The following is a 57671-nucleotide window of genomic DNA, read 5'->3' on the forward strand; positions in this document are numbered from 1 at the left end:
TTCAACATCCTCAACACCTGACATCCTGCAAAGGTTGTCAACTGGGTCGCCAGGGCGTACACAGGCCGAAATGGTATAATATTCATCATCTTCCATTGGTTCGCCGTTTACGGTTATACTATTGATTCTTTGACCCTTTTCATCTTGACTGTTGAAGTTGACCTTCATTCCTGAAAATCGTACCAGCCAACCACCGAATCGTTCGGTCGGGTCTTGCGCAAATGCGTTGTGCATTTCTTTTTCCAGCCAGTCCTTTATCTGTCTTCCCGTAGCTCTTCCTGTTTTCACCTTTTCATTCACGGGCAGTAAATTCCACAGATTTGCGCGCGTAATGGGTGCAGGGTTACCGTTTTTGGGAACTATTGGGTTACCGAACCTAAATCCGTTTGAAATAGATATGTCTGCACCCGTCTTCCAGCGAGCCGCATCTGTAATCATATTGTCCATAGGGTTCTCTACGGTAAGATATCGATAGAGAGGTTTTGTAGTATATCCTATCACTGTTTCCAGATGGTCTTTGTAAGGTGCTTTGGCCTTGTTCACCAAAGATTGAATTTCTTCATCTGCAGGAAAGACCTCTGGGTCAACGTCAATAAGTTCATATTCGTCACCCACTAATTTGCCGTCAATAAAATGAAGTGTCAGTTTACCAACGAAAGAACCGAATGCACCAGGTTCGGTGACTTTAGCGTACTTACCTTGAATGGGTTCTCGCACACGCTCGTGGGTATCATTTCCCAATATATAGTCCACATTTTCTGAAATAGGGTTATTAGCAAGTTCCACCTGTTTGAAAATACCGATATGCGTTACCAAAAAGAGTGCGTCAAGGTTTTCATTAACCTTAAAAGTGTCCACTTGCTTTCTCAAATCTTCAGTCAAACCACTGAATCCTATACCTTTACTGAAAATTGGGTTTTGACGCACGGGTACGTCCGGGTCATTAATACCCATAAACCCTATGCGTACGCCTTCTATTTCTTTGACGGAATAAGCTGGGAACAAAAGTTCGTCACTTTCTTCGTGGTACATATTTTGGGCTATGACATCTGTTTCATAACCGTTCATTGCATCCATCATTACATCTTTACCGTACACCACTTCCCAGTTGCCAGGAATGATAACGTCATAGCCCATATTTTTTATAAGTTCCGGCATAACCTTCCCTTCTGACAGCGCTGTGTAACCACTGCCCTGAATCAAATCGCCACCATCAATGATAATGGTGCGGTCTGGATTTTTCTGGCGTTCCTGTTCAAAAAGAGTTTTGATATTGGCAAGTCCTCCACGGTCTTTAAACACGATCTCTTCGTTTTCCCAGAACAGTTCAGGATGTGTGTCGAGTTGCCCGTGGATATCGGCTGTTTGAAGTACGGTAATACTCAAAGTATCCTTCGCTGTGCCGGTCCTGTCCATTTTATTTGATTTTTCTGTTTTGCAAGCAACCGGTGCCATCAATATTATCATCAGCAAAACTCTATTAAAAATTTTCATAGTTGTAAATTTTGCTTTTTAGATTCTTATAGGCTAATGCTTTTATATCCCTTTTTTTGAAGTTGAAAATTGTAAAGAATTCCGTTATCGACAACCTCAATTTTTTTAGGGACTTTTGTTTTATCGACTTTAAACTTTTTCAGTGAGAAACCGCAAGCTATAATGTGTACCCCTGCTTTTTCGGCTTTTTCAATAAAATTGCCCATTTTTTCAACGTTCGTGATATCGCCTATTTCCTTTCCGCATATGATGACTTGAAAATCGCCAAAGGCATCGCCTTCTTCCGCTTTAAGGGCTTCGGCGGTTAGAATTATGGGTTGTAATTGAGGCACTTTTTTGGTCAGTACCACATAATTGTTTGTGTCGTTGTCCATTTGCTGTGCCTGTGTTTTGTTTATGCTGAACAGGGTTAGCACCAAAAGAATTGAACTTAATAAATACGTTTTCATTTTTTTATTTTAGAAGATTACTGGTGTCGTTCAATACAAAAAAAAGAAGTCCATCGAAGATTGCTATATTTTTAAATAAAGGTCCAAGCGTTGTTATTTGACCCACTTGAATAGTTAATGTGATGGGGATTAAGACCGCCATCAATACAATAGCCGCCCATTTTGTCCTGTATCCGATTAGAAACAGGAAGCCTGCTACAAGCATTACGATACCGGATAGGATTACAAGCCATTGAGGTTCGCCAAAAAAAAAGCGCGATACCTTTAAAGCTTGCTTGTTCTATACGCTGGGCAGTTTTTTCTACATTCACAAGGTGGTTAAACCTGCTACGAGAAAAATGCCACTTACCATTATGCGCAATAGCTGAATGGAACGACGACTGATTAAAATTTTTGTCGCCATTGTAAATGATATTTAAAATGTTTTGATTTGTGCGGTGACTGTCCGTAATAGTTCATCCTGTCATATTTTTATGGATACAGAGAACCATTACGGAAGCACCGACTTTAAATTTTGAAAATGGGAGTTGGACTAAGCCAAACGAGGTGGTGGTGAATCGTTATCTAAATAGTGATAACTTAGGTTGGAAGGGAAATGCTCGCTGATAGTTGCGATGTTTTCTGAAAAACTTGTTTCCCAAGAGAACAGTTCAAATTGAAACTGCGGGTTACAAAGACTGCTAAGAATTAAAACTTGCGAATTGGATACGTCCTTTTGAGAAATTGAAAAATCCTCTGCATTGTTAATTTTCTTAGGGGAATTTTTCTTTTTGCAAAATGGCTTGACAACTGTCATACCACTATCAAAAATAAAGCCCATAGCATTTGCATCCACGGCAATAAGTTTAGCCATAAAAATGAATGTAAGTAAAATTGGTATGTAAGTTTTAGCTTTCACAATTATGACAAAAATAAAGAAAAGTGTAAAGCCGATATGTAACCTTTGTTACCTAAGTAAGAAAAATCTTATGCTTTTATTAAAAAGATTCCACTTCTAATCCTAAAACACCAAAATAATTAAAATAGAAAGCCCACACTTATAACGGCCGATGCCTAATGCCCATAAAAAATATTCCTATATACATTAATTATATAAAGTAATATTGAAATTAAGTTTTTTAGTCGTATTATCTCTATTACTTTATAAGTTAGCTGAAATTAATCATCACTTCTGTAACTATTGTTACAGAATCACTTTCGTAAAAATATCATATTTGCTTCAAATTAATTAAAATGAATTGGATATATGAGCCTTGGCCGTGGTATGTAGCGGGACCTCTTATTGCTTTTGTGATGTTAGTTTTATTGCTCGTAGGAAAGCAATTTGGGATGTCATCAAACCTACGCACGGCCTGTGCAGCCCTTGGAGCAGGAAAAGCAGCAGATTTCTTTAAATTCGATTGGAAAGCAGAGCGATGGAACCTGATGGTCGTATTGGGTGCAATTATTGGTGGTTTTTTAGCCTCAAACTATATGAGCGACAATACGGTAGAAATCAATCCTGAAATCGCACAGCAACTCTCAGATGATTATCAAATAAATAGTGCAGGCGAAAGTTATCTGCCGCCAGAAATTTTTGCGACAGATGCATTGAGTGACCCATTTATCATCGTGGTATTGTTAATAGGTGGCCTATTGGTTGGTTTTGGGGCAAGATACGCAGGAGGTTGTACATCGGGACACGCAATTTCCGGATTGAGCAATCTGCAATTGCCCTCACTTATAGCTGTCATAGGTTTCTTCATCGGTGGGTTGGTAATGATACATTTAATTTATCCTTTAATCTTTTAAAAATGAGATACATCACATATTTGGCCATTGGTATTTTCTTTGGAATCATAATGTTCAAATCCGAAGCAGCTTCGTGGTTCCGTATTTATGAAATGTTCCAGTTTGGCAGCTTCCATATGTATGGTATAATAGGTTCAGCTTTGGTTATCGGAATTCTTGGCGTTCAAGTCATAAAACGTAAGAATATCAAAACCTTGAATGGTAGCGAAATGAGTCTCAAACCTAAGAATAAAAGCGTTGCTCGATATTTAATAGGTGGGATTATCTTTGGTCTGGGATGGGCGCTTGCAGGTGCTTGCCCAGGACCTATGTATGTACTGATAGGTGCAGGATACGTTTCTATTTTGATTGTGATTGTTGGAGCAGTCGTAGGGACTTTTTTATATGGCTTGGTTAAGGATATGTTGCCGCATTAAATCGCTTAAAATTTATTATTTAATCAACAAGAGTTTACCTATGTTCTACTATTCTACGGTTTCCTTCAATTTAATTAATGCCAATGACCACTTGCTGTCAAAAGTCTTTTTAAATTAATGAGTTGATCTTCATCTTTAAAATATTTATGGCTTAACATTTTTTTGAGTTGACTGATTGCTTCTTTAGAAGTAAACCCTTTTTTTCTGCAAAGCAAATCGAACTTTTGCATCTGTTCTAATTTGAATTTTGCTTTCGCAACAAATTCTTCTGCATTTTCAGCGTCTTCATAACTTGATTGAATTTTGAAATGAGTTTCTATTGTTCCTGGCTTTCCAATTATCAACTTCTCGGCATTACTCTGAACTATTGCATTTGTAGTAAAAACGTAATCCCTATCGTGAACCATTCTATGAATTCTGGTTTGACCGTCAGCGATATTGTTAGGGAAAATTTCCAAATAATATTGAGTATCTAAAGGCAAAGTTATTACAGAGTCAGGATTGAAAAGACCTTCGAATCGAGTTGATTTGATACCGCGGATAGAAACTGGATTATCACAGGTAATCAATGGTGCATTTTTGTCATTGATTCGGTGTACATTTATCGTACAATCATATTTGAAGTCCACAAACTCTTTCCATTTTTCTAAATGTTGCACCAAGAATTTAATTCTGTTTCGCTCTTTAAATTCGTGTCTAACTTTATCAATATCCTTCATATTGAACTCGTGCCTTTCTTCTTCGAACGTAAATTTCACATCGCCTTTTTCATCGGCGTGTAATGTCATTCTATCTAAAATTTGGTCTGTAAAGGCATTTTGATGATTAAGAAATCTTGGTGTTCTAAAGTAAAGGGATAGACACACGTATAATACCTGTCTCTTTTGCTCAGGGGTCAATACTTTCACATTTTCATCAACGAGCAATTTATATATTTTGGGAAATTCTGAATCTACGTGTTCAGCATAGTGATGTTCTAAATCGTATTTTCTATCTACTTCAGCATTCGGAATTGTGTAAAGATTTTTTTTGAAGCAAATACTTTTTGTACTGATTTGTTTCAACAGAAATTCATCTTCTAACTTGTAGGCATCAACAAAATAGTTGCCGTTTTTTCCTTCAACGCCAAAATTTTTCAGGTATGAGCGAGGAATGTAATGCTGTTTTATTGGTTCGTTTTTGGCCATATCTTTAAAACTTAATTGTACAAGCCAGGAATATAGGTTTTTGGTGTAAGAAACGGTATGCTCAACCTGCCTTGAACAGTTTGGTTGAACTTATAATTTTTGAAATCTGTAATCTCAAAAAAATCATCGCGCGTTGGCTCAGAGTCTAAAGAATAGACCAACCCGAAAGGCGGATAGGTTATTTCACCAAGATAATGATACCCTTTGCTGGTTCTTGCCATTCCCCAACCATTCCTAACTTGTTTTGTGGATGTATGATAAATAAAAACTCTTAGATTTTTAGGAAATGTTTGTGAATCTTTATTCAATAGAAAGCTTGAAAGCCCTTCTAAATGTAGCAGTTGGTCACTGGTGTCAATTGCCATAAACATAGACAATATTTGCTTCAAGACGTTAAGAGGTTGTATGGCGTATTCAAAAGTGATGACCCTTGATGCCCAAACTCGATTGGTCAACGCCATCATTCCCTTATAGGCGAATTTCTTGTAGCTGTCCCCATAGTAACTACCTGTAAGGTTGTTGCAAGATTTGCATAAGTAATAGCCACCTGCACCTTGATTACTTCGAATTTTCTTACCGTATAAATAACTGTTTTTGTCGTGTATATGAACAGATTTTTGAAATAATACAGGTTTAGAATTGAAGGCGCTTTGAGGTGGAACGTGCTCAAACGTAAGTTTTCCGTAATTACCGCAAATTCTGCAAATTCCTTCTTTCTTCAACTAATACTTAGTAATTAAGGTTTTTAATTTTTTTAGTTAATCTTTTATCTTGAATTCTTTCTTTAGCTTCTCGTTCAATCCTTATACCCAGACCTTTCGTCTGATTAATATGGTTTGATGTAAGTTGATTGACATAGGCATAGATTATTCCAACTTCCTTATTCATTTTTGTGTTCCAGTCGAAGTCATAGAGTTCTTTCAATTTATCAGTCGGTGTTGTTCTGAATACGAAATTTTGGTTTCTATAGTGCCTGCCATCGTCCAGCAATATGACCATTAAAAAGACCTTACTAAAACCTATCTTTATGTATCCATCTGCTTGCTTTGTTCCTTTTTTCTGAACGCTTGTAATCTTGTTGATTTTCGGCGATTGATTTTCTAAGGATTCTGATTTTACTATTTTACATTCTATCCCAATTGCATTACTTTCATCGCCTGCATTGTAAATAAGAATATCAATATCGCCAGGTTTCTTTTTAGGTTCAGTAATTGGTTCTTTTACGCCACAATGATGGATGACAGAGGATGATGAAAATAGCTTTCTGTATAACATTTGTTTAAAATTATCATTGCTCATTAACCAATTAATAACATCGTCTTCATTTTCAAAGGTTCTGGTCACACTTACATCAGACTCAGTATTATTTACAAAAAATGAAATTTTTGATGAACCGTCTATTTGCCGAATATCTGAAATCACGAATTCTGTGACTTCATATTCAGGCTGTGGTTTTTTGCGAAAAAAAGCCTTGATACTATTTCTTATTGATGCGAATAGCTTCATTTGCTAAAATGGCAATATTTGGTCAGTAAATTGCTTGAATATTTCGCTGGCAATAGCTTTATCAAAAGCTTCTTGAGTTACCAAATCATATAATTTAGCTTTGAGAAGTTGACCAAATGATTTTTTGTCAAGGTTCGGAATATCTTCACGTAGCTCATCAAATTCATCGAAAATAATCTGTTGACCATAACCTAATTTTTCAATTTCTGAGAGTACTTGTTTTATCAGTTCCTTTAGTTCTTCATCAGAACTGCTAATTTTTGAGTAGTCTGTAACTTGCCTTTTTCTCGCCTGTTCTATGGCATATTTACCTTCTAATTTTAGTTTGGCATTTACGTTTCTGCCGTTCATACATTCAATGAATCCCCGATTTTCGAGCATCCTTCCATAATCCCAATCTTCGCTACGACCATTTAGTTTTACACCGTTACCTTCAAGAATCAAATTTAAAGAATGGTATTTTCCATCTTTGTAAAGGTCGTATAGTTTTGAAAGAATAAGGTCGAGTATGCCGTCGGTGTCCAGATTTTGACGTTCGTTCAAATCAATTTCATCAGGTCGCACAATGGCATCTGAAATAAAAAGAATTTTCAGGTAGTAGTTAAGCCCGTTTATTTCATCCTTTAGGGCCTGAATAGTGTTTTTTATCTTTTGGTCAACCCCTAATTTCATTCCCAGATTATAGCCTTTCTGAGCTCTGAACTCATAAGCGAAATTAATATGTTCCGGCTCAAAAGATTTTTTAACGAAGCTTATCACAGTATTTTCCCAAGACTGCTTTGCATCTTTTAATTCGGTAAATTCTTCTTCGCTTCTTGAAGACTTATATTTTTCAAGAAGGACTTCGCCCTCAATTATGTATTTATCGATTTGACTTTTGAAATCTATCCATTTGACCTTTAAAACCATATGCAAATTATATGGTGGTAAAGGTAGCGGAATGAAAATCAGAAATGTTAAAATTTCAGTCGAAGATGTTCACAGTTGGTAAACAATTACATACAAAAGAATATAGAAGCTACAGATGGGATTATTGATTTTATCTTTTTTTCAAGATGTAACTTAACGCTTCATTTTGAATCTCAGACTTAGATTTTCGATTGTTCTGAAGCAACCATTCATTGAGGCGATTGATATCAAAAAAAATGAGTTTGCCATTTGGCTTGCTGTGGGGAACAATTCCGGCAGAAGTTAATTTGTATAGATAGCTGCGTGAAATTCCGGTGTACTCGCAAGCCTCGTCCAGAGTAAGCACCTGTTTAGAGCCTAACAACAAACGCTCAATTCTATCGAGTTTTTCTTGAATTTCAATAATATCCATAACAATTAGTTCAATATGTTGAACTCTATAAAGCGCGTAGTTTCTTATAGTAGAATTCAGAAACTAAAGGTATAAATATGCTAAATAGAAAGTGCTGGACAACTACATTACTTATTCACAAATATCATTGAATAAGACGATTTGGACTTGCAACAAAAAACTGGACTTTAAGTTGAGTGACTATGCTGCTAGTTTTTGATTATACATATCTATTTCAAATTCTTTAATAGTTCTGTTTCCTAAGTAGGAATGTCTTCTTCTGGTATTGTACCAGGTTTCTATCCACTGAAAGATAGATAACTCTGCCTGTGATTTAAGCTTGTATTTATGCCAATATACCCATTCTACTTTCAGAGATTTAAAAAAGGATTCAGCTACGGCATTGTCCCAGCAATTACCTTTTCTACTCATCGATTGTTTTACCAGGTCATTATAGCTTTTAAGTAGATTAGTAAATCTTTGGCTGGCATATTGGATACCTTGGTCTGAATGGAATATCAAAGGTTGTGTTAGTGTGGTATTTTTAATAGCCATCTGCCAAGCTTTTATAACAGTATCCTCAGTATTTAGGGTATCACTTAAAGCCCATCCTATAACTTTTCTATTGAATAGATCAATGATCACTGTTAGGTAACTCCAACCCTGATTGGTCTGAACATAGGTAATATCGCTTACCCATACTTGATTAGCCCTGGCTACATTAAAGCATTGGTTCAACAAGTTTGGTGCTATGGGATATTTATGGTTACTATCGGTGGTGGCTTTAAACTTACGCTTCCTCTTAGCGTATAAATAGTTTGCCTTCATTATACGGGCTACCCGAGGCTTTGATACCTTAAAGCCCAAAGCTTTCAATTCAGCCTTTATTCTAGGAGCTCCATAGCTTTGGTGACTATCTTCAAATATATCTTTGATTAATGAAGAGAGCTTCTGATTTTCTTTCCAAAGGGTGCTAGGACCAGATTTCAACCAGTGGTAATAACCGCTTTTACTCACGGCTAACATAGTGCACATCTTCTCAACAGGAAATTTCATACGATGCTGTTTTATGAACCTGTATTTTTCTTGTCGCTCGCGGAGAAGATGCCAATCGCCTTTTTTAAGATATCACGTTCTAATTCGGCTTCTTTGAGCTGTTTCTTTAAACGGGCTATCTCTTTTTGTTGATCGGTCATTTTAGGGTTACCACGGCCGGGAAAACTATTTTTACCATAATTCTTTTGCTCTTTACGCCACCGGTAAAGAACAGCAGGTAAGATATCCAGGTCCTCACAAACCTGTGCTACACTGCCTTTGGCGTAACTTAATTCTACTGCTTTTTGCTTAAACTCTAAAGTGTAATGTTTGGCTTTACGTCTCATGATTGCTAAGTTAACAACTTGCAATAATATTCATTCAACTCTATGTCCAGTCTAATGTAGTAATTCCAATTAGACTTGTTTGACTATAAATGAGTTCAAATTTAATTAGCCTCATTTAATTGATAATCTAATGATGGATTTTACCGTCCCAAATCATTGGGGAAAACACCTATGACTGACAGTTATTAACAATTAGACCACCGAAACAGTACTAAAGCGCCCTTATCTCAAAGTAAAGGAGGTTTTGGCTTTAAATTTAAACAGCAGTTTCTAAAATATCCAGGTCCAGTTTGGGGACTAAGTTTGCTGCCTCTTTCATTTTCTTGTCAATAATCTTGGCATAAATTTCAGTAGTTCTTATTTCCTTATGCCCCAAACGTTTTGAAACCGTATAGATGTCTGCCCCATTTTCGAGTAGTAAGACTGCATTGGTGTGGCGTGCAGAGTGAAACGTGATATGTTTCGAAATACCGGCAGCCATACACCAACGAAGCAATTGAAGATTCATATAGGCACTATAACGCAAGTTGGTAAAAACCCTATCTTTTGGTTCGGAACGTTTCCCCAATAATCTTCTCGCTTGTTTTGATATGTATAGATATTCCATTCCTTCAGTTTTCTTTTGCTTAAAAACTATTCGGAAAATTTCGTTATCTGACTTATCAATTCCCTCGTCCCGTACTTCGGACCAGGTTAGTTTGTGAATATCCGACCATCTTATCCCTGTCAAGGCAGAAAATAGGAAAGCATCTTTGAAAACCTGAATGTTGCAAGGGGTTTTTGCAAGCCTTTTTAATTCATCAGAGGTCAAATATTCTCTTTTGGATTCACCCATCGCAAACCCCTTCACTTTTGCGATTAAGTTTTCTTTCAAATACCCTTCTTCAAACGCAGCTCGCATAGCCGCTTTGAACTTATTGAAATAGGTATGCTTCGTGTTCTGGGATAAGTTCTTATTACTTTTTGTAACAGCAACGGTATCAAGATACTTTTTGAACCCTTTGATAAAGTCAATATCAACTTCGTTGAATGAAATATGGTTTGGGCAGTAGTTTTCTAAATGTTTTTGAGCAGCATCCCAGTTGTCATAATTGCCCTTTGTCTGATAGCGTTCCTCTTTCTTTTCCTCATAAAAATCGAGAAAACTTGTCCTTCCTTTGGAATTATTTTGGATTTTATATTTCCCTTGATAGATTGAAGCCTTCCTTATGGCCAAGATTTGTTCGGCCAGTTCAAGCTGTTCTTTGTTTTTCTTCTTTTCAGAAACCTTTGTCGGATTAGTAGTTAGATAAAGCTCTAAGTACTCAAATTCTCGAAGATGCTTAATCTTACCTTCAGCGGTGGTCTTATGACCTTTGTAGTATTCAATATAAAGACTTGTTTTTCCACTTTTCAATTTCTTCTTTCTTAGATGGACTTTCATAACAGGTGTAAATTTTTACACCTCGGGTGTAAAAAATAATTTTGAGGTGTAAATTAGGTGTAATAAAAGTATGAAAATCGGATAACCAAGAGAAAGTAAAAACTCAAGAGTTATTAACAGTAATTTGATTTACAGTCAATTACAGGCAAATAAAATCAAATAAAATGTCTAACTATTTCCCTCATAAACAATTTCTTTATATCGGTTGATGGAAAGATCCCAATCATTTTCTTTAATTTCTTCAATGGGTACTAAAAAAGATTGTGAGGTACGGTCTGCATAATTGTGCGTGCAAGTACTTTCCATAAAATGATCAAACCCTAGGTTTTTCGGGATATCGTTCACGTGTAAGAGTTCACCTTCTTGGGTATGCATTTTACCCCAATAGTCACTTTTTAAATAGTGGTATTGATCTAAAATTTGGGGTAAGTTAAATTTGTCGTGGTCTTTCGCTAAGGCGTCAAGCTCTTCTTGGGTTAAGGCTTTCGAGAACGCAAAATTATTAAAGGCTTCTTCATCTACCAGTAAGTTACGTTTGTCATCCAAGCTTTTACCATCGGCTTTCATATCGTAAAACCATACGTGATCTGTACCACCATTATCGGTTTTGGTAAAAATGAGAATGGCTGTGCTCACCCCGGAATAGGGTTTAAAAACCCCACTCGGTAAAGAGATCACCGCTTCAAGCTTATGATTATTTACAATCTCGCTACGTATACTTTTAAAGGCTTTTCCGCTGCCAAAAAGAACTCCGTCGGGTACAATCGCTGCCGCACGACCTCCTTTTTTAAGTTGGCGTAGCATAAGCGCTAGAAAGAGTAATTCGGTTTTAGTAGTTTTAGTAACGTTACTCAAACCAGGAGCAATGCTTTCTTTATCTATTGTTCCCTTAAAAGGAGGGTTTGCTAATACTAAAGTATATGCATCACTCACCTCATTATCTTTACTTACCGCATCTACATCTACAATATTAGGTTCTTCTACTCCGTGTAGAAACAGGTTCATCGAGGCAATACGTAGCATTGTGGCGTCAAACTCGGTACCGTTAAACATATGCTTATTGATATGTTCTTTATTTCTGTCTAGCTCTGTAATGTCATAATGCTTATCAATATACTCTTTGGCAGCCACTAAGAAACCGGCAGTACCCGCAGAAGGGTCACAAATAGTATCTTCAAGTTTAGGCTGCATCATTTCAACCATAAGCTTAATAATATGGCGGGGTGTTCTAAATTGGCCGGCTGTACCACCACCTTCTAGTTTAGAAAGGAGGTACTCATAAATATCTCCCTTAATATCTTGATTAGACATATCTAAACGCTCTAGCTTTTCCATCACCTGATCTAGCGTCGCAGCTTTGTTGATACCAAAAGAGGCATCTTTCATATAGGTGCTAAACAAGCTTTTTTCGCTACCCAGACTTCGAATAAAAGGAAAAATACCATCCACAGAATTAGTGAATATACTGTGTCGCGCTTGTACATCTATCTCTTTCAGATTCTTCCACCTAAAGTCTTGTTGATCTGGTCCAAAAATTGGGGTGAATTCTTTATCAAGACGCTTCGCCATTCGCTCATTACGCGTTTCGGTCTCATCTAAATCTTTGATAAAAATGAGATAGGTAAGTTGCTCGACAATGGTAATTGTATTAGATATTCCACCGGTCCAGAATGTATTCCAGATGGCATCTATTTGTGATTTTATTTCTCCTGTAATCATATTGAGCTAATATATTTATGTTTTTTAAGCGTTCGTACCGCATTAAATAAGACATAAACTTCTTTTAATTTCGTTTTTCGTGAAAGCGAGATCAAAAAAACCTGCTTATTTTATATATAGTTGTTGTAATGAGTTTGTGCAAATTCTGGTAACCACTCCAGAATCTCCATAAATAAAAAGGTATTAGCTAAAAAAGGAATTTTTACAATCGTCTCGTCAGAGAGGTGCGAATATTCGTTTGTAGATTCTTTAAGTTTTCTAAATGCAGATTTAATAACCTGTGGAACTTCTTTATTCAATTTATGGCCATCGATATTTCTATCCTCCATATATTTAGTGCAATGTTCTTGAATAGGTAGACCTTTATCATTAAACAAGGCATCGGGAATACAGGGTATTTCTTTATTAAGTGATACATAAATACCTTCAAGTAGATCTCTTTGCACATTAATATTTACTTTTCTAAAATCGTTATTGACATATGCTTGAGTAATATCAATAAGGAGAGATTCATATTTACTTGAAACTATACCTAAGTTAAATGATTCAAAAGCTTCAAAGTAACTGTGCTTTAATTGCGTTATCTCTCTGTTTTCACAAGCTTCAACTAGTAGATTAAATAAATTATCCTCATCTTCTTCAACGCCCTTATTAAAAACATAAGGAAAAGCATTTTTAAACTCTCTTGAATTATATGTTTCAGCCTGCCCTGTTAGAACAATGAAAGCTATTGACCTGTCTTGGTCCCTAATCCTATCTTTAGCCTGATGAACCCATTTGGTATCTTCAGAGCCGGGCTGATCTGTTTCATTTTCAAAAAACTTTGCATCAAAAAGGACAGCATCATATTTTGATGTGTTATTCTCAAACTCAGAACATCCGCCATTCATAGATTTATATGGAAAAAGCTTTATATCAAAATCAACTGCGGTTTTGTGTAAAGCCTTCATAGACTCATGCTCATCATCGATCCACAGGACATTATATTTCTTACTCATTTATCATTGGTATTATTGGGAAACTAAATTTGAATATAACTGGAAATACTTCCTCACTATTAAGAATAAGTTCCCATTCTTCGTTATCAAAATAAGATGCTATTCTATTAATATCGTAACCTCCCAAACCAGTTCCTTTACTGGGATTTGCAGTTGTGTATTTAGCACTAAATTTTCCTTTATCATAGTTTCGAGGAAAGGGCTTTCCATTGTTACGTATTTCCAATATCATTAAATCTTCTGTAACCTTAAGTTCAATTACTAATAAATTCATCACATTTCCATCTTCAAAAGCGTACTTACTCGCATTTGTTAATATGTTATTTAACAGTATTTCAAAAAGTGTAAGGTTAGCCTTTATAGCTTTCCCTTTTGTTTCTTCAGGAGATGCTTTGTCATAATGAAGGGTGAAATTTTGTGATGACTTGTTTAAGTTCATCAAAAGGCTATTTATTTCTTTAAGAGAAATTACATTTAATTCAAAATTACTTAACACTAGACCTTGCTCTCCTTTTTCTAAAATTGAACTAATATGGTTTATATCATTTTTAATTTGACCTATATCTTCGGTTAGATTATTCCCGTACATACTCCTATAATTTTTTTTAACTTCTAAAAAAGCTTCAGAATTATTGTTTTCAAAAAATCGTATTAGACTTTTTGTATTTGATAAAATATTCTGTCTAGGAGCTCCGAGTGAATGTTTGAGAGACGCAAACTCATCAAAACTTTTTACTTGTTTTCCGTGTGCTAACGCATTGCGTTCTTGCTGAAGTATTTTGAACTTTTCAGATAGCTCTAGAATTCCCTGAACCTTAGCTTTTTGTTCTTCAATGGATGGCAAAGCTATCTTTATTGCGAAAAAGTCAGCTCTATTTAATGAGGTTATAGCTCCGGGGTTTTGAAACGCTGAGACTTGTTTGAGAACGTTTGGTGATCTTAGTTCGCTGATTAAATAGTGTGGATTGACTTCAAAGTTCTCAGAATACACTCTTATAGCTAGGAGATCTATTCCTATATAAATCGGCTCTCCTTTGTACTCAAATAAAGTAGGCTTAAGCGACTTCCATCTCGTAGAAATAAGGATGCAGTCATTTTCTATCTTGATAGAATGAGATGGAAGTTCTCTTTCTTTAATCTCATTTAAATCTAATTGATAAGAGACATCATTGTCTTTGAGATTACTTGTACGAATAAATTTGCCTATTAGTGTTTTTTCTTTACCTACGCGTTTTCCACTGATTCTTTTTACAACTTTGATAAGTGGAACACCTCTAAAATCTTCAACGAAATATCTTTGAACATTTAGATTATAATTGTTTTTCCTAATTTGTTCAATTGGTACTTCAACTACTGCTTTAGATCGACTGAATTTATATAAATGTTCTAACAATCTATTTGTTTCAAGTCTTTTCTCACGTTTACCTTTACTTTCAACGAAAGAAGAGGCATCTATCATTTTAATAGTTCTATTTATATTTTTCTTTCTTGTTAGAATCATTATACAAATAGGAATTCCAGTGTGTTTTAGCATACCACTAGGCAAAGAAACAATTGTTTCTATTAATCCTTGTTCTACTAAAGACTCTCGAAGTCTTTGATCATCACTACCTCTAAAAAGCATTCCTTGTGAAACAATACAAGCAACTTTTCCATCAAAATTTATAGATTCTAAACCTTTGCATATAACATAGGTTTCAGCGGTCATTTTCTTTCTACCAAAATAATGAGCTATATATGGGTCAATTTTGTAATTGAAAGGAGGATTAGATATTATTAAATCAAAATTATTTGTTCCTGGCCAATTGTGTATAGAGTCTTCAACTCGATAATTAATTTGAGTATGCTTATGTAGCCTCATTAAGCGTAACATTCCTAAAGCCCAAGTAGAACTAACGATCTCTTGACCATAATAATTTTGATTCTTGTTCAAATGTGTTGCAAATGAAGCTAAACCAGCAAATGGATTAAAAACTGATGCCCAATTAGGCATATCTGCTATTTCCACTACAAACTTGCTTATTTCATTTGGAAGTAAAAATTCTCCTGAATATTTACCTTGATTATCTGCGAGTCTAAAAAGTAGATCATCAAAAATTTCATCAAAATATCGATCTAGGATTTCATTATTAAACATCGTTAATTGATGTAGTACCTCATTGAGTCTTTCTTCTGGGATACTCTTAAGGATAGGTATATAGACATTTAAAATTTCAGAATATTTTTGTTCACTTTCTAAGGAAGAAAAAATATAATTACATAGACTGTTGGAAAAATCAATATGAACGTTTTTAATTATTCCATCGTAATAAGCAGACAATAAAAAAAGATATACGTGATGATGTTCTACAGGCAATATACCTCGTAGTAAACTCATTGATTTCCAAACTTGATTAGTAATCATTTTTACTTCAGCACTATCTCTATAATTATCTTCTTTCATGTACTCTTCGAAATTCAACACTGCAAATAAACTTTTAAACTATGCATAATATTTGCATAGTTATTCAAAATATAACACTTTCATTTGACTAGATTGTTCTTTTAGAAGAACTCTCAATTCCTTTGGTTCTAAAACTTCTACATCTTTACCATATGACATTATCTGCTGAATTAACTCCAAATTTATTATGCTATCGAACCATACCTGATCTTTTTTATCTCCTTCAAAAAATTCGTCGAAGTCAGCTATAAAAGGTTTTGTTTTAAAATAATTTTCTCGGCCGTTGAAGAAACGTAAGACAACTCTTTGAACATTAGCTTCCTGAGGTCTTCTAATACCAACCATTGTCCTAAAGAAGGTTTTCCAATCTGTTTTAGACTCTTCATAGATTAGTTCTTCTAGTGGTTCAAAATCCAAAAGTCTTTCATCTAAGGGGATACTCCATTGTTCAATCCCTTTAGTCTTATTCAGACCATAAGCAAACCATCTCCGGTTATATTGCTTTAATATGTGAGGATGAAATTCGAACACTGAAGAAGACTCATCCTTAAATCCTCTAAAACTAATTTGTAGCACCTGTTTTTTTTTAATAGCTAGATACAAGGGTTTAAGTAACCTTATTCCTTTGTATTCCTCATTATGGTCATAGAATAAGATTTGGGATAGGCCACTATCTTGTTCTTCTTCATCTTGAAATTTTATTAATGCCTCTGCAAGCTTGTTGTATCTAGGATGGTTTTCGAATCTTTCTAATAATTTAAGCGTTGCATCAACCAAATACTGCTCGTATTCAAGTAAAGGTTTTTTAGCTATAGAGAATTCAGGATCGGAATATTTATACGTCCGAATATTAGGAGGTAGAGGAGCATTAAAGCCTTCTGCTTCACGGCGGAAAACATCAAGGTCAGAGTCCAGTTGACGTAATTTTATTTGCTCTCCATCATAATTCTCATCAAGTCTATCATTGAGATAGGAAAGAAGTTCAGCTTTAGAAAGTTGTAAGTTTTGAAAGCAATAATCTAAAACGTTGTACCTAAAGTGAGCGTGTTTACTGTTTGCCATTAATCAATTAACTTAAATCTTCTCAAATCCCTACTTCCGTGTAATACTCTTACAATTCTTAAATGGTTTTCAAGTATTCGATAAAAGATGATATGAGAAGCAAAGGGTAAACTGTAGAGTCCAGGCTTAATTTCATTACGTTGTTTTCCGATCTCAGGATTAGTGGCGAGAAGCTCAAAATGATTGCGCAACTCAACTAAGTACTGCAATCCCTGAGAGACACCAAACTTATGCAGCCCAAACTCATAAATAGCTTCAATATCCTCTTGAGATTTTTGAGAAAGGATGTAGCGCATTAAGGATTTTTCTTTGCTTCGATGAGTTGATCCATGGTCATCGTGCTGTCCGGACCGTCCCATCCCAATTCAATTTCTTTTCGTAAATCTTGTATGACTTTTTCTCGATAAATACCGTGAAGCCGTAAAGCATCTCGAATAACCTCACTGTTATTTTGATATTCCCCTGAAGCCACTTGTTCAGAGATATATTCTTCCTGTTTTTTAGTGAAACTAATATTCATAGTCTTATGTCTTTATTTGATAAATATAGACATTTTATAAAGAATGTTTATTGTTTTGAGAGTACTAGGTTTATTTTAGTCTAAGGAGTTAGGTATAATAGGGTTCTTTATTAGGGAGAGTGTTTATTCTGTTTATAATTCCAACCGGTTTTAAACCCAACAAAGGAAGCGAATAGCACCAGCAAGGCGTTTATCAGGATCAAGGCATTTCCTATAGTACTTCGCAGGGAATGAGTTTGAACATTGAGTGTACTGGCATCAAATACGTTCGACATAGATTGAATCAAAGAAATGCTACTTGTCAGTATCAAAACAATTAAGGCACACGCAATTATAAAAACAAAATTGGCATATAAATTTTTAAAATTGCTACAAAGCATTCGAAGGAGATAAACAAAAAAGAAGAGTAGCGCACTCAATACCGTGAAAAAAATGATATCAGAAATTACAAAATACGTATCGTGTATATTGATATCCAAAGTAGAATCGGCGGTAAAGCTGTCAAACCCATCAAGGAAGAGGTGAAACAATAAACTTAAACTAAGGGTTCCAAAAAACCAAAGAAGTTCTTTTCGTATCATGCATTCCAAGTTAAAATAGAGTCTGTACCTCGAGAAATTTACTGATTATATTTTATAGCTTTTGGATAAAAACCAACTTTAAAGAACTGGACTAAGGCTTTTCCTAAGATATGGTGTTGAGTGATGTTTTTATTTATTTTTTAGCTGTTCAACATATCTCTTGTGGTTATTAAAACCGTTCTTAGTGGAGTTTTCCAAATCGACCATTGCATCGGTTCCAGTATCATAAATCTGCCAATGATACTTTTTCGATACTTCAATCAAGGCATAAATTGCGTTTTCTCCGTACAACGAAAGCATTAAGTTGCTTGAATACTCATTATAGCAAAAGAATTCAATCGTAAAATCAGGACCAATTAGTTCTCTGTGATTATTGTCTTTTTTTATTCGGTCAAATGAGCTTTCCAAAATTCCGCTAAAATCAGTTGGCTCGAGTTGGTTTTCGTCAAGTTCCGCAACGGATACAATTTTCTGTTTTGAATTAAAAAGTACAATGTCCCAACTCATTTGAAATAATATTATGAATTCAATTTACAGTTTAACTGTTTAATTCTGTTTGATTGTTCAGTGGTTAAATTAGTTTCTGTTTCAGATATCACGTAAGTTAAATGTTCAAATGCACAACCAAATTCGTCCTGTTTTAAAAACCCTGAAATAATTTCTCCACAGTCCAGAATTCCTGAACTTTTTGGTTCTGTAGATTGGATTTGACTTTTCCATTGGTCATTCAAAATGTTTTCAGATAAATCTCCAATCTCATTTTTTAAAGTTTTCCCGAAACTTGATTTGAAATTCATAGTGTCTGTTAAATGGTGTACAATAGATTTACAACAGTCACTTTATCGCGAGTTGGTGAAGTAGGGGACGTGGAGTTGTCGGTTTTACTTTTTATAGTCACTCTTTCTTATTTGATAGATCGCTATTTGTGATGAATTGGTGTGGTTTGCCGTTTTTTATATTCCATTGCTACTTTTCCAATTGCTCATTGTTGTTGGATGTTCATGGTCCATTGGATAATTCCGGTTTACAAAGTCCAACTGTTTTGGTGTTAATAGAACAAACATTCCATCATTTCCACAATGTATTGGATAAAACTGCTCTTCTGAATTTTGTCTTCTCAATTCAGCGTTCAACATTTCTATAAAATTCACGTAAGCGATACCCCAATCCAAGTCGGAAAATTGCCCATCAAATGCTGTATATTCAATCCCGTTGAGTTCAATGCTGTGTTTCCAACTATTTTGGTCTTGTTCGTTTTGTTCATTCTCGAATTTTAATTCAAGTCCAAGTTTTTCAAAAGTTGGTTTTACCTGTATTAAATATTCAGTTAATCCGCCAATCTCGAATAGTTCCTCACAATCTACCCATTGATAGCGATTGTCCATAAAATGCAGGGTTTCTCCACGCATGGGTCCTTGAAAGAAGTTTAAGTCCGTGTACGCTTTTTGAAAGACGGCTTTAACCGTATCCAATTCAGATGTGTTGGTCAGATTGAAATAACCCAAATTTTCTAATTCTGCCACGATTTCTTTTCCGCTTAATTTTTCTTGAATTACGTGCTCTGGATTTGGGTTTTTGATTTTAGAAGCAGCACGATCCTTTTTGGAATTGCAAGCCAAAAAAGGGAGAAGAAATAGGATTAGAAAAAGCTGTTTCATTGGTTTTGTCAAATTGCATACTACTTAGTATAACAACAAAATTGTGTTGTTTCTATAAAAATAGACATTTAAGTAACAAGTACTTTACGCAATTCTATAATCTAATAAAATGTATAGCTATTTCAGGATTAACACCTAAAAGTGTATAGCCCCATCAGTGCTAAACGACGCTCAGATAGAGATATCCTGCAACTTCCAGGTTCACCCGAGGATACTGCATAGATAAAGCATAGATAGAGTATGGATAGAGTATGAAGAGCTTATGAAAGGACTATAAAATTAATTACCTGTTTCCTCCAGTGGAAAATCAAAATTAAAAAGATCTTTAGGATGTATTTCCAAACCTTTAGCTAATTCAAAAACAGTTGGTAATTGAATTTTTATTTCACCCTTTTCAATTTTACCAATTGCGCTATGTTCTACATCACATTTCTTAGCAAGGTCTCTTAGACTGATTTTCAGCTTTTCGGTTCGGTGGAATTTGACAATCCTTCCAAACTCTAAGAGAAGGCGTTTTTTCTGATCTTCATTCATATCAAACTGGTAATTAGCTATGAAAGTGAAGAATCTTAATATAAAAACTGTAGTCTTATGAGACTACATTCAAATATTTGTTTATATTTACCTCATAATTATATATTTGCGAAACTTCTTTAAGTAACATATTAGAAGCATTCGCTTTGAATCTCGAATCGAAAACTGGTAATTTTTAGTACACGAGAGGATAAGCAGGGATGCTCACGACCCGGGCGTGGGCTCTCACTTATTGTGTACAGGTATACCAGTGCCACGATTCGATAAGTTGAGACCTGCGCCTTTTCTTTTTCTCAGCACTTCTCAACATTCAAGCCGTGTTTCTTCCTTAATGAAGGTTAGCTGCCACACCCCAATTTTAACATTGGCAAATTGCCGGGTACCCCTATGCCTACAAGCAAGCCAAGAATCCCCTAAACTAATGCTTATGTAAGAACTAAAACGGGTTAAGAATGAAACGATTTTCAGCAGACAAACACTATACAGGGTTCAAACACGGCTGCCCTAGGGCCTTCAAAGCCATTTATACCCAATACCATCGGCAGATCTATTGGATGGGGCGGAGTTTGATCAAAGATGTCTTTGTGGTAGAAAGCTTGGTACAGGACACTTTTCTCACGCTATGGGAAAAACGCGAAAGCATCGAGTCTCCACAACATCTGGTCAATTTTCTCTATACCGTCATTTCCAACGAGTGCAAATGGTATTATGCGCGGCCCAAAAATCAGTTTAACCGGGAGTGTTATGCTTTAGAAAAGATAGACAACTACCAAACCTTTATGCTAGGCTATGACCCCACAGCGGTAGACGTACATCTAGAAGACCAACAACAGCAGCAAAAGGAGTATGAGCAGGTGATTAAGGTGTTACCCCTCTTGGGTGCCCAACGCCAACGCCTTATCGAACTTTGCTTGCAACACGGTTTTAAATATAAAACCATTTCCGAGCAGTTGGGCATCAGCATCAAAGAAACCAGTAATACACTCCAGCACACCATCGAAGAGATCAAAAACATCCTGCACCAAGGCTATGTACTCCAACCTCAGGAAGCTAGACAAAAAGAAGATGAAGTAGGGCAGATGACCGCTCAGGAAGCTCGGGTACTTGCTCTTCGTTGTGAGCAGCACTTCTCGTTTGCCCAGATCGCTAACGAACTCCAACTTTCTCAAAAGGAAGTACACCGCGCCTTTACCAAGGCCTATAAGCTCTTACAGCAGCACGAACACTTACAATCTGCTTGATGATGAACAACAAGACCTTAAGCCTTACCCGTAAGATCCAACTCAAGGTAGATCTGCCTACCTATGAAGAGCGTAAAGAAGCGATTGGTAAACTCTACCAATGGCAAAACCGCTGCTTTAAAGCGGCCAACATTATCGTGACCCATTTATACTGCCAGGAAATGATCAAGGAGTTCTTTTACCTGACCGAGGACATCCAATACAAACTAGCCGATCAAAAAAAAGAGGAAGACGGTATTTTAAACCGCTCGCGCATCAACACGACCTACCGGGTGATCGCAGACCGTTTTAAGGGAGAGATCCCGATGGAGATCTTATCCAACCTCAATCGCAACCTCGAAAGCAGCTTCAATAAAAACAAACCCAAATATTGGAAAGGCGAGCGCTCCCTTAAAAACTTTAGGCGGGATATTGGTTTTCCGTTTCCTGCGCGCTGTATGTGGGGCTTCAAGCACGATCCCGAGCGTAATGCCTTTTGCTTTCGCTTATTTCAGATTCCCTTTTGCACCTATCTGGGCAGGGACTTTTCCGATAAGCGGGACCTTTTGCATCGGGCGGTAAAAGGGGAGGTGCGCCTACGCACCTCAGAGATCAAACTGACAGATACAAAGATCTTTTGGTTGGCCGTGTTTGATATCGAGCAAGAGCAGCACGCCTTAAAACCGGAGGTCATTGCAGAAGCTTCCTTATCGCTGGAGCACCCCATCAGCGTCAAGGTAGGCAGCAAAAGGTTAAACATCGGGACCAAAGAAGAATTTTTGTATCGTCGCCTAGCCATCCAAGCCGCGCGGAAGCGTGCCCTGGCGGGAACCGTCAATTCTCGCGGTGGTCACGGCCGCACCCGCAAGCTTAAAGCGGTGGAAAAATATAAGAACAAAGAAACCAAGTATGTCAATCAGCGCTTACACGTCTACAGCAGAAGACTCATAGACTTTTGTGTCAAACATCAAGCCGGCACCTTGATCTTAATAAATCAGGAAGCCAAGATCGAAGCCGCCAAAGAAAACCAATTCGTCCTTAGAAACTGGAACTATTACGAACTCATTAAAAAAATAGAATACAAAGCCAAAAAAGCAGGAATTGAATTGGTCATAGATTAAAATACGTGTTCATAATTCTTATTCAAAAAGCGGCCTATTTTTTAGATCTGTAGTAAAACAAGTAAATACCGCAGCGGTTTGCTATCCGCAGGCAAAGGGATTTGCGTAGTTTTCAAGGATGTAAAAATAAGCCTTGTCCCGAAGCTTCGGGATTGTTTCTTTTGCATCAAGGCAAAAGAAAAGGAACACAAATGCTATTCTATAAAGTTTATAGAGTGTTCCAAATACGGCTGTAGTTAACAACAATGCGTATTAATAGTAAATACAAAAGGAGAGCTAGGATAAGCTCATTAAAATAGAGTTTTATGTTTATGCAAGCATAGGAATAAGTTAGATTAGGTTAATTAATAGTTTACATCAAGCACCTTTCTCTGGCGGGAGAAGGGCGGGGGGATGAGGCGAGAAATGCGCAATTGCATAAAAAATATTGAATTCAAAACCTTGAATTTTGAACAATAATAGCGGGTACTTGTATACCCATAACGTGAGGTTCAAAGACACTCACGAAATGCCGCGGGGGCATATACAACGCGTGGGCTTACTTTTAAAATGAGAAAGCATAAACCAAACAATCTTGAATTTATACAATCTTAAATATTGAATAGAATCGGAGGGTGCTTGTCCACCCGTAAGGTGAGGTCACTGGCACTCACTAAATGCAAAAGCATATACAACGGCGTGTTCATCTACACTTAGAAAACAAGAGTTTTTTAGTTAGTCACATAAAAGAAACAATATTGAATCTTCAATCTTGAATTTGGATTAGAATATGAGGGTACTTGTATACTCGTAAGGTGAGGCTTGGGCACTCACTAAATAGTATACAGCTATATACAATGGCGTGAGTTTTTTTAATTGAAAGAGAGTTTATATGCTTTTGAATAAAAAGACAGTGATAAGCCAAAAATTACATTTATTTAGCTTTTTGCTAAAAGCTACTGTCATTCTAAATCAATACTCCCCATTCACAAATCTTCATTATGGCGTCGGTAAACCACCTCATTACGAATGCTTGCTGATATGTTCATACCTCTTTTGAAAAGCTAATGGACTCAACCCTGTATTTGATTTAAAATATCTAGAGAAATAAGCATAGTCAGAAAATCCAAGACATTCTGCAATTTCTGAAAGTGAACGTTCAGAATGTACAATGAGTCTCCGGGCTTCCAGTATAACTCGATCTGCAATCAATTGAGTAGTGGTTTTATCAAGAGTTTCGTGGACTACACGATTTAGGTGTCTGGGTGTAATGTGTAATAAATCTGCATAAAACCGAGGTAATTTCTCCTTTTCAAAATAGGTGTTAATTGCCTGTTCAAGCTGCTCCAGAATTTTAAAATAACCCGATTTGGAATACTTTGTTAAATCAATAGTTGATGTAAACATTCGGGTGAGCTGTATGTAAATAGCGTTGATCCCGTTTAGAAGTTTTAATTCTCTTAAAATCCGAGTATTTACATATTCATCCAAAACATTTTCAAAGAGTGCTTGCACTTCGTTTTTGAAGTCGATATGTATTTGAGACACATTATGGTATGGATAGTAAAACGGAAAAATCTCAAGTTGATGTACTAAAGAATACATCTCATAAAAGGCTTTACTGTGAAAAAATATATAACCCTGAGGTTTTTCATCAAACTTCCAGAAATGAGTTTGGCCAGGTTTTATAAAAAAGACACTTCCCGGGTTTATGTCATATGTGTTAAAATCAATTTCATGAATACCATTACCTCTGGTAAAAAAAACACATAAGTAGAAGTCATGACTGTGAGGCTTGCTAATCAAGTTTTTGTTTTTCAGCAAATGATCGGAAAACCGATTTACATAAACTTCATCTGCAAGTTCTGCAGGCTTAAACTGGTCTATATTGAGAACAGGGGTTTTCATAGAAATGTCTTAAAAGTACAAAAATGTACGTAAATGGTTAATGTGGGTATTAAACAAGCTGCCCTAATTTTGCTAAGTAAATCTCAGTTACCATGAACACTATTATAAATATTCTTAAAGGAACCTGTCCCAATTGTGAAGAAGGCTCTATTTTTAAAACAAAGGGTAATATTTTTTTATTACGTATGCCTAAAATGAATGAGCGTTGCAAAACCTGTAATCATAAATTTGAAAAGGAAACCGGCTTCTTCTTTGGCGCCATGTTTGTTAGCTATGCTATTGCCGTTGCCGAAATGATAGCCAGCCTCGTACTTTTTTGGATGGTTATGGATCTTTCGCCTCTACTGGTTTTTCTTATCATTGCTGCGATAGCCTTTGTGACCAGTACGTTTAATTTCAGGCTCTCTAGGACCATTTGGATTTACTTGTTTAATTAGTACTTAATACCTAAAAGTATGACCACTAAACTGTAAGAGTGTTTTCCACTTAGATTTTCTAATGTATGATCAAAGTGCCAGATAATTGGACGCTCACTTCCGTGAAGTCTACTCTGATGGATTCTCATAACTAGTTCAGGGTTAATACCAAGAATCATAATTCCTCAACTCAAGACTTTGAACAAAATAAGAGGTGCTTGTGCACCCGTAAGGTGAGGTCACGGGCACTCACCAAATGCAACAAGCATATACAACGGCGTGTTCATCTACACTTAAAGGAAAAGAGCGTTTTAGCGAAGCACATAAAAGAAACAATATTGAATCTTCAATGTTGAATTTTAAATATAAAGGAGGGTACTTGTATACCCATAGGGTGAGGCTTTGGTACTCACTAAATAGCATACTGCTATATACAACGGCGTGAGTTAGTTATTTTAAAATACATTTATTTCAGGTTACCATTGAAAATTGGCAAATACCGGTAAATGATCTGACGCATAGTGTTCATCAATGACGCGATGATTGTTCAGTCTGAAAAAAGACTTTGGTTTAAATGCTATAAAATCAATAGCCTTTGACGGATTTTCTACGGGGATTGTGGGTGGACAAGAGGAGCAGGTTCTTGTAAATACGCTGTCTAGTGAGGCAATTACTGGGCTGTTTGCTACAGCATTAAAATCTCCAGCCACCAGCACAGGTTGGTTTAAATTGGTAGTGATATTCAATAGTTCTGCTATTTGTAAGATCCGGTTGGTATCTTCTTTTTGAGAGTCTAAATGGGTACTTGCAAACCAAATGGTTTGCGCATCCGGTAACTGGATCAATGACAGCGCCAAAACTCGAGGTTCTCCTTGAGTTTCAGGTTTTGAAGGAAGTTTATAGACCTTAGATGCTATAATAGGGAATCGAGAAAGAATAGCAACACCGTAGGCTCCGTTTTGAAAATCTATTGACTTACCAAAGAATACCTGCATTCCCAGGGCATCTCCAATCTTTTGGGCTTGGTTTCCTGAGCCCGAGCGCTGCGTATCGGAATCGATTTCTTGTAAAGCAACGAGATCTGCATCACTATCTTTGATGACTTGAATGATGGCTGAGAGATCTATACTGTCCTTATGCATCGGCGGATTCGCGTGATGAATGTTATAGCTTAAGACCTTCAATTGATTGGAGGAGTTTTCAAAAGTAGCCGTGGAGCCCTCTTGAGAAAGCATTGGATAAGAGGATAAAAAAAGGGTTATCTTGAAGATAATCCCTTTAGTCATTTTTGTATGCATAGTGTTGTACGGGTTCATTAGGTAAAGCTACTAGTTCTCTAAAAGTTCAACTTTAGCAATCACAGGAAAGTGATCAGAGATATAGCGCTCTCCGCGTTGTCCATCTAAAATTTGTAAAGTTAAGGGTTGCACCCCTCCCGAGTAGAATATGTAATCTATTCTACTATCTGAGGTTCTTCCTGTCGCATCCCATCCATTAGCACTGTATTCGGGACCATAGATCTGATCTGCATCTAGATTAAGATACGGATCTTTCAATCCGGAGCTTAAAAGGGTAGCGATAGCCTCAGTTTTAGGCGAACTATTAAAATCACCTGTAAGTAACACTGGGGAGGTTCCGGTAATTTCCTTAATTTTTTGAGTAAGTAAAGCTGCACTTGCTATTCGAGCTTGTTTTCCTCGGTGATCAAAATGCGTATTGAAGTGAAAGAAGCTTACTCCAGAGTGTTTATCTTTAAATAAAGCCCAAGTTACAATACGGGGTAAAGCCGCGTCCCAACCCTTGGAAGCAACAACATCTGGTGTTTCTGAAAGCCAAAAGGTATTGCTATCTAAAACTTCAAAGCGCTCTTTTTTATAGAAAATCGCAGAGTACTCTCCTTGAGTTGCACCTTCGCGACCTATACCTACGTGCGCGTAATTAGGTAGGAGTACTTCCATATCCAAAAGTTGGGTATGGGTGACTTCTTGGGTACCAATAAGGTCTGCTTGATGAAACCGAATACTGTGGGTAAGCCAGTCTTTTCGCTGCTCCCAAATATTGATTCCATCGTCAGGACTATTATAGCGTATATTGAACGAACTTATTACAAGTTCCCTCTTGCTTTTCTGAGCATTTGCACTGCTGAATAGGAGCAGTGCAAATGCAATAGATACTAGTGTTCTCATTAGTTCCAACCAGGATTTTGTTCCAGATTAGGATTGAGTTGTAATTCTATACGTGGTATAGGGTACAGGTAATCCTTATTTTCATCAAAACTTCTGTTGTTAAAATCCGGATGAGGATCAATCAATCCATTCATATCCAAGGTGAAATCTGAATCTAAGCGATAATATTGAATTCCGCTTATTGGATTCGCTGGTCGTTCTCCTTCATAAAGCACGACATTAATAGCACCATCTCCGGTAAGGTCATATTCACCGGGTCCGGGGAAGTATAAACCTCGAATAGGTTGGGTAAGGGTTTGGCCGGCTTTCCAGCGCACCACATCATCCCATCTGAAGTTTTCCATATACAATTCAATGCGTCGCTCTCGTCTTATTTCTAAAATAACACCAGTATTTGCTCCGGTTACACCGGGATACTGAGCTGCCATAAACGAATCTGGTGCTGCATTTGCTGTATCCAGATTCAAATCAGGCATACCAACGCGTTGTCTTAGTAAATTGATGGAGTTATTGAGATCTTCTTGAGATAGCGTTCCTAATTCAGCTTTAGCTTCTCCATAATTCAAGAGCACTTCTCCAAAACGATAGATCGGAAGATCAGTAATAGACTGCCCATTGGTATCATAAACCGGCTCGGTCACATACTTTATGATTTGATAACCGGTAACTGTAGCTCCAAGATTAGGAGCCAACTCGATACTTTGTCCTTTTCGGGTATATCCCGGGGTGCGTATCGTCTGTGCTAAACGAGGATCTCGATTTTGAACTTCTTCAGTAAAGGACAGTTGATTATAGCCTGCTCTATCTGTAAAACGCGTTCCATCAGCATTCAGATAGCTATTTACAAGATCTTTCGGCATACCTGGACGACCATACGAACTTGTCGTGGTGTAGTAATTTACATTATGACCAATATTGAGATCTTCCGAATACGCACGTGCTAAGATCACCTCAGTTTCATTGGCATCTTGTGAATTAAAAAGCTCTAGATAATCTTGTTCCGGATTTCCTGTGCTGTAAATCTGATAAGGAGAATCTTCAATCAATGCAGTTGATGCAGCTACAGAGGCTTCTAGGTATTTTTCATAACCGTCAATCCCTCTGTATTTCTCGTAAGTTCCTTCATAAAGTCCGATCCTTGATTTTAAGGCCAAAGCCGTGTACTTACTCACTTCAAATGTATTTTGCTCTTCATTAAGGTTTTCAATGGCCCAGTCTAGATCTTCAAGCATTTTATCAACAACATACTGTCTTGAATCTCTAGGTTTGGTAAGAGCTTCAGTATCGTCTGGAGCTATGGGAGCGTTATACCATGGTAAAGCGCCAAAGCGTTGAAACTTATCAAAGTAAAACCGTGCTCTAAAAAAGCGAGCTACCCCTCCGTAATGGGCTTTAGCTGCTTCATCATCAGATTTTTCGTATTCCTGAAGAAAGAAATTGATGTCACGCAAATATTCCCAATTCCAACCGCCTCCGGTTGTAGGTACTAGCCGTGCGCCACGCATTTCTTCACTCAATTCGGTTTGTATAATATTGTCTGTACTCGCTTCTCCGTTGTAGATGGAAGTACTTGGCCACATCCGGTAAAACCCGTTGGTGTACAATTGAAGGTCACTAGCGGTATTGAAAAAGGTTTCAGCAGTAATTTCAGATAGCGGTTGCTTGTCTAAAAAATCATCACTGCACGAACTGATGCTGGTTGCAACAAGCAAACCGGCGAGTATATGTTTAACTTTCATAAGGATGTTTTTTAAAATTTAAGAGATAAGCCTAAAGAATAGGTTTCTGAAAATGGATTGGTTTGAGCTGTTCCTCGATTTGCAGAGGTAGAGGGACTGTTTAAATTCACAGAAGCACTTGCGGCTTCCGGATCGATATAATCGGTCAGTTTAGAAAAGGTCAGAAGGTTTTCGCCACTAAAGTAGATACGCAGTTTCGTCGCAGCGGTTTTTGATATCAGTCCGTCAGGAAGTGTATAGCCTAAGGTCAGATTTTTAAGTCTGAGATAGGCCACGCTTTGCAAGTAGCGATCATTTACTTTTTCTAAAGAACCACCAAGCGCGATATAACCGTAATTTCGGGGATAGTAAGCATCAGTATTTTCTGGGCTCCACATATCGTCTACCATATCTTTTCTGATATAAGAATTATAGGGTCTGTTGTAAGGTCCCCAAAACATTCGAGAGTCTGAATTAGGATACCAATCTTGTTTCCCTACACCCTGAAAGAACACGGAAAAATCAAAGCCTTTCCAATTTGCATTAGCCAAAAAGCTGTATAAATATTGCGGAGCAGAATTCCCAATAATTTCACGGTCTCCAGGATTGTCCACGGTATTTTCACCTTCTCCTATATAGCCATCACCATCAAGGTCTCTGTATTTTACATCGCCAGGTTGTAGCCCTCCTCCGGATGTGATTCTATTGGAAACAAAACTCTGGTCTGCGTGATTGGCAATCTCTTCTTCGGTTTGAAAAAGTCCATCTATGCGATATCCCCAAAGTTCCCCGATGGTCATCCCTTCATAAAAGTCTACCAGGCTACGGTTAGGATTATCAAAGTTGGTTATTTTGGTTTTTGAGTTGGAAAGGTTCGCAGTTACAGACCAGCTGAACGTATCTTCAGCTAATTCAAAATAGTCATTATAGCTCACTGAAAGTTCGAATCCTTTGGTTCTTAAATCGGCAGCATTTTCTAAAGGAGAAGCAGTACCTAAAACACTAGGTAGTGTTGCCCCGGGTGAAAGCATTCCTTCGGTATCTCGTTGAAACCAATCAAAAGAAGCAGACAAGTGGTTGTTGAAAACCCCTACATCAACTCCGAAGTCAAGCGTACTTACTTTTTCCCAGGTGATCTCGCTAGGGTTTAAGGCTGGAGATTCGATATAGTTTAAACGACTTCCATTAAGCACGTAGTTATACAATCCATTAGGTAAAGTCGGAAAATAGGCATAGTTACCAATATTTTGATTTCCTAGAGAACCATAAGAAGCACGGAATTTCAGCAGGTCAAAGGTTTCTCCTGTGGCATTTTCAATAAATTGCTCTTTGTTTGCTAACCAAGCCCCTGAAAAGGATGGGAAGAATCCCCATCGATAGGCAGATGGAAAACGTGATGTTGCATCATATCTACCATTAAACTCAGCTACATATTTATCTTTATAATCATAGGATAGTCTGTAAAATAAACCTTGAAGCGCCCATTCTGATGCACTACCAGAGGTAGTAGGATTCGATGTTGCCAGTCCTAAGGAGTTTAAGTCATTTGAAATTAAATTTTGCTTACTGGCGTTGATGCTTTTGGTGATGAACGTTTCTTGGTTGAAACCAATAGTAGCTTTTACATTATGATCTCCAAAATAACCTTTGTACTCGCCATATACGTTGAGCGCATCGTATTTACTTTCAGTTCGATATTCATTAAGGTAATCATTTCCCATAAGATCCAATTGTTCAGGATAAATAGAGTAGGGGATACGGGTCGAGCGTTGAAACCTGCTATACTCATTACGTCTGATAGCATAGTTTGCATTTAAGGTTACCCCTTTGATGGGTTTAAGTTCTACAGAAGCGATGTTACTAAACTCATTATTATTGGTTTGCTGTTTGGTGGTTCCTTGTAATAGTCCGGCATACACACCGTCACCAATCGTATAGTTATTCAGTTCCGTACGCCATAAGGCACCTCCATCAGGATTTACAGGAACATAGGAAGGCAGTGCGTGCACCCATATTAAACTTCCCCAAAGGTTGCTGTAGTTTCCATATTGGCTACCACTGTGCTCCAGATCTTCTGAGCTGTTGTACTGCATATTGTTAGAGAACGATAACCAGTCTGTGGCTTTGATATCAATTTTGCCACGTAAATTGTACTTATCGTAATAGTCGTCCTGAACTTTCAGGATTCCTTGAGATTGAAAATTACGATAGGAGAAATAAGCTTTGATTTTTTCAGAACCTCCGGAAACAGAAGCATTATAAATTTGTGTTGGATAGGTCTTTCTGAAAAAAGTATTCCACCAGTCCGTATAGCCGTAGTGCACATATTGATCACGCCCATTGCGCTGGTCAATAATGACACGGGCTAGAGAAGGGTCTTGGGAAACTTCATAAAGCGCCTGCATATCTTCTTCCGTATAACCGGTATAAGACGCTCCGCTGTTATTTCTAAAAGCTTCATCCACGATGGAAACTGCTTTAAAAGGGTCAGTAAGAAAATCGGTGTTCATCGTTGGGGAGTTAATAGCTGTGGTCACTCCCAGATTCACTTGAACATTACCTTTATCCGCATTTTTAGTGGTTACTAAGACCACACCAAAGGAACCTCGCGCTCCATAGATCGCGGCGGCTCCGGCATCTTTTAAAACACTGATTGATTCAACATCACTTGGATTGAGGTTGCTCAAGCTTCCTTCTATACCATCAATAAGAATCAGTGGTGTTCCGCCATTAATAGAAGTAAAACCTCTGATGTTAATACGAGGTTCTGCACCTATTTTACCGGTACTTTGAGTAACATTAAGTCCGGGACTTAGACCCTGAAGACTTGAGGTAACGTCGGCTACGGGTCTCTGTTCTAAATTTTCAGTGTTGACCGTGCTAACTGCGGTAGAAAGTTTTTCTCGGCTGGTTTCACCATAACCTACGACAACCACTTCATCAAGTGCATTATTATCTGCTTGTAATTGAACTTGGATCGGGGCCAAAGATTCAATGGTGATTTCCTGAGTGGTAAATCCTATATAGGAAATTTTAATTACCGCAGGTAATTGAGAAACATTAAGTTCAAAGTTACCATCAAAATCAGAGGAGGCCCCATTGGTGGTATTTACTTCCATAATAGAAGCTCCCGGTAAAGGCATTCCTGTATTGTCAAGAACCGTTCCTGTTAATTTTTGCTGATCGATGTTTGTGTTTAATGGAACGTTGGCCGCATTAATATTGGTTGAGCAGTAGAGTAATAAAGTAATCGCGACCAAAAATTTGGGCACAAGGGCAGGCAATTCAAAAAATTGGAGTAATTTGTTTTTCATCAGAATGGAACTATGGATTTGTACTGTAGTTTTAGTTTTAATGACCCGTTTCTGGTGCAACAGAAACGGGCTTTAAATTTTTGGGCTAATTCAATAAATGTGTCTTATAATAGGGTCATTAAGAGGTTAGAATTTTCTTTGAAGACAAAAAAACGGCTTATATCTTCCAATTGGATTAACTTAATTTTATCTAAATCTTAAATAGTAAATGGTTTTAGTTAGAAGCTTAACCTTGAGTTTACAAAGTAGCGGAATAGAAAAAGTTGGGTTAATCTACTTCTATGATAATCTTATAAATGGGAAAACATGAGGATCATTACGTGAAATTACATTGTATGATTCTCGTGCAAGTTCTTTAGCGCTGCATTTAGATAGCGACCAATTCTGTGGAAGGATAAATACTTATGAAGTGGAGAGCTGCCCAAAACCTATACACGATCATACATAAATAATTGGCCTGAGCTGAGTCACCTAAAGAATATTAGGTTAAATAAAGGTTCTAATTTATGCTGGCTAGGATCAAAAATCAAGACATATTTAGAGATTAAATATAAGGTTTGCCTTAAAATACTCGCCTTATAGTATAACAACTCAAAGTCTACCTTTCTATGAATCGCTTTATATACCTAAATTTAATCAACTTTCTTTAAAAATTCAGATGGTGGCATTCCAAAGTGCTTTTGAAAATTTCGGCCAAAGTTGGTTTGTGATTTATAACCAACCTCCTCAGCGATTTCAAAAATTTTCTTGTTTGATGTTTTCAATAGAAATGCTGCTTTTCTGAGTCTACTTACATTTATGAGTTCGTTGGGGGATAGTTCAGAGATTTCTTTTATTTTTCGGTATAATGTTGATCGGCTCATATTCATTAAGCGAGCTAATGACTCTACATTAAGATGAGGCTCTTCTAAGTTTTGCAAAATTACCGTATCCAATTTGGAAAGAAAATTTTGGTCGGAGACAGAGGTTGACAATGACTTCAAATGGGCTAGAGGCGAACTACTATAATGCCCTAAAATCGTTCTTCTATTTTCAAGAAGGTTCGAGATTTGTACTAAAACATGATCCATTGAAAATGGTTTTGAAATGTAGGCATCTGCACCTGATTCTAAGCCTTCAATTTTTGCGTTTAAAGCACTTTTAGCTGTTAATAGGATTACAGGGATGTGACTAGATTTAATGTCCTCTTTGATAAATCGACATAATTCAATTCCATTCAAAATTGGCATCATGACATCACTTATTACAAGTTGAATTTCGTATTTCGAAATATAGTCTAAGGCTTTCTCACCGTTCCAGGCTATTATAACATTATAAATAGAAGACAGTTCTGAATACATGAAATCTGCAAGCTCTCGGTTGTCTTCGGCAACTAAAATAGTCGGTATATTTTTATTAAGATTCGGTGTGCCGTGAGTAGATGGATGAGTACCTATGGAATCATAGTGTTTGTGCACATTTTTTAAACCTTCAGATTGATGAATAGGCATTTGTAAGATGAACGTATTCATTTTTATCTGTGGTTCAAAATATAAGCTACCGTGGTGCAGCTCGGTCAAAGAGTGAGCGAGTGATAACCCTATTCCTGTGCCTAGATTAAGGCGATCTCCTGGAACGCGGTAAAAAGGTTCGAAGATTCGTTTTTGAAGTTCCGTTGGGATTAATTTTCCGTCGTTTTGTATCGTTATTAGAAAGTCTGATTCTACTAATTTGAGATTGATTAAGACTTTGCTTTTAGAGTATTTAATAGCATTGTTAAAAAGGTTACTCAATATTTTTTTTATGGCTTCTTCATCTACAAATACGTAGATAGGTTCTTCTGTTTTTAAAAGTGAAAATTCGAGTTGTTTTTCTTGAATCATCTGACTGAAACGTACATAGGTCTCTTCAAGAATCTCATTGATGTTGACCTCTACGAAATTCAGTTTTACATGCTGCATTTCCGTTTTTCTAAAATCGAGCAATTCATTTACAAGGTTTAAAAGTCTTGAGGTGTTTTTCTCCATAATACCCAAATTTTTGGGTATTTCGGGGGACTTATAAGAGCTTTTTAAAAGCTTTTCTAAGGGGCTCTTTATCAGGGTCAGCGGTGTGCGTATTTCGTGAGCAATATTGGTGAAAAATTCAATTTTTGCTTGATAGATTTCTTTTTCTTTAGCATTTTCCAGCTGACGTATTCTGCTATTATTTTTATCCTTAGTATAGCGGTGATAGTATTGAAGCGATAAAAACGCTATAACTATAAACAAGAGAATATATAAGGAGTATGCGGTTCTACTGGCAAAAAATGGAGGTGTTATTTCAATTTCTAGAAAATCGTCATTAGTACTGCAAACACCGTGGCTATTTAATGCTTTAACTCTAAATAAATATGTGCCGGGGGGAAGTTGAGTGAAATTGACCTCGTGATTTTTACCTAGGCTTATCCAGTTATCGTTAAGACCTTCTAGTTTATACCAATATTTGGTCATCTCAGGTGCGGTATAACTCAGGGTAGCAAATTCAAGTTTAAATGTGGATTGTTTATGAGTAAGACTCAATTTACTTGAAAAGGAAATTGATTTATTTAGAGGTGAATTAGCATTCTTGACACTTACTTCTTTGTTGTTAATTTGAATATCAGTGATATATATGGGTGGCTGATATGTGTTTTTAATAAAGGTATCAGGGTTAAAGCTGACCAGACCGTTAACGCTACCAAAATACATGACACCTGATTCGTCTTTAAATGCTGAACTGTAATTAAACTGGTCACTTAATAAACCATTCGATTTAGTAAAAACTTTAATCTTCTCATTAACAGGATTGAATTCTACAAGACCGCTGGAAGTGCTAATCCATAAATCTTTATTTTGATCTTCAAGAATAGAATAAGTTACATTGCTTGGGAGTCCATCACTTTTGGTTATTCTTCTAAAATTTTTCTGTTCAGGATTGTATTTATTAAGGCCGTTTTCCGTGGTCACCCATAGCCGGTTTTCTGAGTCTTCAAAAATACCATTAATGACATTAGTACTAATACTGTTCGGATCTTTACTGTTGTATTTAAAAAAGCCTTTTTCCCCGCTTTTAGGATTGTAATAGTACAAACCATCCCAATAAGTTCCCGCCCACAAAACCCCTTGATGATCTTCAATTAAATAGGTGTAATGATAGGCTTCGGGAAAAGCTGTTACAACTTCAAATTCATTTAAATCTTCTTGAAAGCGATGAATTCCCGCAGAGGTTAGCACATAAAGATCTTTGTTTTTGGCTTCAAAAATATAGAGTATAAAGTCACTGCGTAACCCCTCGCCATTTTTCCCAGAGCCATAATGCTTGATTAATTTTCCAGTCTTGATATTAATCACATCAAGACCGTGTTCAAATGTACCTATCCACAATTCATCATTGCGAGCTAGTAACCCATGAATATTATAATGAGCAATGGGGCCTTTATTTTTTACTGAAGCATAATTTTTAAATATTTCTGTTTGAGGGTTCAGGCGGTTTAAACCTGCATCTTCAGTTCCAATCCACAAATTACCGTAATTATCCTTTTGAATTTCCCTGACAGCATTGCCACTAATAGAGTTTTCACCCACTCGTGGAAAGTAACGTTTAATAGGGGTGTATTCTTTTGGGAAATAATTTACACCACCAAAATAAGTGCCTATCCAAACCCCATCTTCTTGGTCAAGAACCAGGCAGTAAATGGCATTATCAGATATAGAGTAGGGATTATTGTAATTTTTTTTAAAGTTGTCTAAAACTTTAGTTTTAAGATTGTAAATAAAAATTCCAGATTCGCTTGCAATCCATAGTTCGTATTTATTTTTCCTTAGAAATTTTCTGACAAATAATGGATTTTCTTTCTCTGAAAATAAACTTGTAGTGTGGTTATTCACGAGAGTATGCGTCAGTACACCGTTATCTTTAGTACCTATATATAAGGTGTCATCAGCAATGTCTGCTGCGATTTCGGTAATGTTTACATTTCCACTAGAGTTAAAACCCAGATAAAGTTGCTGTAAAGAATTGGTATCTTCAACATAGGTGTATATCTGCTCAAAACTTGAAACGTAGATTTTGCCGTTTTCACTTTTGGATATAAATGAGAAATTGGCCTCTTTAAAAACTTCTTCAGAATTATCAATAAGAGATTTCTTATATAAATTTCCTGAGGCTATATACCAGATGTTTCCTTTATTATCGTGGGTGATGTCAAGAATAGGTAGATCTTTTGTACTATTTAAGAGACTAAACGATTCGGTTTGTTCGTGGTATTTAAAAAGACCGGTATCTGTGCCTACCCATAGGGTGTTGTCGAACTCATATAGACAACGAATAAAATTGCTTCCTATACTACTGGAATCATTTGGGTTATGCTGAAAAATTTTATAGCTGTATCCATCAAACCTATTGAGTCCATCTTTAGTTCCAAACCACATAAATCCTCGATGATCTTGCAACATACTAATCACCGAATTATGGGATAAGCCATCTTCCACTCTATAATGATGAAAATTGGGACTTTGACAATAGCTATTGACGATCCAAAAAGTTGCAATTAGGAAAAAACTGAATTTCATAAATACAAAGCACGTAATTAAAACACGATTTGAATTAATACATCCGTCCTATACTTCGACGATTTGTTTCAAAAGGTCTAAAACTTAACTTTTTCTTAAAGATGAACAGAAGCGTCGAAAGATTGAAACACCAATTCAATGAACTTTCGAATTAAAATAATCTCCTTTGTAGTGAGGCGAAATGATAAAATAACACCCTTTCTATTGAGGTATTAATAGAATTGAATATCAAAAAGTAAAGTATTGTTAAATTAGGGCAATAAGCCTTTTTCGTTTTAAGGGTGTTTAATAATTGAAAACTTCATTAAATCGTCTCAATTAACTAAAACTAAAATTTCAAATGAAATTCTATGAAAACTAATTTACGTAACAATTTAAAGTCGATCTTATTCCTGACTTTGATTGTTTTTTGCTTTAATCAATCGTTTGCGCAAGAAACAGAAATCACAGGAACTGTTACCACTACAACTGGAGAGCCTATTCCATTTGCAAACATTTTAATTAAGGGCACATCACAAGGAACTTCTGCTGATTTTGATGGTATTTATTCCATATCAGCAGCAAGCGATCAGATATTGGTGTTCAGCTATGTTGGGTTTAAAACATTAGAAGTTCCGGTTGGAGATCAAAAAGTAGTTGATGTTCAATTGCAAGAAGATGTTGCAACTTTAGACGAAATCGTTGTAGTGGGGTATGGTACCCAAGATAAAAAAGATCTTACCAGTGCTATATCGGTGGTTAAATCTGACCAAATTCAGAAAAGACAAACAACTACGGTAGCTGAAAGTTTACAAGGTTTGGCGACTGGGGTTAATGTGCGTGGTGGTGGTCAACCAGGGCAAGAGGCCAAAATTGAAATTCGTGGCTTAAAAAATCTTCAAAATGCCAATCCGCTATACGTGATAGATGGATTAGTGACCACGGCCAACCGTGATTTTAACCCTAATGATATTGAGTCTATTCAAATCCTTAAGGATGCAGCTGCAGCTGCAATCTATGGTTCACGAGCGGCAAACGGGGTAATAATTATTACTACTAAAAAGGGTAAACAGGGGCCCTTGCAAGTTTCAGTGAGCTCAAAATGGAGTGTAACTGAGGTTCCTCGATATGATTTAGCCGGGCAAGAAGAGTTTGTTCGTTTAAACAATATGGCTTATGATAATGCTGGTATTCCTAGGCAAGATTTAAACCTAGATGTAAACACAGATTGGCAGGAAGAAGTATTCCGTACAGGCCTTATTCAAGATCAGAATGTAAGTTTTTCTGGCGGTGGAGAAAACTCCTCTTACTTTATGTCTGGTAATTATTTTGGTAATAAAGGAACTGTAATAGGTACAAAATTTGATCGAGTATCCTTTAGGGTAAACAGTAGTGGTACCAAGGGAATTTTTAGTATTGGTGAGAATCTAGCGCTTTCTAACTCTAAAAATAATGAAATAGGTGGACCGGAAGCGTTACGTGGAAATCCATTTATTGATGTAGTAAGATTATTTCCTACTATTCCAGTATATGATGAAGATAATCCAGGTGGATATGGTTATGGTAAATCTGGAGTCGCAAATACTTTTGCTGCGAATCCAGTGGCCATTTCAAATCTTATTGATCAATCGATACAAAACTTTAGAATTCGAGGTAACGTATGGGCGGAGCTCAATCCCTTTCCTTTTTTAAAGTATCGAGCGAGTTTTGGCTATGAGACTAGTTTTGACAATTTCAAATATTTGAGAAAAGAAGGTAGCTGGACGTTGAATCAACCTTATGAGGCATCATTTACCAATCAAAACAGGGCCCAATCCCAAACGAAATTATTAGAAAATACGTTGACTTTTACCCACGATTTTGGGAAGCACGGTCTTACAGTTCTAGCAGGTACGACGTATCAGAAGGATAGCTACGAACAAATAAATGGATTAAAGAGAAATTTGCTTGTCAACCCGAATACTGGAGAATACTTTGACGTTTTAGATTTAGGGGATCAAGCACAAGTAGGTGGATTTAGAAATGAAGCTTCCTTACTTTCTTACTTAGGAAGATTGGAATACAATTATGACGACCGGTATTTATTGAATGCAGTATTCAGAAGAGATGGCTCCTCACGCTTTAGTGATGCTAATAAATGGTCTAATTTTCCGTCACTCTCGTTAGCCTGGCGTTTGAGTAACGAATCTTTTTTTAATATAGAATCCATTAGTGACTTGAAACTACGTGCAAGTTATGGAGAGTTAGGGAGTGGGAACATAGGCAATTATGAGTATCAAGGATTTATAAACACCTTTGGTGCGATAGTTTTAGGTACAGGTCAGAACTTGACCCCATCCGCTACACAGGTCAGACTTGCTAATTCAGAACTGCAGTGGGAGACCTTAAAACAGACCAATCTAGGTTTGGATCTAGCCTTATTTAAAAATAAACTTCAAATAACAGCAGATTACTTTATTGCAAAGACCGAAAATGTGCTGTTTGGTTTTCCAATTTTATTATCGACAGGTAATGATGGTGGAAACCCTATTGCAAATGCAGCAACCGTTGAGAACAAAGGTTTTGAATTGAATATAGCCTATAACAAAGTCATCAATAATGATTTAAGTTTCAATGCTTCTTTAAACTTCACGAAACTTAACAATAAGTTGGTTAAACTAGGGAATGGTTTAAATGAAAGTATTCAAGGAAATACTATAACCAGAGCAGGCGGTCCTGTGGGTATGTGGTATGTATTGCAAACTGACGGCTTGTTTCAGAGTCAAGACGAAATAAACAATTATACGAATTCTGAAGGAGAGGTTATTCAGCCAGGAGCTGTACCAGGAGATATACGTTTCGTTGATTTTAATGATGATGGTGAAATTACTAATGAAGACAAATCAATTGTAGCAAGCCCGTGGCCAGATTTTGAGATGGGCTTCAACGCAGGTGTTACGTATAAGGATTTTGATTTCTCAATGAACTGGATTGGTTCTTTCGGAGCTACCGTTTACAACGGATATCGCAGTATAGTAGATCGTTTTGATGACGATAGTAATTACCGGGCCGGTGTACAACCTTGGACTCCAGAAAATCCAAACACCGATTTTCCTAGGATTGTAAAAGGAACAACGCTCAATTCACGGGCAGATAGTGATAGATGGTTAGAGGATGGAAGTTTTGCCCGCTTAAAATACATCGGATTAGGATATAGTTTGCCTCAAAATACTCTTGAAAAAATAGGATTTTCAAAAGTTCGTTTGAGCCTTTCTGCTCAAAATATAATCACGATCACGGGATATGAAGGTCTAGATCCTGAGTTCAGCAATAGTAATATTTTTCAACGAGGTGTAGACTTAGGTTCCTATCCTAACGTACAAACTTATTCATTAGGAGTAGAATTTGGTTTCTAAATAAAACAGTAATAAAATGAGAAAAATACTAACAATACTTACAGTAACCTGTTCGCTTCTGGGGGTAGTTTCCTGCCAAGAAGACGAGCTTGATCTTAAAAACCCAAATGCATTGACCACAGATCAATTTTGGGTGACGCCGAATGATGCAGAGTTAGGTGTTAATGCCATTTATGCAATGTCTTATAAGGATGGCTTATGGTCTAGATGGATGTCTTTTAGACTCGATTTAACTTCAGATGAAGGTTTCAGCCAAAGCCCGTGGATAGAATTAGCAGACTGGACACGTTTTAATTATATCAACTATAATTTTTGGGAGGGTAATGGTGTGACGTGGAGAGATACCTATAAAGCCATTTTTAGAGCCAATCAAGTATTAGCAAATGTGCCGGATATAGAGTTTGATGATGCGACAAGAAAGCAATCTATATTGGCAGAAGCTAAGTTTTTACGGGCGTTGAATTATTACTATGTGGGCTTACTTTGGGAGAATGCGCCTATTATTTTGGAGCCTTCAAAGCCAGATGATTTGCCGATGCAATCCACTCAGCAGGAGATCTACAGCCAAGCCGAATTAGACCTCAATGAAGCTTTCGAAGATTTACCCTTACAATGGGATGCTGAGAATCTTGGACGTCCTACAAAAGGTGCAGCAAAAGCAATGCTTGCGAAAATTTATATGCAACAGCGCCAATGGGGTGCTGCAAAAACTGCATTGGATTTTTTAGTTGTAGGAGAAGGAGCGAACTATAGTCTGGTATCAAATTATAAGGACAATTTTACAGATATAAATGAGAATAACTCAGAATCTGTATATGAGATTCAGTTTGGGGATCAGCGGAGAGGTGGTACTGGAGAAGGACCGAACGCAGCCGTATCAAGTACCAGAGCTCAGTTTTTTGCCCCTCGCGGGATTGGCTGGTCAGATGGACAAGCCCGTTTTTGGCTTGTAAATGCTTTTAAGCAAGAATTAACGGTCGATGGCAACCTAGATCCACGATTGCAACATTCTCTTTTTTATCCAGATCTATTTGAAGATTTTGGAGATAAAACTTACTCTAGAGACTGGGAGTGGGGAGAAGATGAGGCTTGGTTTAGAAAGGGAGCGCGTGATTATAAACGTGATAATGAAGATTATTTTTCTGAAGTAAACTGGCGATTAATTCGTTATGCTGATATTCTATTGCGTTATGCAGAAGTTTTAAATGAACTAGATATGACGGCAGATGCTTATCAATATGTTGATCAGGTTCGAGCACGTGCAAATATGGCTCCGCTTGCTACAGCATATCCTGAAATAGGAAATGATCGTGATCTGTTTCTAGAGCGTCTTAAAATAGAACGTGTTTTAGAATTATCTGGCGAAAGTGTGCGTTGGGAAGATCTTAAAAGATGGGGTGATTTAGAAACGCAGGAGTCTGTAGATGCGATAGCAGAGCGTGATCCCGATTTTAAAAACTTTGAAATAGGTAAGAATATTCGTTTGCCTTTACCACAAGTAGAAGTAGAAAATAATCCTAATATGGAACAAAATCCACAATATTAACAACCCTAGTGCCTCCAAGTAAAGTATGGAGGTATTTTGAGGGGTCAAATATAAAATTGATGAAAAGACTAAGTTTTATTCTAACTCTTATAATGGTAAGCATGCTTTTTTCGTGTAAGAATTCCAAAGAGGATTCTAAGGAGGTTGCGCTCAATACTAACGATACAATTTCTGAAAATACCAGAGCAATCTGGTCTCAAGAAGAGGCCAACGCGTGGTACGCTAAGCAACCTTGGCTTGTAGGTGCTAATTTCAATCCGAGTAATGCCATAAATCAATTAGAAATGTGGCAAGAAGAGAGTTTTGATCCAGAGCGTATTGACGAAGAATTAGGCTGGGCTGAAGATATTGGAATGAATACCATGCGGGTTTATTTACATGACCTACTACATAAAAGCGATAAGGAGGGCTTGTATAATCGTATGAATGAATTTTTAAAGATAGCGGATAGTCACGGTATTAAACCGTTATTTGTTCTATTTGATTCGTGCTGGGATCCTTTTCCAAAGGTAGGGGAACAACGAGCTCCCAAGCCACACGTTCATAACTCTGGGTGGGTACAAAGTCCTGGGCAGGAAGTGTTGAAAGATAGTACACAATACGGCAGATTAGAGTTATATGTAAAAGAAACCATAGGAGCATTTAGAACAGACGATCGCATTTTAGGTTGGGATATTTGGAATGAGCCAGATAATATGACTGGGCCTTCCTATGAAGCAATAGAAATTCCAAACAAAGCAGAGTTGATAATGCCACTATTGGAAAAGGCATTTGGATGGGCACGATCTGTCAATCCGAAACAACCACTTACTTCGGGTTTATGGACGGGAGACTGGAGTGATCCCAAAACAATGAGTCCGTTTCATAAAATGCAATTGGAACAGTCGGATATTATTACATTCCACAATTACGATGTACCTGCCGATTTTGAGAAAGACATTAAAAATCTACAGCGTTATGGCAAACCTATTTTATGTACAGAATATATGGCCAGACCTAACGGAAGTACCTTTGAAGGCTTTTTACCTATAGCTAAAAAGTACAATGTAGGAATGTATAATTGGGGCTTTGTAGATGGCAAAAGTCAAACTAAATATCCTTGGGATAGTTGGACGAAAACCTATACTTCGGAACCCAAAGAGTGGTTTCATGAAATTTTTCATACAGATGGAACACCTTATAGAAAAGCAGAGACTGATTTGATTACAGACCTTACTTCTGAAGTAAATGCGAAATAACAAAAACATCCGTCATTTGGTAAATATTGAATGACGGTTTTTATTTTATGAAAAAATCACTTTTAATTACAATATGTCTTTTATTCGGGTTTTGTAATACTCAATGTGCTGCAGATCAATTATCAGACTCAGAGCAGATAGACCAACACAGTGATTCAGAATCTGAAATATCAACACAAGAACCTGTAACTGGTATACGAATCGCCTGGGATGCTTCTACAAAAACACAGATATCTGAATTGGGAGATGTGGGCTATAATGGTTACGCTCGGGTGATTCAGTTGACCGATGGGGCATTGGTGGTAACGTATGAATCCCATGGAAAGATATTGGTTAAGAGGAGTACAGACTTAGGTCAAACTTGGTCTTCTCTCATAGTTGTGGCTGATTATAAAAATGGTGTATCCAATACTACTCCAGATCTTATTGAGTTGAAAAACGGAACGATTTTACTTGCTTATAATCCTAGACCGGGAAATACAGCATCTGTAGATGAGCATTTTTCGATTAAAGTTATACAAAGTTCAGATGGCGGTAGGTCTTGGCATAATGACCAAACGGTCTACACCGCTGATACCTTATTTGAAAATGGAGCCTGGGAACCTACTTTTTTACAACTGCCCAGTGGAGAAATTCAACTGTATTTTTCTAATGAGAATATTTACAGAAATTCTAACGAGCAAAACATTTCGATATTACGGTCTACTGATAACGGATTATCTTGGACTTTAACTCCTGAGATCACTAGCTTTAGAAGTGGTCATCGTGACGGAATGCCAGCACCTATTTATTTAAAGGATACTGAAGAAATTGTATATGCCATTGAAGATAATGGTGATAATAATCAGTTCAAGCCATATATTATACGCAATACCTTGACTCAAAATTGGTCAACTTTCGTTAGCGCTAGCAGTCCTAACCGAAGTTACGCTTTACAAGATGCATTAGAGAAGGATGAATATGCAGGAGCTCCAGATCTTGTTCAATTGGCCAATGGCGAGGTACTGTTATCCTATCAAGGAACTGAAAACAGAGCAGGAACGGATTTGAATAATGCTGAAATGCGTGTGGCGATAGGAAACAAAATTGCCCAAAATTTCAATAGAACAACATCTCCTTTTGTAATTCCTGAAAATAAATCTGCACTATGGAATAGTATCACCGTTTTAGAAGACGGAACGGTTCTAGCATTAACTACTACCAATGCCTTTTCCTCTGCGAATAACTCCGAAGTGTGGATGATTAAAGGATATGTAATTCCGCAACTGCGAGCAGAACGTGCAACGATTAATATTGACGGAGCCCAAACTGAAGATATTTGGGAACATAATTTTCCATTATTTGTTGGACATATGGGGGATACGCAGTTGCGTGGAACTGTTTCGGCAGATTCTAATAATTTATATATTCTTACACGGACCACAAATAATCAGGGTGCTTCTACAATTGCAACACAAAATAATGCAAACGGGACAATCCTATATTTAGATCCTCAGGCTCAAAATAAGCTAAGACCTGATGCGGGAATCTTTAAAATCCAAATATCGGTCAAAGGTGAAGTGGCTATTTATGAAGGAGCTGCCGGAAATTGGGATCAGATTGAAGCACCACAATTACAAGTTGCTGTAGCCGAAAATGAGGGGGTTATACAAGAAATTGCAATTCCTTGGGAGGTTTTGCATCATCGATTTCAAGTCGACACGGAGTTAGGGTTTAGTATTGCTTTAATAGAACGCGGGGAGGCGAATTATACTGAAATGCTATCTACTACAAATGGTGATGAACCATATACGTGGTTGCGTTTAAAGATTTAAGAAAATAAGATAAAGGACGAGTTTAATGCTAAACTGAAAAATTATGCAATTATACATTTTATATTTCCTGATTCTGTTAGGAGGTTTAAGATTAGGGGCACAAAGCCAAAGAGATGATGTAATCTATCTGGCAGATCCTACAGTTTTTGAAGATGAGGGTATGTATTATTTATATGGTACAAAAGGCGATAATACTATAAAGGGTTCCGGTTTTTTAGTATATACTTCTAAAGATCTTAAACACTGGGAAGGCCCAGTAGGATCATCTGATGGTTTTGCGCTAAAAAAAGGCGATGCTTATGGAAATAAAGGCTTTTGGGCTCCGCAAATATTTAAACATAAAGCCAAATATTATATGGCTTACACCGCAAATGAAAACATAGCAATAGCAACAAGTGACAGTCCTTTAGGGCCATTTGTAAACGATAACAAAGCATTGGAAGCTCCCGTTCGGCAGATTGATCCTTATGTATTTTTTGATGAGGATAAGGTGTATTTATATCACGTGCGGCTTCAAGAAGGTAACCGTATTTTTGTTGCCGAGATGAACGCAGATCTCAAAAGCATAAAGCCGGAAACGTTGCGAGAATGTATCAATGCAGAAGAGACATGGGAAAATACTGCAAATGCAGATTGGCCTGTTGCCGAAGGACCTACGGTTTTCAAAAAAGATGCACTGTATTACTTGTTATACTCTGCTAATGATTACAGAAATCCAGATTATGCAGTCGGCTATGCTATAAGTAGGACTCCGTTAGGACCTTGGGAAAAAATGAAAACAAATCCATTGATCTCGAAATTAGATAGTAACGCTGGTACAGGCCACGGGGACCTTTTTTATGATAAAAGAGGTAGAATGAAATATGTTTTACATACACATTTATCAAATGTGGAAGTCGGTCCACGTAAAACGGCAATACTTGAATTAAGTTTAAAAAATCAAAAGCTAAGCGTAAAAAATAATAGTTTCTATTTTGTCGAAAAGCAATAGTTCTATAGCTTAAGAATATATCGGTCTACGAAGTTTGGAGGTACAGTTTCATTCTCATAGATCTTTGAAAATAATGGGAGACTTTTATATCATATGGTCTAAGGCTTAAGATGTTCAAAATCATTATATTGATGTGCGAAATAAATTAAGTTAGGGTATTAAGGATACGCAGTTTAGTCGAGATGTTAAAAGGAGATAAAGAAAATTACACATAATATTCTTCTAAGAAAGGTAAGCTAGAACCACTGTATAATTTTTTCTTTCGGAAAGGCCTTCACAAAAGACAGGTCTTTTTGAAAGAAATATTAATTACAATTACACTTCTTAGCGCAGCAACAGAAAGATAATACAAAATGCTTGTGAAAGAAAAAGTAGCAGGGCTAAGATTACAAGCCAGTTTGGGATCGTTATTGTATGCTTGATCTTTCTTAATAGTTCCTTGCGATTTTCCTGATGCGAGATTTGATCCAATTCCAATTTTCTAAGGTGCGTTTCGACTATCTTTTCAATTTGGGTACTATCTGCATGTATGGAGGTGCTCTTAAGACTTTGTTCAATCCGTTCTAAGCGATTGACCTCTTGTTTGAAGGTATGCAATTCTTCAACCAGGAGTTCTGATAGGTGTTCTAATTTAGTCATATTCCAATTCCTTTATCGATTACTAGTTTTAATACTTTCTTAGCCACAGCTTTGGCCAGGCTTGGTGCAATAGGTATGCTTCCTCCGGATAACACAACAGCTTTGGCGCGGTTGATGGATTTAAGCAAATTACTGGCCGACATTGAGCGATGCACTTCACTTCCTTTAATGTTTTGACCTTTGTATTCAAAACGAAACCCCTGCAGCTGTTTGGATTTATTGATCACCGGGATCACGGTAATGTACTGCTTTTGCATGCGATTGATGTATGTCTGAAGATCTTTAGTGGAGCCTTGAATAGCCTGCTGATGAATTTTATGAATTTCGGCTCGCGTCTGTGCTAAGGCTTTATTTTTCTCAAGCTGAACGTCCTGCACGGTTTGAATACCCATTTGCTTTGCGGTCCGCTCAGCAGCCCACTGACTTTGCTTTCCAATAAAACTATCAGTATAAGCCTTACCCTTTAGATCGATACGATTCACATAGAGATGCACATGAGTATGTGCTTTGTCCCGATGTACATACGCGACTGCCTGGCGCTCTTGTAATTTCATATATTGAATAAAGGTTTTAGTGAGTTTACCTAAATCCTCGATGTTCATTTGAGCTCCATCGGTTACCGTTGGACTTAGAACAAAACTCAACGTGTTACGCTCACAATTTTGATTTAGCGCTTGCACGGCTTTAAATTCTTGGGTGATCTCTTCAGCAGTATCGCCTACTACTAGATCGCTATATACCAATTCTGTTTGTTTGTCTGGGTTATTACCGTAGCGCAACGCGCCAAGGGTACTGGATATAGCACTGCCTTTACCAATCATTTCATTATGGTTTTTAAATGTTTCTTGATTTCTTCGGCTACCTGAATGACTTCCTCACTAAGTTTTGGATTACCTTTTTTATACATATTCCCGATGCGTTTAAAATTGTTGTGATATTTCACCAGCATTTTATAGGTATGAATATGTTCTTCATTCATCCGCTCGGTGATCTGTTGCTCCAACAAACTTCTTCTGCAAAAAGCACTCAGGCTCAAGCCTGCAGCTTTTGCTTTTACCTGCAGCAATTTTTTCTCATACACGCTACATCTGAATTTGATAAGTGCTCGTTTCATCGTTTGTTTTTTTCTTTGCAACCATCGGGAGCAAAGCAAGATTGTGGCCACAGCCACACATCTTGCCCTGCTTCCCAGAAATCAGTTTAATGCGTTTTCATCAGCCAGGCATTGAGGTCCTTTTCCGCTTTATAGAAACAGGATTTATCAATACACGTAGCATTGTTGTTCAGAAAGAATGAGGTTGTTTTTCTTCCGGCTTTATCCTGATCGAGATACAATTCAACAGTCGTGTAGGTGTCAAAATAGGGAAGTGCTTTTTCAGTAAAAGCAATGGAGTTTAAAATCAGAAAATCAGCTTTCCGTTTTAAGTTTGGAAAAAGTGTAACCAGAGATAACAGATCAAACATTCCCTCAATGACAATTAGTTTTTGAGATTCATTAGTGATCCATCGCAAGTCCTTTGGGGAGCTTGATGCTTTAAAATATTTATTTCTCAGATCCCATCCTCCGGAATTGTTTTTTAGACCAATTGAAAAACCGTACTTCTCTTTTATGGTATAATGCACTTCTTTGCAAAACCCCTGCGCTACAACCGGACTAATTTTTCGATTTTTCAAATAGGTTAATAATGCCGGATGTTGAATCGGTTTTACCTGTCTGATTACAATTCCAGATCGGTTTACTTTCAGTATTCGTGCTTTTGGAAGCGCATAGCTTCCGGTATTGACTTGAGCTAAAATTGCTAAAGCTTCACGTACAGCTATATTCTGAAGCTCACAAATAAGATCGATGCAGTTGCCGCCTTTACCCAGTCCGTGATCGTACCAGCAGTTTAATTTCTTTGAAACTTTAAAGGAGGCTTGGGTTTCTGACCGCAGGGGACTCAGAAACCAAGCTTCCTTTTCCGTATTGCGAGTGGGAAGGTGCCCTAAAAATGCCAGCGCCTTAACGATGGATATTTTTCGGGCTTGTTCACACGATAGTTTTTCTTTTTTCATCTGCACTCTAGTTTTAGAAATAAAATGATGATTTGATGACAAACCCTCTTAGACCTTGTAAACATTGGCTTTATCGTGTCATCAAAAATTCATCGTTTCATCATTTTTGATTTTTTAAGCTTAATTTTTGTCATCATTTATTTTTTTGATGACAGTTTGATGATAAAATGATGACAGCTTCAGCCCTTATAAACAGTGGGCTCACCTTCATCTGTCATCGTCTCATCAAAATTTTGGATCAGAAATTCCTTTTTTACGGTAAAATAGCGGCCTTTTGCCTCAATTAGGGTGATGGTACCATCAGACCAAATCACAAATTTTCGATACTGATTGGAGTTGGGTTGATTGGTAAGGTTCCAGTCCACTTTTAATAATCTGCGCAGCTGAGTAAGATCTGTCTTTACTCGAGTTTTGTTCAAAGCATTCAAAGCATCCAGCGGACAAAAATCCACTTCCTCCAAATCAAATTTTTCAATGACTCCCATCAGGATACTGGCCAACTCTTTTTCTACGCGGTTCCTATTATTTTTTACAAGCTTGGTAAGCGCAGCGGTTTTAATCTGCCCAGGAGTAAACCACATACGCGTCTGATGGGGTGTGCTTAGTTTGCGATTGAATAGGAAATAAAGAAATGCCGGAATCTCCGCGATCAGATGTTCCAAAAAGTTTGTGCTTTCTTTTTTAATAGAAGGCACCTTCAACACCCAAAAACGCGTTTCATTGGCATCGATCTTAATGAAGTTATCCTCGTTGTTACTGCAGAGAATAAACTTACCAAAGAATTCCACTTCGCGTTTATCTTTTCCTTTAGCCTCGAGCTTATTGATATTGGTGGTGCTAAGGTATTTGATGCGTTCGGTAAGCTCTTCTTTATTGAAGAGTACTTCATCAATACAGATTAGGAGTTTATTGGCCCAATCAGAATTGAACTGACTGCTAAAACTATCATTTGTAAGGTAGGTCAGGTTGTTCTCAAAAATAGATTTAAGCCATTTTAAAAAGGTGCTTTTCCCGGTGGAACGTTCTTTAGATACCAGACAAAGAATCGGTAGTACTTGAACAGGTTTAGTGTAGAGCAGTTGTAGATAATCCAATCCCAATGCTAATTGCTTACCAAAGATGTGCTCAAGAAAACCAATAGTGGTTTCACAAGAACCTTCAAGAGGTTCTTTGCTTAGTGGTGAATAGATATTATAGAAGCCTTTGTATTCCTGCTTAAAGTTAATATGATTTGGAATACAAGTAAACCCATCATATTTGGGGATTTTTGTCAAATAGGCTTTACCGTGATCTTGTTTGATGGTCTCGATATTCCAATGCACAAGAAACTCATTGAAATGACCGGCAATAGTAGGAGCAGCCACCAACTTGTAATACGTTGTGCCCACCCTTTTATAAGGTATAGCTTTCATAATGAATAGTATTAATAATGAAAAGAACCCCTGATCCTTTTAGAATTAGGGGTTTAGAGTAGCATCACCGTTTTTTCAAGGTGTATTCAAGGGCTTCCTGCTCAATCTGCGAATGGGATTTACGCTGATTTTCTAAAAGCCAGTTGTTGAGCAGATCGATATCAAAGTAAATAAGTTTACCTCCTGGCTTGCTGTGTGGGATACAGCCGGTAGAGGTCAATTTGTAAAGATAGCTTCGTGACATACCTGTATAGTCACAGGCTTCATCAAGATTGAGTACTTTTTTCTGGCTAAGTAACAGCGATTCAATGCGTGCTAGCCGTTCGTCTAAATTAATGGTGTTCATCATATTCGATTTTAAGGTGAATAGTGAACAAAGCGCTTTGTTTATTTATGTTTGAATTCTACAATTAAAAGTACAGTCAGGATTAATTAGTATGAAGTTTCTTAGGCTGTTTTTATTCACAAAACAACTAATAATAATTGTGTAAGTGGTTTGTTTTCAGATGAAATCAAATGATTGCATTAAAAATTTTAAAATGTGAAGCGAATACCAAATCTCAACAATAAATATTTAAGCTAACTCAGATTTTGAGAGTTATCAACAGATTAAATTTTAGATTTCCAATTTTGGAATCAAATAAGCTGCTTCCTTCTTCTTGGTGTCTACAATTTTAGCGTAGATCTGAGTCGTGCGAATTTCTTTGTGTCCAAGAATTTTGGAAACGGTATAGATGTCTGCTCCGTGCTCCAGTAACAGAACGGCGTGGGTATGTCTGGCACTATGAAAGGTAATGTGCTTGGTTATTCCGGCACGCATACACCAGCGCAGTATTTCTGCATTAAAATGAGCACCGTATTTTAATCCTTGAAAGACACGTGCATTTTCTTGCTTTCGGTCTCCTAGAATGGAACGTGCTTGATCCGATAAGTATTGGTATTCCTGGGCAGCTGTTTTCTTCTGCTTAAACACAAGCCGGGAACCTTCTTCTTCATCACGTACTTCAGACCAAGTGAGTTTATTGACATCACTCCAGCGTAATCCGGTAAGGCAACTAAATAGGAAAGCATTTTTAAGCATTTGATGCTTACATTCAGCTTTAGCTAAGTTTTGCAATTCTTCATACGTGAGATATTCACGCGTCGTTTCACCCATGGCAAAACCTTTCACGGCAGTGGCATAATTTCTATTGGTATAACCATCCTCAAAAGCTTGGCGTAAAGCAGCTTTAAATTTATTGAAATATGTATATTTTGAATTCTGAGATAAAAGAGTGCCGGATTTAGTCTTTGCTTTTTTATTGAGGTACTTCTTAAATCCTACTACAAAATTTTCATCTATATCTTCAAAAGTGGTATTCTTAGTTTTGCAATAACTTTCTATATGATTTTGGGCAGCATCCCAGTTATCGTAATTACCCTTAGATTCATAGCGCTCTTCTTTTAACTTATCGTAATAAGAGAGAAATAGTAATTTGTCTTTGCTACGATCTTTAATTCCATATTTACCTTGAGCATATTCCGCTCGGCGAATGGATAATATTTGTTCCGCCCTTAAAAGTGTTTCTTCATTCTCTCTCTTTTCAAGTGCGTTTTTAGGATTGATATAGAGATATTGTTTAAGGTACTCAAACTCTCTTGAATGAATTTGTTTGCCGTTGGCATCTCTGGTCTTGCCTTTATAATATTCAATGTAAAGACTGTACTTTCCTGATGTAAGTTTTTTCTTTTTGAGCTTAATTACCATAATATGAGCTTTTTGTAAAATTAATTCAAAAAAGCCAAACGAGGTGTACTTTGGTACACCTTGCATATACATTTTAACATTGAGGTGTACCAGGGGTGTAACAAAAGGTTAATTAAAAGTGATTTATGAGAAAATGATGGTGAATAAATAAGGTTCGTGAAACATTGATTTTGTTGGGTTTTTTGCTAATTTGATATCAAATGACATCAGAATGAATTCCTGATTTATTTACCGATACAAAAATTAGCAAAGATATTCCCTAGCAATTCATCATTGGTGACCTGCCCGGTAATCTCTCCAAAATGGTAAAGCGCTTCGCGAATGTCTATGGCGAGCAGATCCCCGCTAAGACCTGCATCAATACCCATTTGTACTTTCTCGATCTCTTCTAAAGCTTTCAGTAGAGCGTCGTAATGACGGGAGTTGGTTACCAAGGTTTCGTTGTTGCGCAGCGCACCGGTATTTACAAATTGCAGTAATTGTTCCTTAAGCGCTTCAACACCGGTTCCTGTTTTTGCAGAAATAAGCAATACGGCCGATTTGTTGCCTTCGGAAAGAAGTGCGGCAAGTTGCTTATTGATCGATTCTTGCTCAGTTTCCGAAAGGTGATCGATCTTGTTGGCTACCAAGACCAATGGTTTGTCGGGGAAGCGATTGCGTATCTTTTGAATTTCTACCGTAAATAATTCGGCTTGATCTTTAAACTTCTCCGAATTGATGAGGTAAAGTACCACCTGTGCTTGTGCGATCTTTTCAAAGGTTTTTTTGATACCAAGCCCTTCAATAACATCTACGGTCTCTCTGATTCCCGCGGTATCTATAAACCGAAAACCAATACCACCTATCGAGATCTCGTCTTCGATAGTGTCGCGTGTCGTACCGGCAATGTCGCTTACAATCGCGCGTTCTTCGTTGAGCAAAGCATTCAGCAAAGTAGATTTTCCTACATTGGGTTCGCCCACGATGGCCACCGGAATTCCGTTTTTGATCACATTTCCGGTTGCAAAAGAATCGATAAGCCGTTTGAGAACACGAGTGATCTTAGTGATCAGGTTTTGAAATTCTTCCCGATTGGCAAACTCCACATCTTCTTCGGCAAAGTCGAGTTCGAGCTCGATAAGTGAAGCAAAATTGAGCAATTCCTGACGCAGCTGGGCGATCTCATTAGAAAAGCCGCCACGCATTTGTTGCATTGCGATCTGATGTGCGCCGGCGTTATCGCTGGCGATGAGGTCTGCTACAGCTTCCGCCTGACTCAAATCCATTTTCCCGTTGATGAAGGCGCGCAAAGTAAATTCACCGGCTTTGGCAGCGCGGCATCCGTTTCTGAATAAAAGCTGAAGGATTTCCTGCTGGATATACGAACTTCCATGACACGAAATTTCAACAGTAGGTTCGCCGGTATACGAGCGCTTTCCTTTAAAAATGGAAACCAATGCCTCATCAAGGATCCGGGAACCGTCCACAATGTTTCCTAAATGAAGCGTGTGTGAGTCTTGGTCGATAAGCTTTTTTCCGCTTTTAGCCTTAAAAAGATCAGAAACTATAGCAAGTGCTTCGGCTCCCGAAACTCTAATTACAGCAATAGCACCTGCTCCCGGAGCAGTAGCCAATGCAGCGATGGTGTCTTGAATTTGCATGCTGCAAAACTACAAAATAAGCCGCTGGCAACCGACCATAAAAAATCCCCGATAAACGAATTCATCGAGGATTTTCAACTAACTAACCAACCAAAAAAATCAAACTATGTCCCACAGTTGTGGGGTTTATTGTTACGACCTGCGGCTACGGTTTCCATAAACCGTAATGCGGTGCTTGTCTTTTGTAGTATTTCCTTTATAAATAGTTCCGGTCTGCTTATAGATGCGACCGCTTCTATCGTAGTGCATTTTTAAGTTTCCGATCCTATCCAAACGCCCTTTTTTATAGGTGACCGCTATGTCGCCAATGCGACCTACACGACCATTGCGATGATAATCAATACCCAGTCGACCTATTTGTGCAACCTGACCGTTACCATGGTATTGCACATAGCCCCTGCGGTAGTTGCGACCGGAATCATATACCGAATTGGGGTTGTAATACACCTGATTTACACGTCTACCATTAAGGCTGACCGATGCAGGTGGAAGGTTATAATCTAAAGTCCCGTCAGGGTAAATCAAAAACTCAACACCTTGTGTTATAAAAACGACAGGTTGCAAATAGAAAGCAGGAGATTCTGCTTTTGTGTGTAAACCAATGCTGTTTACTTCTGAAGCCTGTGCAGTAGTCGTGATCACAAAGCTTGCTGCTAAAAAGAATAACGTGCGTTTCATAACATTCATTTTAATAGACCGAACTTGAAGTTCTAATCTGTGTTCGTTAGGTATAATCCAAACTGCGTGCCAAAATCAAAAAAGACGTATTGATAGTATCTGAATAGTATTGAATTATGCTTTCAATGTGTTGTATATCAATAGTTTTTGATGAGTTTGTTTTAAATGAAAAAAGCGCGAAGAATATCCTCGCGCTTTAAATTTTTCATAAGTTTAATCAACTTTAGAGCTTGTCTTTAAGGTATTGTGCAGTATACGATTGTTTGTTTTTTACTATTTCTTCAGGAGTTCCGGCGGCGATAAGATGTCCCCCGTTTTCTCCACCTTCTAAACCAAGATCGATCACGTGATCTGCGCATTTGATCAGATCGAGATTATGCTCTACCACCAAAATAGAATGCCCCTTCTTGATCAATGCCTGAAAGGATGCCAATAACTTTTGAATATCGTGAAAGTGCAAGCCTGTGGTAGGTTCGTCAAAAATGAACAGGTTTTTCTCTTTAGTTGTTCCTTTTACTAGGAAAGAAGCGAGTTTGATACGCTGTGCCTCACCGCCGGAAAGCGTAGACGAACTCTGCCCAAGTGTGACATAGCCTAATCCTACGTCTTGCAAAGGTTTAAGCTTGCGGGTGATTTTGTCCTGCTTGTGTTCTTTAAAAAAGGCGATGGCGTCATCAATGGTCATATTGAGAATGTCATCGATGTTTTTATCTTCAAAAGTAACTTCAAGGACTTCTTTCTTAAAACGCTTGCCCTTACACACCTCGCATTCCAGATGTACATCGGCCATAAATTGCATTTCAATAGTGACTTCACCTTCTCCCTTACAGTGCTCACAGCGCCCACCGTCTACATTAAAAGAGAAATGCTTGGTCTTAAAGTTCCTGATCTTGCTCAGTTTTTGATCGGCATACAACGACCGGATGTCGTCATAGGCTTTGATATAGGTTACCGGGTTAGAACGTGAGGAACGACCAATAGGATTTTGATCAACAAACTCGATATGGTTGATGTTGTCAAACTTTCCTTCGATGCCTGTCATTTGTCCCACTTTCTCTCCATAGCCACCGGTTTCTTTCAGTAGGGCAGGATAGAGGAGCTTTTTCACTAAGGTACTTTTTCCACTTCCCGAGACACCGGTTACTGCGACAAAAACGCCTAGCGGAAAACGTACATCTATATTTTTTAAGTTGTTTTCCCGGGCTCCTTTTACGTCAATATAATACTTAGAGGTACGACGCTTTTCAGGGACCTTGATTTCTAATTCACCGTTCAGGTATTTTGCCGTGAGCGAATCACTTTTAAGAATTTCATCGTAGGTTCCCACAGCGACTACATCACCGCCAAAGGTTCCGGCTTCCGGACCAATATCGATGATCTCATCAGCGGCTTTCATGATGTCTTCGTCATGCTCCACGACAATTACCGTGTTGCCTAAATCCCGAAGATTTTGCAGTACTTCTATCAGTCGCTCGGTATCTTTGGGGTGTAAGCCAATACTGGGTTCGTCTAAAATATACATCGAACCTACCAGACTGCTTCCTAATGAGGTGGCAAGGTTGATGCGTTGCGATTCTCCACCAGAAAGTGTATTGGACTTTCGGTTTAAGGTGAGGTAATTCAAACCAACCTTAGCGAGGAATTCCAATCGACTTTCGATCTCAGTAAGTAAACGCTTCGCGATTTTGGTATCGTGTTCGCTCAGTTCTAGATCTTTAAAGAAGTCGGCAACTTTATTTAATGGAAGTTCCACAAGGTCGGTTAGCGTAGTGCCGCCGATCTTGACATAATTAGCTTCTTTACGCAGACGCTTACCACCACAGGTTTTACAACGCGTTTTTCCGCGGTAGCGTGAAAGCATCACCCGATTTTGGATCTTATAGGCTTTAGATTCTAAAAATTCAAAGAATTGATTAATGCCTTCAAAATATTGGTTTCCATTCCAAAGCAAATCCTTTTGTGCAGCACTTAATTCGAAATAAGGTTTGTGTATTGGAAAATCGAATTTATAGGCGTTGTTGACCAGTTGATCCCGATAGTAACTCATACTTTCCCCGCGCCAAGGAAATACAGCATTCTCATAAACGGAAAGCGCTGTGTTTGGAATAACCAGATCTTCGTCAATACCAATAACATCCCCATAACCTTCACACGTAGGACACGCCCCATACGGATTATTAAAGCTGAACAAATGCACGTTGGGTTCTAGAAAGCTCATCCCGTCTAACTCAAAACTGTTGCTGAAATGACGTTGTTTACCGGTGGTTAGATCTTCAATAAAAGCTTCACCTTTGCCTTCAAAAAAGGCGGTTTGCACAGCATCGGCAAGACGGTTGTAAAAGTCCTCGTCGTCTTTTTTAATGATGCGATCTACAACCAGAAAGAGCTTGTCTGTTTTTTTGATCGCATCAGCTTCATCAATACGTACCACCGTATCGTTTACCTTTATACGCGCATAACCTTGCTGCTGAAGAATATTGAGTTTTTCTTCGATCTTTCTTCCTTCTTCGACCAGAAAGGGGGCGAGCAGTAGGAGTTTGCTGCGATCTTCAAACGCCTTGACATAATTTACCACGTCGGTAACCGTATCTTTTTTTACTTCGTCCCCAGAAATAGGTGAGTAGGTCTTACCAATACGGGCATAAAGCAATTTGAGATAGTCATAGATTTCGGTGGAAGTTCCTACCGTAGAACGCGGATTGGTACTGTTTACTTTTTGCTCGATCGCTATTGCAGGAGCAATACCTTTAATATAATCTACTTTGGGTTTGTTGAGCCTCCCTAAAAACTGCCGGGCATACGACGATAAGCTTTCTACATAACGTCGTTGTCCTTCAGCATAAAGGGTGTCAAAAGCCAGGCTTGATTTTCCCGAACCCGATAAACCGGTAATGACTACCAGTTTATTGCGCGGAATGATAGTATTAATATTCTTCAGATTGTGCAGTTTGGCCCCTTTGATGATGATATTTTCCTTAGGGTCTGCTTTAGCAACGTCGATGATCATAGCAATAAGTATAGGTGTGCAAAGATAATTTATAGGATTGATACGCGCTCAAAGATTTGCCCAACGTCCTGTTAATGTTAAAATTGTACAGGGGTATTTGTTTATTTGGAATGAAAGTTGTTATATTTGATTTGTATTAACATTAACATAACGCCTATATCCTAAAATTACTTTTTTAAAATTTCGACCGGTCCCCGGGGATCAACTTTAACCTACAAAAGTAATTTTATGGATGAAATCTTAACAACTGACGCTACTCTGGTAAGCAGCTACATTAAAGGCGACGAGGCTGCTCTTTCTATACTCATCTCGAGACATCAACAACGCATTTATAGCTTTATTTATTCTAAAGTCTATGACCGCGATGTAACCGAAGATATTTTTCAGGATACCTTTATTAAAGTAATTCGCACCTTAAAGCGTGGTGGCTACAACGAAGAAGGTAAGTTTTTACCTTGGGTGATGCGGATTTCGCACAACTTGGTAATCGATCATTTCCGAAAAAATAAACGTATGCCCAAATTTGACAATACGGGGGACTTCAATATTTTTTCGGTTTTAGGTGATCCTGATTTGAATGCAGAAAAGCGCATCATTAAAGATCAGGTAGAGGAGGATGTACGTAAACTTATTG

At 37.5% G+C, this 57671-nt stretch carries 48 protein-coding genes and 1 pseudogene (2 of these 49 running past the window's edge); 11 read left to right on the forward strand and 38 right to left on the reverse strand.

Features of this window, described 5'->3' with window-relative positions:
* The 4 genes and pseudogenes from MED217_RS05710 to MED217_RS05725 all read right to left on the reverse strand — a co-directional run.
* On the reverse strand, nucleotides 1-1494 hold the 5' portion of the coding sequence (locus MED217_RS05710; RefSeq protein WP_009779537.1) for a bifunctional metallophosphatase/5'-nucleotidase. The gene continues 150 nt to the left of window position 1, outside the view; the window shows 1494 of its 1644 coding nt (coding positions 1-1494); the start codon lies at nucleotides 1492-1494; its stop codon lies beyond the left edge, outside the window.
* A gap of 26 nt (nucleotides 1495-1520) precedes the next feature.
* On the reverse strand, nucleotides 1521-1943 hold the full coding sequence (locus MED217_RS05715) for a sulfur reduction protein DsrE (RefSeq protein WP_009779538.1): 423 nt from the start codon (nucleotides 1941-1943) through the stop codon (nucleotides 1521-1523).
* A gap of 4 nt (nucleotides 1944-1947) precedes the next feature.
* A pseudogene (locus tag MED217_RS05720) lies at nucleotides 1948-2346 on the reverse strand (DoxX family protein).
* 129 nt (nucleotides 2347-2475) lie between these two features.
* On the reverse strand, nucleotides 2476-2796 hold the full coding sequence (locus MED217_RS05725; protein ID WP_009779540.1) for a hypothetical protein: 321 nt from the start codon (nucleotides 2794-2796) through the stop codon (nucleotides 2476-2478).
* A gap of 380 nt (nucleotides 2797-3176) precedes the next feature.
* Here MED217_RS05725 and MED217_RS05730 point away from each other — a divergent pair, with 380 nt between their 5' ends.
* Together MED217_RS05730 and MED217_RS05735 are read left to right on the forward strand one after the other, a co-directional pair.
* Nucleotides 3177-3734 (forward strand): YeeE/YedE family protein, encoded by a 558-nt coding sequence (locus tag MED217_RS05730; protein ID WP_009779541.1) that lies wholly within the window; start codon nucleotides 3177-3179, stop codon nucleotides 3732-3734.
* Nucleotides 3735-3736: 2 nt separating this feature from the next.
* Nucleotides 3737-4150: a DUF6691 family protein gene (locus MED217_RS05735; protein ID WP_013071261.1), complete on the forward strand. Its 414-nt coding sequence runs from the start codon at nucleotides 3737-3739 to the stop codon at nucleotides 4148-4150.
* 74 nt (nucleotides 4151-4224) lie between these two features.
* Here the strand turns inward: MED217_RS05735 and MED217_RS05740 are convergent, their stop codons facing one another.
* From MED217_RS05740 to MED217_RS05830, 18 genes are all read right to left on the reverse strand, one after another.
* The gene (locus MED217_RS05740) at nucleotides 4225-5337 is read right to left on the reverse strand and encodes a DUF4238 domain-containing protein (protein WP_009779543.1); all 1113 of its coding nucleotides are present in this window, start codon (nucleotides 5335-5337) and stop codon (nucleotides 4225-4227) included.
* 11 nt (nucleotides 5338-5348) lie between these two features.
* On the reverse strand, nucleotides 5349-6059 hold the full coding sequence (locus tag MED217_RS05745) for a hypothetical protein (protein WP_009779544.1): 711 nt from the start codon (nucleotides 6057-6059) through the stop codon (nucleotides 5349-5351).
* 7 nt (nucleotides 6060-6066) lie between these two features.
* Complete coding sequence (locus MED217_RS05750; protein WP_009779545.1) at nucleotides 6067-6843, reverse strand: hypothetical protein; 777 nt, start codon at nucleotides 6841-6843, stop codon at nucleotides 6067-6069.
* A 3-nt stretch (nucleotides 6844-6846) separates the two neighbouring features.
* A complete protein-coding gene (locus tag MED217_RS05755) occupies nucleotides 6847-7752 on the reverse strand; it encodes a hypothetical protein (protein WP_009779546.1) in 906 nt (301 codons plus the stop codon).
* Nucleotides 7753-7882: 130 nt separating this feature from the next.
* Complete coding sequence (locus MED217_RS05760; protein ID WP_009779547.1) at nucleotides 7883-8164, reverse strand: helix-turn-helix transcriptional regulator; 282 nt, start codon at nucleotides 8162-8164, stop codon at nucleotides 7883-7885.
* Between the two features lie 180 nt (nucleotides 8165-8344).
* A protein-coding gene (locus MED217_RS05765) for an IS3-like element ISLbl1 family transposase (RefSeq protein WP_154648898.1) occupies nucleotides 8345-9549 on the reverse strand; the annotation gives its coding sequence in 2 pieces (ribosomal slippage) (nucleotides 8345-9270 and nucleotides 9270-9549; 1206 coding nt in all).
* A 232-nt stretch (nucleotides 9550-9781) separates the two neighbouring features.
* Nucleotides 9782-10948, reverse strand: a complete 1167-nt coding sequence (locus MED217_RS05775) for a site-specific integrase (protein ID WP_009779548.1) — start codon at nucleotides 10946-10948, stop codon at nucleotides 9782-9784.
* 168 nt (nucleotides 10949-11116) lie between these two features.
* Nucleotides 11117-12667 carry a type I restriction-modification system subunit M gene (locus MED217_RS05780; protein WP_009779549.1) on the reverse strand — a complete coding sequence of 517 codons (1551 nt, stop codon included), beginning with the start codon at nucleotides 12665-12667 and terminating at the stop codon, nucleotides 11117-11119.
* 110 nt (nucleotides 12668-12777) lie between these two features.
* The gene (locus tag MED217_RS05785; RefSeq protein WP_009779550.1) at nucleotides 12778-13665 is read right to left on the reverse strand and encodes a hypothetical protein; all 888 of its coding nucleotides are present in this window, start codon (nucleotides 13663-13665) and stop codon (nucleotides 12778-12780) included.
* Nucleotides 13658-16108 carry an N-6 DNA methylase gene (locus MED217_RS05790; RefSeq protein WP_009779551.1) on the reverse strand — a complete coding sequence of 817 codons (2451 nt, stop codon included), beginning with the start codon at nucleotides 16106-16108 and terminating at the stop codon, nucleotides 13658-13660. Before MED217_RS05790 ends, MED217_RS05785 begins: the two co-directional genes overlap by 8 nt.
* Before the next feature lie 60 nt (nucleotides 16109-16168).
* Nucleotides 16169-17170, reverse strand: a complete 1002-nt coding sequence (locus tag MED217_RS05795; protein WP_009779552.1) for a helix-turn-helix transcriptional regulator — start codon at nucleotides 17168-17170, stop codon at nucleotides 16169-16171.
* On the reverse strand, nucleotides 17170-17466 hold the full coding sequence (locus MED217_RS05800; RefSeq protein WP_009779553.1) for a type II toxin-antitoxin system RelE/ParE family toxin: 297 nt from the start codon (nucleotides 17464-17466) through the stop codon (nucleotides 17170-17172). The genes MED217_RS05795 and MED217_RS05800 overlap by 1 nt, the downstream gene beginning before the upstream one ends.
* Nucleotides 17466-17690: a type II toxin-antitoxin system ParD family antitoxin gene (locus MED217_RS05805; protein WP_009779554.1), complete on the reverse strand. Its 225-nt coding sequence runs from the start codon at nucleotides 17688-17690 to the stop codon at nucleotides 17466-17468. Before MED217_RS05805 ends, MED217_RS05800 begins: the two co-directional genes overlap by 1 nt.
* Before the next feature lie 110 nt (nucleotides 17691-17800).
* On the reverse strand, nucleotides 17801-18271 hold the full coding sequence (locus MED217_RS19100) for a hypothetical protein (protein ID WP_009779555.1): 471 nt from the start codon (nucleotides 18269-18271) through the stop codon (nucleotides 17801-17803).
* A 129-nt stretch (nucleotides 18272-18400) separates the two neighbouring features.
* On the reverse strand, nucleotides 18401-18778 hold the full coding sequence (locus tag MED217_RS05815) for a hypothetical protein (RefSeq protein ID WP_009779556.1): 378 nt from the start codon (nucleotides 18776-18778) through the stop codon (nucleotides 18401-18403).
* A gap of 11 nt (nucleotides 18779-18789) precedes the next feature.
* The gene (locus tag MED217_RS05820) at nucleotides 18790-19068 is read right to left on the reverse strand and encodes a hypothetical protein (RefSeq protein ID WP_009779557.1); all 279 of its coding nucleotides are present in this window, start codon (nucleotides 19066-19068) and stop codon (nucleotides 18790-18792) included.
* A gap of 156 nt (nucleotides 19069-19224) precedes the next feature.
* Nucleotides 19225-19929: a hypothetical protein gene (locus MED217_RS05825; RefSeq protein WP_009779558.1), complete on the reverse strand. Its 705-nt coding sequence runs from the start codon at nucleotides 19927-19929 to the stop codon at nucleotides 19225-19227.
* Between the two features lie 279 nt (nucleotides 19930-20208).
* Entirely contained in the window at nucleotides 20209-20463 is a 255-nt protein-coding gene (locus MED217_RS05830) for a helix-turn-helix domain-containing protein (RefSeq protein ID WP_009779559.1), read from the reverse strand.
* A gap of 452 nt (nucleotides 20464-20915) precedes the next feature.
* Between MED217_RS05830 and MED217_RS05835 the strand changes: the two genes are divergently transcribed.
* Both MED217_RS05835 and MED217_RS05840 read left to right on the forward strand, forming a co-directional pair.
* Nucleotides 20916-21704 carry an RNA polymerase sigma factor gene (locus MED217_RS05835; protein ID WP_009779560.1) on the forward strand — a complete coding sequence of 263 codons (789 nt, stop codon included), beginning with the start codon at nucleotides 20916-20918 and terminating at the stop codon, nucleotides 21702-21704.
* Nucleotides 21705-21706: 2 nt separating this feature from the next.
* A complete protein-coding gene (locus MED217_RS05840) occupies nucleotides 21707-22804 on the forward strand; it encodes a hypothetical protein (RefSeq protein ID WP_040533284.1) in 1098 nt (365 codons plus the stop codon).
* Between the two features lie 1002 nt (nucleotides 22805-23806).
* Here MED217_RS05840 and MED217_RS05845 read toward each other — a convergent pair.
* Entirely contained in the window at nucleotides 23807-24691 is an 885-nt protein-coding gene (locus tag MED217_RS05845; protein ID WP_009779562.1) for an AraC family transcriptional regulator, read from the reverse strand.
* A 92-nt stretch (nucleotides 24692-24783) separates the two neighbouring features.
* Between MED217_RS05845 and MED217_RS05850 the strand changes: the two genes are divergently transcribed.
* Entirely contained in the window at nucleotides 24784-25128 is a 345-nt protein-coding gene (locus MED217_RS05850; RefSeq protein ID WP_009779563.1) for a DUF983 domain-containing protein, read from the forward strand.
* 455 nt (nucleotides 25129-25583) lie between these two features.
* Here the strand turns inward: MED217_RS05850 and MED217_RS05855 are convergent, their stop codons facing one another.
* The 5 genes from MED217_RS05855 to MED217_RS05875 form a co-directional block, all read right to left on the reverse strand.
* Nucleotides 25584-26342: an endonuclease/exonuclease/phosphatase family protein gene (locus MED217_RS05855; protein WP_050759347.1), complete on the reverse strand. Its 759-nt coding sequence runs from the start codon at nucleotides 26340-26342 to the stop codon at nucleotides 25584-25586.
* A gap of 93 nt (nucleotides 26343-26435) precedes the next feature.
* The gene (locus MED217_RS05860) at nucleotides 26436-27293 is read right to left on the reverse strand and encodes an endonuclease/exonuclease/phosphatase family protein (protein ID WP_009779565.1); all 858 of its coding nucleotides are present in this window, start codon (nucleotides 27291-27293) and stop codon (nucleotides 26436-26438) included.
* The gene (locus MED217_RS05865; protein ID WP_009779566.1) at nucleotides 27293-29032 is read right to left on the reverse strand and encodes a RagB/SusD family nutrient uptake outer membrane protein; all 1740 of its coding nucleotides are present in this window, start codon (nucleotides 29030-29032) and stop codon (nucleotides 27293-27295) included. The genes MED217_RS05860 and MED217_RS05865 overlap by 1 nt, the downstream gene beginning before the upstream one ends.
* An 11-nt stretch (nucleotides 29033-29043) precedes the next feature.
* Entirely contained in the window at nucleotides 29044-32325 is a 3282-nt protein-coding gene (locus MED217_RS05870; RefSeq protein ID WP_009779567.1) for a SusC/RagA family TonB-linked outer membrane protein, read from the reverse strand.
* 632 nt (nucleotides 32326-32957) lie between these two features.
* On the reverse strand, nucleotides 32958-36896 hold the full coding sequence (locus tag MED217_RS05875) for a two-component regulator propeller domain-containing protein (protein ID WP_040532613.1): 3939 nt from the start codon (nucleotides 36894-36896) through the stop codon (nucleotides 32958-32960).
* Nucleotides 36897-37246: 350 nt separating this feature from the next.
* Here MED217_RS05875 and MED217_RS05880 point away from each other — a divergent pair, with 350 nt between their 5' ends.
* Genes MED217_RS05880 through MED217_RS05900 form a run of 5 tightly spaced genes read left to right on the forward strand, consistent with a single transcriptional unit; the run spans nucleotide 37247 to nucleotide 45859 of the window.
* On the forward strand, nucleotides 37247-40270 hold the full coding sequence (locus MED217_RS05880; protein WP_009779569.1) for a SusC/RagA family TonB-linked outer membrane protein: 3024 nt from the start codon (nucleotides 37247-37249) through the stop codon (nucleotides 40268-40270).
* Between the two features lie 16 nt (nucleotides 40271-40286).
* Complete coding sequence (locus MED217_RS05885; RefSeq protein WP_009779570.1) at nucleotides 40287-41816, forward strand: RagB/SusD family nutrient uptake outer membrane protein; 1530 nt, start codon at nucleotides 40287-40289, stop codon at nucleotides 41814-41816.
* 59 nt (nucleotides 41817-41875) lie between these two features.
* Nucleotides 41876-43054, forward strand: a complete 1179-nt coding sequence (locus tag MED217_RS05890) for a glycoside hydrolase 5 family protein (protein WP_040532616.1) — start codon at nucleotides 41876-41878, stop codon at nucleotides 43052-43054.
* 47 nt (nucleotides 43055-43101) lie between these two features.
* Nucleotides 43102-44868, forward strand: a complete 1767-nt coding sequence (locus tag MED217_RS18475) for an exo-alpha-sialidase (protein ID WP_154648914.1) — start codon at nucleotides 43102-43104, stop codon at nucleotides 44866-44868.
* A 43-nt stretch (nucleotides 44869-44911) separates the two neighbouring features.
* The gene (locus MED217_RS05900) at nucleotides 44912-45859 is read left to right on the forward strand and encodes a glycoside hydrolase family 43 protein (RefSeq protein WP_009779573.1); all 948 of its coding nucleotides are present in this window, start codon (nucleotides 44912-44914) and stop codon (nucleotides 45857-45859) included.
* A 324-nt stretch (nucleotides 45860-46183) separates the two neighbouring features.
* Here MED217_RS05900 and MED217_RS05905 read toward each other — a convergent pair whose 3' ends face one another.
* From MED217_RS05905 to uvrA, 10 genes are all read right to left on the reverse strand, one after another.
* Entirely contained in the window at nucleotides 46184-46498 is a 315-nt protein-coding gene (locus MED217_RS05905) for a DUF6730 family protein (RefSeq protein WP_009779574.1), read from the reverse strand.
* Nucleotides 46495-47319 carry a relaxase/mobilization nuclease domain-containing protein gene (locus MED217_RS05910; protein ID WP_009779575.1) on the reverse strand — a complete coding sequence of 275 codons (825 nt, stop codon included), beginning with the start codon at nucleotides 47317-47319 and terminating at the stop codon, nucleotides 46495-46497. Before MED217_RS05910 ends, MED217_RS05905 begins: the two co-directional genes overlap by 4 nt.
* Nucleotides 47316-47612: a mobilization protein MbpA gene (gene mbpA / locus MED217_RS05915; RefSeq protein ID WP_009779576.1), complete on the reverse strand. Its 297-nt coding sequence runs from the start codon at nucleotides 47610-47612 to the stop codon at nucleotides 47316-47318. The genes MED217_RS05910 and mbpA overlap by 4 nt, the downstream gene beginning before the upstream one ends.
* 86 nt (nucleotides 47613-47698) lie before the next feature.
* A complete protein-coding gene (locus MED217_RS05920; protein WP_009779577.1) occupies nucleotides 47699-48553 on the reverse strand; it encodes a toprim domain-containing protein in 855 nt (284 codons plus the stop codon).
* Nucleotides 48554-48732: 179 nt separating this feature from the next.
* On the reverse strand, nucleotides 48733-49965 hold the full coding sequence (locus tag MED217_RS05925) for a primase-helicase family protein (protein WP_009779578.1): 1233 nt from the start codon (nucleotides 49963-49965) through the stop codon (nucleotides 48733-48735).
* 64 nt (nucleotides 49966-50029) lie between these two features.
* Entirely contained in the window at nucleotides 50030-50311 is a 282-nt protein-coding gene (locus tag MED217_RS05930) for a helix-turn-helix transcriptional regulator (protein ID WP_009779579.1), read from the reverse strand.
* A gap of 270 nt (nucleotides 50312-50581) precedes the next feature.
* The gene (locus tag MED217_RS05935) at nucleotides 50582-51712 is read right to left on the reverse strand and encodes a site-specific integrase (RefSeq protein ID WP_040533288.1); all 1131 of its coding nucleotides are present in this window, start codon (nucleotides 51710-51712) and stop codon (nucleotides 50582-50584) included.
* 224 nt (nucleotides 51713-51936) lie between these two features.
* Complete coding sequence (mnmE, locus tag MED217_RS05940; RefSeq protein WP_009779581.1) at nucleotides 51937-53352, reverse strand: tRNA uridine-5-carboxymethylaminomethyl(34) synthesis GTPase MnmE; 1416 nt, start codon at nucleotides 53350-53352, stop codon at nucleotides 51937-51939.
* 132 nt (nucleotides 53353-53484) lie between these two features.
* On the reverse strand, nucleotides 53485-54030 hold the full coding sequence (locus MED217_RS05945) for a hypothetical protein (protein ID WP_009779582.1): 546 nt from the start codon (nucleotides 54028-54030) through the stop codon (nucleotides 53485-53487).
* A 223-nt stretch (nucleotides 54031-54253) separates the two neighbouring features.
* Nucleotides 54254-57037, reverse strand: a complete 2784-nt coding sequence (gene uvrA, locus MED217_RS05950) for an excinuclease ABC subunit UvrA (RefSeq protein ID WP_009779583.1) — start codon at nucleotides 57035-57037, stop codon at nucleotides 54254-54256.
* A 228-nt stretch (nucleotides 57038-57265) separates the two neighbouring features.
* Between uvrA and MED217_RS05955 the strand changes: the two genes are divergently transcribed.
* Nucleotides 57266-57671: the 5' portion of an RNA polymerase sigma factor gene (locus MED217_RS05955; protein ID WP_009779584.1), read on the forward strand. It continues 179 nt past the right edge of the window; 406 of the gene's 585 nt are visible here — the first part of the coding sequence; it begins with the start codon at nucleotides 57266-57268; its stop codon lies off the right edge, out of view.

This window comes from Leeuwenhoekiella blandensis MED217, from assembly GCF_000152985.1.
In the GTDB taxonomy this organism is placed as follows: Bacteria; Bacteroidota; Bacteroidia; order Flavobacteriales; family Flavobacteriaceae; genus Leeuwenhoekiella; species Leeuwenhoekiella blandensis.

Coding starts and splice junctions, on each gene's coding strand:
- MED217_RS05715 (WP_009779538.1), bottom strand. CDS start 1,943: ATGAAAACGTATTTATTAAGTTCAATTCTTTTGGTGCTAACCCTGTTC.
- MED217_RS05725 (WP_009779540.1), bottom strand. CDS start 2,796: ATGGCTAAACTTATTGCCGTGGATGCAAATGCTATGGGCTTTATTTTT.
- MED217_RS05730 (WP_009779541.1), top strand. CDS start 3,177: ATGAATTGGATATATGAGCCTTGGCCGTGGTATGTAGCGGGACCTCTT.
- MED217_RS05735 (WP_013071261.1), top strand. CDS start 3,737: ATGAGATACATCACATATTTGGCCATTGGTATTTTCTTTGGAATCATA.
- MED217_RS05740 (WP_009779543.1), bottom strand. CDS start 5,337: ATGGCCAAAAACGAACCAATAAAACAGCATTACATTCCTCGCTCATAC.
- MED217_RS05750 (WP_009779545.1), bottom strand. CDS start 6,843: ATGAAGCTATTCGCATCAATAAGAAATAGTATCAAGGCTTTTTTTCGC.
- MED217_RS05755 (WP_009779546.1), bottom strand. CDS start 7,752: ATGGTTTTAAAGGTCAAATGGATAGATTTCAAAAGTCAAATCGATAAA.
- MED217_RS05760 (WP_009779547.1), bottom strand. CDS start 8,164: ATGGATATTATTGAAATTCAAGAAAAACTCGATAGAATTGAGCGTTTG.
- MED217_RS05775 (WP_009779548.1), bottom strand. CDS start 10,948: ATGAAAGTCCATCTAAGAAAGAAGAAATTGAAAAGTGGAAAAACAAGT.
- MED217_RS05780 (WP_009779549.1), bottom strand. CDS start 12,667: ATGATTACAGGAGAAATAAAATCACAAATAGATGCCATCTGGAATACA.
- MED217_RS05785 (WP_009779550.1), bottom strand. CDS start 13,665: ATGAGTAAGAAATATAATGTCCTGTGGATCGATGATGAGCATGAGTCT.
- MED217_RS05790 (WP_009779551.1), bottom strand. CDS start 16,108: ATGAAAGAAGATAATTATAGAGATAGTGCTGAAGTAAAAATGATTACT.
- MED217_RS05795 (WP_009779552.1), bottom strand. CDS start 17,170: ATGGCAAACAGTAAACACGCTCACTTTAGGTACAACGTTTTAGATTAT.
- MED217_RS05800 (WP_009779553.1), bottom strand. CDS start 17,466: ATGCGCTACATCCTTTCTCAAAAATCTCAAGAGGATATTGAAGCTATT.
- MED217_RS05805 (WP_009779554.1), bottom strand. CDS start 17,690: ATGAATATTAGTTTCACTAAAAAACAGGAAGAATATATCTCTGAACAA.
- MED217_RS19100 (WP_009779555.1), bottom strand. CDS start 18,271: ATGATACGAAAAGAACTTCTTTGGTTTTTTGGAACCCTTAGTTTAAGT.
- MED217_RS05815 (WP_009779556.1), bottom strand. CDS start 18,778: ATGAGTTGGGACATTGTACTTTTTAATTCAAAACAGAAAATTGTATCC.
- MED217_RS05820 (WP_009779557.1), bottom strand. CDS start 19,068: ATGAATTTCAAATCAAGTTTCGGGAAAACTTTAAAAAATGAGATTGGA.
- MED217_RS05825 (WP_009779558.1), bottom strand. CDS start 19,929: ATGAAACAGCTTTTTCTAATCCTATTTCTTCTCCCTTTTTTGGCTTGC.
- MED217_RS05830 (WP_009779559.1), bottom strand. CDS start 20,463: ATGAATGAAGATCAGAAAAAACGCCTTCTCTTAGAGTTTGGAAGGATT.
- MED217_RS05835 (WP_009779560.1), top strand. CDS start 20,916: ATGAAACGATTTTCAGCAGACAAACACTATACAGGGTTCAAACACGGC.
- MED217_RS05840 (WP_040533284.1), top strand. CDS start 21,707: ATGAACAACAAGACCTTAAGCCTTACCCGTAAGATCCAACTCAAGGTA.
- MED217_RS05845 (WP_009779562.1), bottom strand. CDS start 24,691: ATGAAAACCCCTGTTCTCAATATAGACCAGTTTAAGCCTGCAGAACTT.
- MED217_RS05850 (WP_009779563.1), top strand. CDS start 24,784: ATGAACACTATTATAAATATTCTTAAAGGAACCTGTCCCAATTGTGAA.
- MED217_RS05855 (WP_050759347.1), bottom strand. CDS start 26,342: ATGCTTTCTCAAGAGGGCTCCACGGCTACTTTTGAAAACTCCTCCAAT.
- MED217_RS05860 (WP_009779565.1), bottom strand. CDS start 27,293: ATGAGAACACTAGTATCTATTGCATTTGCACTGCTCCTATTCAGCAGT.
- MED217_RS05865 (WP_009779566.1), bottom strand. CDS start 29,032: ATGAAAGTTAAACATATACTCGCCGGTTTGCTTGTTGCAACCAGCATC.
- MED217_RS05870 (WP_009779567.1), bottom strand. CDS start 32,325: ATGAAAAACAAATTACTCCAATTTTTTGAATTGCCTGCCCTTGTGCCC.
- MED217_RS05875 (WP_040532613.1), bottom strand. CDS start 36,896: ATGAAATTCAGTTTTTTCCTAATTGCAACTTTTTGGATCGTCAATAGC.
- MED217_RS05880 (WP_009779569.1), top strand. CDS start 37,247: ATGAAAACTAATTTACGTAACAATTTAAAGTCGATCTTATTCCTGACT.
- MED217_RS05885 (WP_009779570.1), top strand. CDS start 40,287: ATGAGAAAAATACTAACAATACTTACAGTAACCTGTTCGCTTCTGGGG.
- MED217_RS05890 (WP_040532616.1), top strand. CDS start 41,876: ATGAAAAGACTAAGTTTTATTCTAACTCTTATAATGGTAAGCATGCTT.
- MED217_RS18475 (WP_154648914.1), top strand. CDS start 43,102: ATGAAAAAATCACTTTTAATTACAATATGTCTTTTATTCGGGTTTTGT.
- MED217_RS05900 (WP_009779573.1), top strand. CDS start 44,912: ATGCAATTATACATTTTATATTTCCTGATTCTGTTAGGAGGTTTAAGA.
- MED217_RS05905 (WP_009779574.1), bottom strand. CDS start 46,498: ATGACTAAATTAGAACACCTATCAGAACTCCTGGTTGAAGAATTGCAT.
- MED217_RS05910 (WP_009779575.1), bottom strand. CDS start 47,319: ATGATTGGTAAAGGCAGTGCTATATCCAGTACCCTTGGCGCGTTGCGC.
- mbpA (WP_009779576.1), bottom strand. CDS start 47,612: ATGAAACGAGCACTTATCAAATTCAGATGTAGCGTGTATGAGAAAAAA.
- MED217_RS05920 (WP_009779577.1), bottom strand. CDS start 48,553: ATGAAAAAAGAAAAACTATCGTGTGAACAAGCCCGAAAAATATCCATC.
- MED217_RS05925 (WP_009779578.1), bottom strand. CDS start 49,965: ATGAAAGCTATACCTTATAAAAGGGTGGGCACAACGTATTACAAGTTG.
- MED217_RS05930 (WP_009779579.1), bottom strand. CDS start 50,311: ATGAACACCATTAATTTAGACGAACGGCTAGCACGCATTGAATCGCTG.
- MED217_RS05935 (WP_040533288.1), bottom strand. CDS start 51,712: ATGGTAATTAAGCTCAAAAAGAAAAAACTTACATCAGGAAAGTACAGT.
- mnmE (WP_009779581.1), bottom strand. CDS start 53,352: ATGCAAATTCAAGACACCATCGCTGCATTGGCTACTGCTCCGGGAGCA.
- MED217_RS05945 (WP_009779582.1), bottom strand. CDS start 54,030: ATGAAACGCACGTTATTCTTTTTAGCAGCAAGCTTTGTGATCACGACT.
- uvrA (WP_009779583.1), bottom strand. CDS start 57,037: ATGATCATCGACGTTGCTAAAGCAGACCCTAAGGAAAATATCATCATC.